The organism is Chryseobacterium sediminis (assembly GCF_008386505.1).
GTDB classification, from domain to species: Bacteria; Bacteroidota; Bacteroidia; order Flavobacteriales; family Weeksellaceae; genus Chryseobacterium; species Chryseobacterium sediminis.
Map to the genome: position 1 here is coordinate 516,679 of NZ_VUNZ01000001.1, position 57,671 is coordinate 574,349.

A 57,671-nucleotide genomic window follows, 5' to 3' on the forward strand; every position below is an offset into this window, starting at 1 on the left:
GGCATCTATTTTAGGAAGTCCGTTTACGTAAGGATGATTATTTCTTTCGCATAAGATTTTCATTAAAGAGATCTGGTTCTTATAAAGATCCTTTGGAAGATATTTTTGCTGGCTTTCAATATAAAAATTAAAAGAATAATTAAAAGCGGCATCACTTAATTCCAGCCTTAATAAAGATGAAGCCTGTTCTTCAGGATTGGTAATAAAAGTTGAAATAGCGTCTGCATGGTATTCCATTTCTCTTTGGAGAGAAGCATGGTTTTTAAAAAGAAAATTTGAAATACTTTTAAGAACAGATTGGAAAGCATTGATAAAACTGACCGATATCAGACCAAAAACTTTAAAAACAGCATTACCTCCGGAAAATTCTAATATGAAATTTTCATATTCTTTGTTATTGTAAACAGTTTCAAAGATTATTTTTTCAGCCTGGTTCACATAGCCACCCACCTTCATACTTTTTTGAGAGAAGTGTCCAAACTCATGGGCTAAAACAGATCTTAATTCTCCCACACTGGTTGAGTTGATAAGACCAACCCCAATTGTAAGGTTTTTCTTTACGGGTAAAAACATACTCCAAAAAACTGAATTATAGCTTACACTGGCATTTACATCGGGTGAAAGAAAAACTTTTTGAGGCGCTTTTACTTTGGTTTCAGCTATAATTTCATCAATAATGGCAAACAGCTCGGGCTGGTGGGATCTGTTGACTTCTATCAGATGACGAGTGCTGTAATGTGTCTTTTTGAAAATAAATTTAACAAGAAATATAAATACAAAAACTCCAACACTTAGCAATCCTGCTGCACCAAAAACGGTAAAGTAATTAAGAGAAATACTTAACAGTTTTATGGCCCCATATCCTAATAAGAAGATCATTAGAAGTGAGGCAAGTATAAGCATCAGATAGATCAGGAAAAAGACCGAAATAGATACAATAGCAGAGACCAGCTTGGATTGATAAGCTGATGAAATTTTAGGTAGGTTATTAGTCATGTGTTTTTTTATTAATATTTCTCTATCAGATAACGATACGCTTTCAGATACTTGTTGAATCTTTTAATATCCTTAGGCGTAAGTTCTCTGTTTAATCTTCTAAGATCCATGTTGTCACGAAGATCATTCAGCTTTACAGCAACAGAGAGAAGGGATCTTTCTGTTCTTTTAATGAAATCATCGTAATCTTCTTCCGGATCAAATTTGGTGAGACAGCTGATGGCGAAAATAATATATTCAGGAAACCCTTCAGACCTTAAATAATCCAGGCTGAATTCTTCAGGATGGTCTTCTACTACATCATGCAGTACTCCAACGATTTTTTCGTCCAGTGTTTTACCATAATTCATCACACGCATTACGTGAGCTATGTACGGGGCATGGTATTTATCGGTTTGTCCTTTATGGGCTTTGTCGGCAATTTTGATTGCTCTATTCAGTAATTCTTCTTTTGTCATTTCTAATGAAAAATAGAGTACAAAAATAAAAAATGCCTTAAAAAAATAAGACATTTTTATCAAGATTATTTCAATGGATTTTAAATACTTGCTTCATCCTCTACATGAGCGTGTGGCGCATTGTTTTTTACAGATTCTATTCCGTTTTCCATGCCGTTGTCAGATTCATACATCTGGCTGGTTCCTATGATCTGTCCGTTTCCTGCTTTGAGATTGAAATAGCATCTGCCGTCTTTGGCTGTATTTCTTTCAAATTTTGAATCTTCCTGTGAATAGGTCTTTACAGATCCGATTCCGTTTTCGCAGGATGGTTTTGTGCTGTAACCCTGACTGGTTAAAATAATCTGTCCGTTTCCTGCTTTGAGGTTAAACTGAAAGTCTCCGTTTGTTCTTTTAGAGATAATAAATTTTCCCATGTTTATCGTTTTTTGGATTTGTGTTGTATTATTTAGCTGGTATGAGCTTCTTTTGGTTTATCTGAAGTTTATCTGGTGTGATAGCGTTTAAAATTTTGTATTGCGAATAGTCTTTTGTGGGTTCTTTCAAAGCCAGATAGAGAATAGTATCATTAGGTTTCTTAATCAGCATTTTATAAAATCCTGTTTGGGGCTTATCTGATTTCAACGCAAGGTATCCTGGGAATTTTCCTTTGCTGACAATTTTTACGGTATCTGTTTTGGGAATAAGAATCAAGTTTTCCTTTTTCTGAGCCGTTAGAGCAGCTGATAAAAGGAGTAGGGGAAATAATGCTTTCATATTATGTTTCGCGTTTTATGGTTTTTAGTTATAATAAAAATAACAAAAATTATTGAGATTTAAAAAACTTTAAATCTCAATTCATCACACAAATGCTTTTTTAGATTTCCCGGGTTGGGTATATTTCTGTTTTGTTCTATATTTTAAATATATAAAAACGCCCCAAAATGAGGCGTTTTAAATCAAATTTATGTTATTAAAGACTAATAAGCTCCTTTCTCGATATAGTGTGCTGCAACTTTTTCAGTTAAAGCTACTACATTCGGGTGGTTGGTATATTTCGTAAATCTTCTTAATCCGGAAAGCATCATTCTCTGCTCATCTCCTTCCGCGAAAGAAACAATTCCTTCTTTAGCTGAAGTGATGATTTTCTCAACAGCTTTATAAAGGTTCAGTTGAGCCATAGCTGCTTCTACAGATTCAGGAGAGAAGTGTTTCTCTGCTCTTAATATTGCAGATTCTGCCATATAGATCTGGTTAAGGATTTCAGAAGCATTTAATAATAAGTGCTGTTGTTTCTCAATATCCATCATATATTTCTGTAACGCAGCTCCGGAAACCATTAAGAATACTTTCTTAAGATTTGCGATAATTGCTTTTTCCTCACTCATGAATTCTGAATAATCAGGAACTTCAAATGAAGGAATACCCATCAATTCTTTGCTGATTGCCATTGCAGGAGATAAAAGGTCTAATTCACCCTTCATTGCTCTCTTAATAAGCATTCCTACCGCCAATAATCTGTTGATTTCGTTGGTCCCCTCATAGATTCTGCCAATTCTTGCATCTCTCCATGCAGATTCCATTGGTGTATCTTCTGAGAATCCCATTCCTCCATAAATCTGGATTCCTTCATCAGCTGTATTTTGAGTAAGGTCAGAAACAAAAACTTTAAGGATAGAAGCTTCTACTGCAAATTCTTCAACTCCTTTTAATTCTGCTTGTTGATGATCCATTCCGCCAGCAACTAATTCAGCAATTTTATCTTCAACATTTTTTGCTAAACGGTAAGAACCTGCTTCACTCACAAAAACTCCGGTTGACATTTCTGCAATTTTCTTTCTGATTGCCCCGAAAGTAGAAATAGAAACACCAAATTGCTTTCTTTCATTTGAATATTGAATAGCATGGTTTAAAATTCTTCTTTGTCCGTCAAGGTTTGCTGCAGCTAATTTAATTCTACCAACATTTAATGCGTTCAAAGCGATTTTGAAACCATTGTTTCTTTCACCTAACATATTTTCAACAGGAACTTTCATATCATTGAAGAAAACCTGACGGGTAGAAGAGGAACGAATACCTAATTTATGTTCTTCTTCACCAAATGTTAAACTTTCTGGATTTTCTAATTCTGAACGGTTGATTACAAAACCTGTAATATTTTTATCATCATCAATTTTCGCAAATAATGTGAAAGTATCTGCAAAACCTGCATTGGAAATCCACATTTTTTGTCCATTGATAATATAATGTTTGCCGTCTTCAGACAATCTTGCTCTTGTTTTCCCTGAATTGGCATCAGATCCTGCATCCGGCTCAGTTAAACAATATGCCCCGAATTTTGTTCCTGTAGCTAAATCCGGAAGGTATTTCTTTTTCAATTCTTCACTTCCGTAAAGTAGAGTAGGAAGAGTTCCGATTCCCGTATGTGCCCCATAAGCTGTTGCTAATGAGCCATTTCCTCCGGAAACATAATCGCAAGCCAACATGGTACTCACAAATCCCATTCCCAAACCTCCATATTCTTCAGGAACTGTGATTCCTAACAGTCCCATTTCTCCTAATTTACGCATTGTTTCTTCAGTCAATGCATAATCTTTTTTCTCAAAACGATCATGTTGTGGAATAACTTCTCTGTCAATAAATTCTTTCGCAGAATCACGAAGCATTTTTTGTTCTTCAGAAAGTTCTTCCAAAGAGAAAATTTCATTAGCTGGAATTTCTTTAATTAAAAACTCACCGCCTTTTAATGTTTTATTAAGTTTATCACTCATTATTTTTGTTTTTTTATATTATAATAATTCAAAGATTGAAGCTGCGCCTTGCCCTGTTCCAACGCACATAGAAACCATTCCGTACTTGTTGCCACGTCTTCTCATTTCGTCAAGAAGCTGAACCGTAAGTTTTGTTCCTGTACATCCAAGAGGGTGACCCAATGCAATGGCTCCTCCGTTTACATTTAAGATATCTGGATTTAAACCTAATTCTTTCTTGATAGCAACCGATTGAGATGCGAATGCTTCGTTAAGTTCGATCAAATCGATATCTTTTAATTCTAATCCTGCTTGTTTTAATGCTTTAGGAATAGCGTAGATAGGCCCCATTCCCATGATTCTCGGCTCTAATCCGGCAGCAGCATAAGCTACTAATCTTGCTTCAGGTTCCAATCCTAATTCTTTAACCATTTCTTCACTCATTACCATTACGAAAGCGGCTCCGTCACTCATTTGAGAAGAGTTTCCGGCTGTTACGCTTCCTCCGTTGGCAAATACAGGTCTTAATTTTGCTAAACCAGCTAAAGAAGTATCAGCTCTAGGACCTTCATCTATTGAAAAATCAAACTTTTTAGTCTGTAGTTTCTGATTTTCGTCCAGGAAATTATATTCTACAGGAATAGGAACAATCTGGTTGGCAAACTTGCCTTCCTGATTTGCTTTTAAAGCTTTCATATGAGATTCAAAAGCAAACTGATCCTGTTCTTCTCTTGTGATATTGTATTGTTTTGCTACTTCTTCAGCAGTGTAACCCATTCCCCAATAGTAATCAGGGTTGGTTTTTGCGATATCCGTTTCAGGAACCGGTTTGTAACCTCCCATTGGAATGTATGACATAGATTCAGTACCTCCTGCGATAATACAATCTGCCATACCAGCCTGGATTTTTGCAGAAGCAATAGCGATTGCCTCACTTCCTGAAGCACAGTATCTGTTTACAGTAACTCCCGGAACTTTATCTGTATTTAACCCCATCAAAGAGATCAGACGCGCAACGTTCAGCCCTTGTTCAGCTTCCGGCATTGCATTTCCTACGATAAGGTCATCAATTCTGTTTTTATCTAATTGTGGTAGCTCAGCCATTAATTTTTCAATAACGGTAGCCGCCATGACATCAGGTCTTGTAAATCTTAAACTTCCTTTTGGAGCTTTTCCAACGGCAGTTCTGAAACCTTTTACTATATATGCTGTTTTCATTTTTTTTGTATTAAAGTATTTATGTAAAATGTATTTATGATTAAAATGCTTAAGTATTAAATTTCTGCTTCAATTTTGCTAACATATTTTGTATATGCTTAATTTCTGAATAAATTATATTAAAATCATCATCTTTAAAGAAACCTAAATCATTTGCAATTAATATCTGGGTTTCAAATTCAAATGAAGAGCCTAATGCTATATTTAAGAAATGTGAAAACTGAGTATCTGTATCTCTGCCTGCCCCTTCGGCGATATTAGAAGGAATTGAATATAAACTTCTTCTTGATTGGGAAGTCAATCCGAACATTTCATCTTTGGGAAAATTATTTGAAGCTATATAAAATATTTTACAAAGCTTCATGGATTTTGTCCAAACTTCTAAATCTCTGAAATTATGCATCGTGAATACATTAATACTTTTTACATTTTACAAAAAAATTAGTTTCTTAGTGGTTTTCCGTTCTGTAACATATACTGGATTCTTTCAAGAGTTTTTCTCTCACCACAAAGCTGAAGGAAAGTTTCTCTTTCAAGGTTCAATAGATACTGTTCTGTTACCACTGTTGGTTCAGACAGATTTCCACCTACCATTACGTTAGCTAGTTTATCAGCAATTTTCTTGTCGTGTGCAGAGATGAAATTACCGGTTAACATCTGATCCGTTCCTACATAGAACATTCCTAATGCATCTTTACCAAGAACTTTTACTTTTTGTTCGATTGGCTGAGTATATCCTTGCTCCGCTAATAGTTTTGCTACTTTTTTAGCTTCAGCAATCTGTCTGTTTTTGCTTACGGAAACAATGTCTTTCCCTTTTTCAAGGATTCCCATATCGTAAGCTTCATATGCAGAAGTTGCTACTTTACCCATTGCAATGTTCATGAAAGCATCACGAAGTCTGTTGTTTTTAACATCATCGTTGTGGAATTCTCTGGAAGTCCTTAAAGTCAATTCTTTAGTACCACCACCGCCAGGGATTACACCCACTCCGGTTTCTACTAATCCGATGTATGTTTCTGCTGCAGCAACCACTCGGTCTGCATGCATTGTCATTTCGCATCCTCCACCTAAAGTCATTCCGTGCGGAGCAACTACTACAGGAATAGAAGAGTAACGTACTCTCATCATAGATTTCTGGAAGTAAGCGATAGCCATATTCAAATCATCCCAATCCTGCTCGATAGCCATCATAAGAATCATAGCAAGGTTGGCTCCTACAGAGAAGTTCGCCCCTTGGTTTCCTACAACTAATCCGTCATATTCCTTTTCTGCTAAGTCAATTGCTCTGTTTAATCCATCAAGAACTTCGCCTCCAAGAGAGTTCATTTTTGAACGGATCTCGAAGTTGATGATTCCATCTCCTAAATCTTCAATCGCTGCACCGGAATTACTCCAAAGTGTTTTATTTTTTCTGATATTGTCTAAGATGATAAATGCATCCTGACCAGGAATTTTGTTGTATTCTCCTGAATTTTTATCAACGTAAATACTTTGTCCTTCGTCATTAACTTTATAGAAAGTCTTTACATTTTTTACCCAGTCTGAAACTTCATAACCTGCATCTTTTGCCAGTTCTATACCTTTTGCAACACCTACAGCATCCCAGATTTCAAACGGCCCGTTTTCCCATCCGAAACCAGCTCTCATGGCATCGTCTATTTTATAAACTTCGTCAGAGATTTCAGGAACTTTATGCGAAACATAAGCGAATAATGCACCTAAAGATTTTCTGTACAATTCACCGGCTTTATCTTTACCACCAATCAGAACTTTGAATCTGTCAATTGGTTTGTCAATAGATTTTGTTAATTCCAGAGTAGGGAATGATGATTTTCCTTGAAGTTCATACTCTAAAGTGTCAAGATTTAATCCATGAATTTCAGATTTTCCGTCAGCATTTTTCACTTTTTTGTAGAAACCTTGTTCCGTTTTTGAACCTAACCATTTATTATCCATCATTTTCTGGATATAGCCTGGAAGCGCAAATACATCATTGAAATCATTGGCTTCAGCACCGCTTTGGCGAACTCCGTTGGCTACCATTACCAAAGTATCAAGACCTACAACATCAGCTGTTCTGAACGTAGCAGATTTTGGACGCCCGATTACAGGACCTGTTAATTTATCAACATCAGAAACGGTAAGTCCTAATTTCTGTACATTATGAAGAAGATCCATCATAGAGAACACGCCAATTCTGTTGGCGATGAAAGCAGGAGTATCTTTTGCTAAAACGGTTGTTTTACCTAAGAATTTAGCTCCATAATTCATATAGAAATCAATGATCTCAGGATCTGTATCGTTTGTAGGGATAATCTCTAAAAGAGGAAGATATCTTACCGGATTAAAGAAGTGTGTACCTGCAAAATATTTTTTGAAATCCTCGCTTCTGCCTTCTGTAAGGAAATGGATAGGAATACCTGATGTATTAGAAGAAATCAATGTTCCCGGTTTTCTGAACTGTTCAATCTTTTCATAAACCGACTTTTTAATATCAAGTCTTTCTACTACTACTTCAATGATCCAGTCTGTATTTTTTATTTTCGGAAGATCATCATCGAAGTTTCCGATTTTAATTCTGTCTGCAAACTTTGGTGAATAAAGAAGTGCAGGACTTGCTTTTTTAAGTTTTTCAAAGTTTTCGGAAGCAATTCTGTTTCTTACTACCTTGTCATCTTTGGTCAAACCTTTTTTCTGTTCAGCTTCAGTAAGTTCAAAAGGAACAATATCCAAGAGTGATACTTCAACACCGATGTTGGCGAAGTGAGCAGCGATACCGCTTCCCATAATTCCTGAACCAAGAACCGTTACATGTTTGATTCTTCTTTTCATATGTAAATTTTTATTTTTATAAGATTATATGATACCCAAAGGTCTCATCATAATTTATTTTCTGTTGTTTAATAATTCGTTTGCTATTTTCATGATTTCGGTCATCACGTCTTTAAAAGCATCCAGCTTTTCCGGAGCAATTTTTTCCATTACCTTCTTATTGAAGTTGACAACGACTTCCTTTGACATGTTTCTGGAGTTTAATCCTTTATCTGTAAGTTTAATGATAACCTCTCTTTTATCAGTAGTTGTCTTTTCCTTATAGATATATCCGTTATCTTCCAGAAGTTTGATGATTCTCGTTAATGAAGTAGGCTCAATGGCCATCTTTGGACCAAGATTGGTACTTCTGGTTCCTTCTTTAGGATCAATTTTAAGAAGAGTAAGGGCCTGTACCGCTGTGGAATCATGTTCCTGAGCTAGTTCTGTGTACATTTTAGAAACAGCCAACCAGGTCTGTTTTAAAATTAAATCTACGTTTTCTATTTTTTCCTTATTATTATCCATCATTTTTGCGCCAATGGTTTTACCCAAATGTAGTAAATATTATGCATGCATAGTATTTATTAACGTTAAATTTTGTTAATAACCTGAGAATAAATAGATTAAATTGTATGACTAGCATAATACTATGCATGCATAGTATGTGAATTAATCAAAGAAAATCTAGTATTGATGAATGTTTGAAACCAAATTGATGATTTCTTCAAAAGATTCACATTGGTAAGTGGAGAAATCTTTAGTAATTACCCAAAAAGCATTTTGAAAGTCAAAATTAAGTGAAGACAGGTCTTTTGTGAAGTTTTTTTGAAGCAGAGAATACAACATTTCCTTGTGAAACTGCGGTGCCGAGATGAAAGGCGGAATAAAAGTCTCATTGATTTGAAATAATGATGCGTTGGTGAGTTCCTCATGCTGGAGAAGAATATCCTCAACAATTCCTGAATATAGCTGATTGTCCTTTACATACCATATTTTATCTGCAAACTCTTTGGCCAGCCTCCAGTCGTGAGAAGAAAACAGGATAAGTTTATTCTGTTCTTTAGCCAGTCTCCTCAAGGTTTTAAGAATAATGATTTTATTTTTTTCGTCCAGATGAGTAGTAGGTTCATCCAGAATAATAATTGGAGAATTCTGGGTTATAGCCCGTCCGATAAAAGCTTTCTGAAGATTTCCGTCTGACAGATTTTTCAGTAGGGTATATCTGTATTGATTTAAATCCAGTTCATCAATAATGTGGGCAACTTCTTCACGGTCTTCTTTTTTTAACTCAAAATAAAAAGGGTAGTAGATGTATTTTCCCAAAGAAATAAGATCCTCAACGGTATAATGCTGTGGAATAACTGATTTTGAAAAAACAATAGCAATATTCTCAGCAATTTCTTTTACAGAAAGACTTTTTACATTTTTCCCATTAATAGAAATTTCGCCCTTCAGTAAAGGCAGCTGGTGCAGAATAGATTTGAGCAGTGTTGTTTTTCCCACACCATTATTACCAATCAGCAGGCATACATCACCAAGCTTCAAGTCCGCATTGGCATTGGAAATTAAAGTTGTATTGTAGCCGATATTTGCCTGATTGATCTGTAGGTGCATTCTGTTTATTTTATTCCCGTAGATTTTACGAATTTACACTGACTTTATTTTTGTATTGAATTGGTCATGCTGAAAGCATCTCTACAAAGAGAGTTTAGATTCCTTCGGAATGACATTAATAAATATACTTCCCTTTTTACCTATAGAGGAAAGTTATGAAATTATTCTCAAATATTTGATCTGCCATTACTATGCAATGAATTTAAAATTATCAATTTATCCAACAAAACAGTTACACCTTATTCTGTTTCAAAAGCATCATAAGAATCACAGGAATCCCAAATACAGAACTTATTACATTCAGAGGAATCTGCGTTTTTTCTGCAATAACCGAGAAAAGCAGCATGATCAGTATCCCCAGAAACATATTAAGAATCCACTGCTGCCATAGTTTTGAAGGATTATAAACGAGTCTGCAGAAGTGAGGAACAATGATTCCAATAAAAAGAATAGGGCCTAGAAATGCGGTAACAGAAGCTGAAAGGAGAGAGGAAGCAACTATAATTAACAGTTTCAGCTGTTTCAGATTTACGCCTAAACTTTGTGCGTAAGAATTTCCAAGAGAGTTCCCAATAAGCGGTTTTATAGTTTTGAAACAGATCAATACTCCGATTAAAACCAAAACAAACAATACATAAATCTGGTTTCTGGACACCATGTTATTGGCTCCGAAAGACCATAATATATAGTTTTTCAAGCTTTGATTCTCCGCATAAAACTGTAGCAATGATACAATTGCTCCGGCAAAAGCAGATACCAGAAATCCAAAAATAATAAGATAAGATTTATCCTGAAATCTATTGGACATAGACAATAGTATCAGCATCAGGAGCAAACTTCCTCCAATAGCTGATAAACTAAGAAAGCTGTTTTGTAAAAACTCAGGCAGTAAAATATTGTGAGAAAAGAAAATATAAAAGGCAACAGACAGGCTGGCTACCGAAGTAATTCCCAATATATCAGGTCCTGCCAGCGGGTTTTGAAAATATTCCTGCATCAGAAAACCTGAAGTAGGAATTGAAATACCGGCCAGCATCATTACGAGAACACGGTTGATGCGGATTTCAGCAATTTGATTATGATCGGAATTTTGGAAGAAATCCTGGAAATTTAAACTTAGAAATCCTGTGTTCAGATTAATGACAGCACTCATAATAATGGCAATCACGAATAGCAAACACAGGATTTTAAATCTTTTTGACATGATTCAGAAAGAGTTCAGTCTATTTTTATTTTAAAAAAGAATCGATTTTTGAATTTAATACATCTTCCGTCATCATTCCCAGATATTCATCGGTTTTATCTCCTTTTCTCATAAAAGTAAAGGGAATAGAACCTCCGTCCCATTGTTTGAAGTTGGAAGCGAAGAAATTTTGATCCAGTTTTTGTCCATCAAGTAAGATAACACTTTTTCCCAGCTTATTTTCTGTGGCAAAATTCTTTACAGCATCAGCCCAGTCAGCTTTATCATCAAGATTTATGAAAGTGAATTTTACGGGTTTACCCTTCAGTTCCTCCATTTTACTTTTAAAACTTGGAATTTCTCTCATACAAGGGCCGCACCAGGTTGCAAAAAAGTTAGTGACATATAAAGTATCATTATTTTTTGCTAAATACTGACTTACATTTTCGGGAGAAAGTTCTTTAGGAACATATGCACTTTCCTCAGCATCTGTAGGTTGAGTTACAGAAAGAGAATCTGCAGATGCAGTATTTTCAGTTTTCTGTCCTTCTTTTTTACAGCTGTACAATGCAGTAAGGAGTAACATGGATAAAATTATCTTCTTCATAAATTATTTTTTATCTATTTTTGAATTGAAGTTATGGAACAACAAATCTATAAAGGGAAACTGATACAGTTTCATCCGTTAAAAATAGCGAAAAAGGAAGAGCTGACCAAAAATACTTTTTCTCTGGAGTTTGATATTCCTGAGAATTTAAAAGAAAATTTCAGGTTTGAAGCCGGGCAGTTCGTCAGTATAAGATTTCAGGCACATGGTAAAGAGGTTATTAATGATTATTCAATGACTTCGGCTCCTTATGAGGGAAAAATATGTCTGGGAATAAAAATCAATTCTCCTGAAGGCGCTGCTTCTCAGTTATTTCAAAACTATAATGTAGGTGATGAACTGTGGGTGAGTGATCCCGGAGGCAGATTTACATTGGTTTCCAAACCCAGTGAGTTCCGAACGATTGTAGCTTTTGCTGCCGGTATTGGAATTACTCCTATTTTGAGCCATTTTAAAAATATTCTTCACAACGAACCTAGAACACGACTGTTTTTATTTTTTGGAAATAAAAGTTCTGATGATCTGGTGTATCGGGAACAGTTGGATCATCTTGCCAGAACATGTGGGGACCGACTTCAGATTTTTTACTTTTTCTCACAGGAGAAAACAGGTGATCAGTTCTTTTATGGCAGACTGGATGCCAAGAAACTCAATCTTATCATCAATCAAATTCTTCATTTGGATGATACAGACGAAGAATCTACCATTTGGGATGCGGTGGACGAAGTACTGATCTGTGGCAAAGGAGAAATGATCAAGACACTGGCCAATGCATGTTATCACCATGGAATTCCGAAAAAGAATATCCATTTTGAACTTTTTGAAGAATTCAATGATGATATTTATCCTGTAGAGAAAGAATTTCCTCTAATTGAAGATATAGAGGTTGAATTTACCATGCTCGGAAAAAAATATACCACTTATCTTCCTGATAACAAGGATAAAATCCTGCAGCAACTTCTTATTCAAAAGTTCCCGGTTCCTTATTCATGCAAGTCCGGAATTTGTGGAAGTTGTGAATGTTCTTTAGAGGAAGGTGAAGTGGAACTGCTGGAAAATGAGTATCTTACCGAAAAAGAGGAAGAACAGGGTCATATATTAGCGTGTATGTCTATTGTGAAAAGTAAAAAAATAAAGCTTAACTTTGATCTTAGTTGAGAGTCATTAGGAACATATTTAACCTGGGTTTAATATCATTGGAGTTGGGAATTCTGATGATATGCTTCTGTAATGTGTGGGTTTTCGGGCTTACTAATGGGAGAACCTATACCAAAATCTCAAAAATTCCACCCAGAGAAGTTGCTCTTGTTCTGGGGACATCTCCGAAAATGAGATCTGGAAAATCTAATCCGTATTTTACAAAAAGAATGGATGCAGCAGCTCTTCTTTATCATCATGGGAAGATCAAGAAAATTATAGTGAGCGGGGAGAAGAGTCAGGGATACAATGAACCGAGGGCCATGAAAAATTACCTGGTTTATCTGGAAGGTGTTCCTGAAGATATTATTATGGAAGACCCTAAGGGTTTCAATACCTATAAAAGTATTCTCCGTTGTAAGGATGTTTATAAAAAGAAAAATGTCATTATTGTATCTCAGGGATACCACAACCTGAGGGCCTTGTTTTTTGCGAGAAATAATGATATGAATGCTTTGGGATTTGATGCCCAGGATGTCACAAAATCTGAAAGCTTCTACAGAAATCAGACGAGGGAAATCCTCGCCCGTGTGATTGCTGTAGTCTATTTTATTTTAGGCGTTTCTCCGGATTAGAAAGGATATCCGAACGCGATATTAAGTGTAGGTTTAAAAGGCTGGAAGTACTTGAATCTCCATCGGTCACCTTCTGGCTTATTTGGATCGTAGATCTTGTAAGCAAGGTCAATTCTGGCTGTAATATAGGCAATGTTTAATCTTAATCCGAACCCGCTTCCGATACCTACCTGCTTCCAGAACTTATTGAATTTAAATTCATCTCCATACCCGTCATTATAATTACGAAGGCTCCATGTATTTCCGATGTCGGTAAATAATGCCCCTTCATAGGTTTTATTGAAAGGAATTCTATATTCAATATTGGTAGTAAGTTTTAAGTTGTCCGTCATATAGGTACGAACCCTCTCATCAACCTGAGAATCTGCAGGACCTAATCCTCCAAATGCCACCCATGCTCTGATATCATTCGATCCTCCATTGAAATAAGACTTGATGATTGGCATATCCTGAGAATTTCCATATGGTATACCGACTCCGATAAACTGACGAAGCACTAATGTCTGGTTTCCATTAAATCTGAAATATTTTCTTGTATCAATATCAAATTTTACAAACTGCGCATAAGGCAGTCCGAAAATGGTTCTTTGTGGACCGGTAACAATACCTCCGCTGTTATCTTTTTTGTTGAATAAACTTAAAATGTTACCAGCAAGTTCTACTTTTCCGTTAAAATAAAATGCATTTGGATATTCTTTTTTCCCGATTTCACTATATACGAAGTTGTAGATCATGGAAGAAATAAGGACATCCTGGGTCTGTCTGTCTTTGTTTACCAATGTTCCCCTGAAGGCTGTTAAAAGATCAGTTCCCTGCTGATTAAGACTTGCACGGTAAGCGTCGTTCTCGATAATCTTTTTGGACACCTCATCTACGCTAAGTTTTCCATCTTTGTAATCTTGTCCGGTTTGTTGAGTTTCCGGATCAAACATAAAATAATTCCCAAAAACTTCGTCTTTTACCCTTCCATCATTCACAAAGTAATCATAGTATGCATCTTTATTTTTTGTCAGACTGACCTGAGTGTTGAATAAAGTAAGCTTATGATATACCTGATCATTTACACTGGCCTGATAGTTTAATCCGGTATTAAAAATAAGTCTTCCCAAACCGATGTTGTTCTGTATAGATGCCCCCAACAAAATAGATGAAGTAGGCGTATATCGTTTAGGAATGAATTTATAATAATTAAATGGAAGCAAAAGCCTCGGGAAATTCAATGAAGCCTGAGCTGATATTTCATATGCGGCAACTCTTTTATCAATATCCTTTGTACTTCTGATAGATCCAAACGTCCCTGAAAGGCTTGTAGAAAGGTTTTCTGCCCCTCTGAAAACGTTTCGGGTGGTAAGGTCTACGGAAGGAGAGATACCGAGATTTAAGACCTGAGAGTAATTGATATCCGTTCCCAGTTTAAACTCGTACTTCGGAAGAGGTTTCAATACATATAAAACATCAACAATACTGTCGTTAGGTGAAGACATTCCTCCTTGTCTCAGGGAGTCTCTTGCTTTAACGATGCTAAAATTGTTCATCGCCAAAAGGTTTCTCTTCGTTACGTCAAGTTTGGTCTGGTCGAAAACCTTTTTATTATCCGGAATAATAGCTCTCCATATGGATGAAAGTTTATATTTATCATTCATCGTATGGAATCTTATTCTTCTTAAGCTGTCTTTTTTTGTATTTTTAGGGTAATCACCCGGTTCATCTACAATCGCTACATCTATATTCCCGAAAGTTGAAATCTTATAAGGAGTATCCAGAGAGTCTTTATGGATTTCCAGTGTCAAAGGAACCTGCTTTCTGCTTTTAAGAGAATCTGCTACGAAATAAACCTCATCATTGGAGGCATTGAATCTATAAAATCCAAATTCCCTCATCAGATCAGTAATTCGGGTTACTTCTCTTTCAAGAACGGTCTGATCAAGTATCTGTCCGGATCTCACAAGACTTCTGTTCAGATTATAATTGTAGTACCCTTTGATCCCCTGATCCGGAATATTGTAAAAATAATCTTTGATTCGGGTAGGCTCGTTATGTTTAATAGAATAATTGACGGCGGCTTTTTTAGAAGCGGAATCCAGGGTATGCTTAAACGTTACATCAGCATCCCAGTATCCTCTGTAGGTAAGTCTTTTCTTAATAGACTCAGCACTTTTTTCACTTCTGGTCTGATCAAGAATTACCGGCGGAGTTCCCCAATTATGCAATAAACGATCGAACAGCAGGTTTTTTCCGACACTGCTTTTCATATCATATTTAAGGAATAAAGAATCTCTCAGTTTCTGATTTCTCATTTCACCGGGATAGGTCATATATTCATTAAGTATCGTATCGTATTTTGGATCAGCCATATTGTACAGAAGAAGACTTAATGGCATGAAAAGGAATTGCTTTTTATTGGGCTTTTGCTGAATATAATCTTTCAGTTCCTCATCGAAAAATTCTTTCTTATCCTCGAACCCTAATGTGTTTTTGGTAAGCAGATATTCGCCTTCAGGAACTTTTTTTGTCGTACTACAAGCATAAAGGAGACCAACAAATGTTGCAAATGAGATAATTTTATAATATTTTTGAGGAGAATTCTTATAATGCTTACAGCTCATACAATAAAAGTTTTACAATCTTTAGATAAAAAGAAGTTCAGACAAAAATACAATTTGTTTTTGGTTGAAGGTAATAAAATCATTTGTGAACTTTTTAATTCTAACTTTAAAGTTAAAGAAATATTATCAACCGATCCACAAAAATTGGACCGTACTGATATTCCTGTTACCCATATCTCTGAAAATGAATTAAAAAAAATTAGTTTTCTTAAAACTCCAAAAGATTCCGTAGCGGTATGTTATCTTGCTGAGGAAGAAAAATGGGCGGATAAGAATATACAGCTGGTTTTGGATGGAATACAGGATCCCGGAAATTTAGGAACGATTATACGGTTGGCAGACTGGTTCGGAATAGAACAGGTTATCTGTAGTGAAGATACCGTAGATGTTTACAATCCGAAAGTGATTCAGGCTACTATGGGCTCTTTTACCAGAGTTAATGTAGTGTATACTGATCTTGTGGAATATCTTTCTGCAACAGAAAATATAAATATCGGAACGGACATGGAAGGGGAGAATATCTACACGTTTGAGAAACCGGAAAAAATCAATCTGATTTTAGGAAATGAAGGGAACGGAATGAGACCGGAAACTGAAAAGCTTTTACAAAAAAGTATCAGCATTCCAAGGTTTGGGAAATCCCAGTCTACAGAAAGCCTGAATGTATCAATGGCTGCCGGGATTATTTTAGGACAATTATTTTCAAAATAAAACTTAGAAATTAGGGCCTAGGAAGAAAAAATATAAAACCATTTTCTAAATCCTAAGCCCTAATTCCTTAAATAAGTTGTTCCATGCTGGAAACACTTTTATTTTTCTGATATACTTCCATTTTTTTTCTGACATACTTCAATGCTATAGGAGCGAGGTAGATCAATGCAGCACCAATCAGTTTTTTCTTCCAGTTGGAGCTTTTCATATTTTTTTTGGCGTAGTTTCCTACAATAGCGGTAACTCCCAGTTTTACAAGACTGTCTGTTATATTTCCACCTTTGAAAGCAGAGCTTGCAATTCCTACAGCCGTATTCTTGTTAATCAGTAAATCTTTTACTTCTGAGGTAAGCTGCTTGGCAATGACGTCCTTTCTCAGAACCACTTTTTCATCACCGTCTTCATCTATCTTTTCCTGAAGGTACTGGTCACTTAGTCCATTGGTAAATGCACTTAAGCTTTCCTTCGTATTTTTGAAGGTAAGAAGATTTTCCAGATCACTTATTTCACCTTGAAGCAGTTTTTTCTTTCTTCTTAATTCTTCTATGCTCTCGTATTTTCTGCCCATAGTTTAATGATTTAAAAATTTAATAACCTGATCTGCAACAGTATTTACGATCTTAGTTTTGAAGGCAACAACAAATGCCATTACCAGTGCATAGAATGCAGCAACAATTAAGAATCCGTAAGAGTAATTATCCAGTGCTTTTCCGATAAGGAAAGCGATTCCAAAATTGAAAAGGATAATAAAAAAAGCAAAAGCAACAAGCAGTACTACAAAGTAAGTAATGAGCCCGGCAGAAAGAGACGACTTTTCAGTAGCTTCAATTTTCAGAAGATCTATTCTCTTGGAGGCGTATTCTTTAATAGTTTCTATCATTGTTTTTTTTTAAAGTTACAAAAAAAGGAACTTTTGCACAAAAGTTCCTTTCTGTAATTTACTTAAAAAGATAAATTACTTATTTTTTTAGATCATTCAATTCTGCTTCTACATCTTTTGCCAAATCTGCAGTTTTAGAAACAATCTGATCTTTATATTTGTCATATCCGTCTTTCACAGTATGTGCTACGCTGTTTGCAGTTTCTTTGAAAGTAGAAGAAATATTGCCATATTGGTCTTTTACTTTTTCAGAAACCTCTCCGTATTTATTTTTAGCCTGATCCTTAAGATCATTTGCTTTATCCTTTATTTTTTTTCTGGTTTCTTTACCTTCTTCCGGTGCATAAAGCATTCCTAAGATTACACCTGCCGCAGCACCTGCAAGAAGTCCTGCCAATATACCTGCTGTATTATTTCCTTTTCTAGACATTTTAAGTTTTTTAATAATTAATAATAGATTAGTTTTTACAGTAATAAAACTTACAATTTGTATACCAAAGGAGGCTTGAAGCCTATTAAAAATTGTTAAATCTTTTCGATGTGAGATAAAATAAGTTCTATAGTTTCTTCTTTGGTCAATTCTGAGTTATCAATAACGATAGCGTCCTCAGCCTGCTTCAATGGGGCTATTTCACGTTCGCTGTCAATCTTATCCCGTTCTATAAGGTTCTGCTTTACCTGCTCTTTATCAGCTTCAATTCCCAGACCCTGCAGTTCCAGAAACCTTCTGTTGGTCCTTTCATCAATACTGGCAGTAAGAAAGAATTTATAGTCAGCATTTGGCAGAACTACTGTCCCAATGTCACGTCCGTCCATGATGACACCTCCTTTTTCTGCCAAAGTGCGCTGTGACTGAAGTAAAAAGTCTCTTACTTCTTTCTGTTTGGCAACAAGGCTTACATTGTCAGATACTATATTGGTACGGATTTCTTTGGAGATATCAGTGTTATTAAGGAAAAGAATAAGTGTTCCGTCGTTGTTTTTAAACTCAAGGCTGATCTGGTCTAAAGAAGAGAATAGTGTATTCAGGTTAATTCCCCCATTTTCGTCCAGACAGTGCTGCAATGCATACCAGGTAACTCCTCGGTAGAGAGCTCCTGTGTCCATATGAATAAGTCCCAGTTTATCTGCAATGATTTTAGAGATAGAACTTTTTCCGGTAGACGAGTACCCATCGATAGCAATTACAGGTTTTTTCATACTGCAAATTTCAAGATTTTTTCTTAAAAATCAAGAGGAAGTAAGAAAAATTCAGAATAATTAAGAAAATTTCAGCCGGAAAGATTACTCTCCTCTGTGGCTGGAAAGATCCATAGAAATTCCTATCTGATTGACATTGGAAGAGTTGTGATATCTTACGTGAGCATAATCTATACGAAATCTGGAAACTTTTACTCCAAATCCTGCAGAAAGTCCTGAGAAATTTCTCTGATCTGCAACCGCCAGTTCATTACCTCTTTTTACATTATAACCCAATCTGATGTTGAAATTTTTCTCCGGAAATAATTCAGCTCCCAATGAAAAGTGGTCTGCAATTTTTCTGCCGGCATTCACTTTCTGTCCGTCTAAATTATATTCTGAAGAAATATCAAACTTCTGAAGATCATGCGCCGTAATGGTAATCGCAAGAGGGAAATTCTTGATTATTCTGGTATATCCAAGATCAATTCTGAAGGGAAGATTTTCTCTTGTTCCATTGAATGATTTCAGCTGGAAACCAAAATTTCTCATTACCAAAGAAAGTACTTCTTTGTTCTTTTTATTATGATAGGTAATTCCCGCTGTTCCTGAAATAGCGGAAGAAGTATAGTTGTCAATTTTTGAGGTAACAAAATTAAGTCCTCCACCAATGGTCCAGTCTTCTTCAAACTGGTAGGCATAGCCTGCGCCAATGGCTACATCCGAAGCTTTGAATTCTCCGTTTTCAAAACCGCTTTCATCCGTCCTCGGCGTACTTCCATAGCTCATATACCTGGCATTGATGGTAGCCATATGGCCGTTATCAAAGTCTTTGGCGTAAGCAATAGTTCCGTATTTTGAATCAGCCAGATAAGCTGTTGCGTTTACAGAAAGCTGTTTATCAGAATCTCTATTTAACAGGGCAGGGTTTGCAATAGCAAAGGAAACATCATAATCTCTTATCGAAATTGCATCGCCACCCAAAGCAGCCTGTCTTGCAGATACAGGTACATTTAAGAACGGATAAACATTTGTTCCTGTTTGCGCATAAGAAACAATTCCTGATAGAAATAATGAAAAAATGATAATTTTCTTCAACTCAATTTATAATTAATGCAAAAATAATCCTTTTTCGTACTTTTCAAAATATTTCTTACATTATTTCTATTTAATATTTTTCTTTTATCAAAATTTTTAATGATTATATTTGCAAAATCAAATTCCGGGGAAACCCTACTAGTAAAAAGTTATTAAAAATAAAAGATGAAATATAAAAGAATCCTTCTGAAACTAAGCGGTGAGGCCTTAATGGGAAACAGACAATATGGTATTGATACCGAAAGACTGCAGGAATATGCTGTTGAGATCAAGAAAGTAGTCGAAAAAGGCTGTGAAGTTGCGATCGTGATTGGAGGAGGAAATATCTTCCGTGGTGTTGCAGGAGCTGCAAAAGGAATGGACAGAGTACAGGGAGACTATATGGGAATGCTGGCAACTGTAATCAATGGGATGGCGTTGCAAGGCGCATTGGAAGATGCAGGAATCAAGACAAGACTTCAGTCTGCTATCGAAATGGATAAAGTAGCTGAACCTTTCATCAAAAGAAGAGCGGTAAGACACCTTGAAAAAGGAAGAGTTGTAATCTTCGGAGCAGGAACAGGAAATCCTTATTTTACTACAGATACAGCGGCTACTTTAAGAGCAATCGAAATTGGAGCTGATGTGATCTTAAAAGGAACAAGAGTAGACGGAATCTATGACAGCGATCCTGAGAAAAATGCTGATGCTGTAAAATACAATTCATTATCTTTCGATGAAGTATTTGAGAAAAACCTTAAGGTAATGGATATGACTGCCTTTACTTTGAGCCATGAAAACAAATTGCCAATCATTGTATTCGATATGAATAAAGACGGTAACCTGTCAAAAATTGTAGACGGAGAAAATGTAGGTACTTTAGTTGATTTATAATCAATTTTAATAAGAAAATATAAAATCGCCTGCCATGATTATCGTGGCAGGCGATTTGTTTTTATTGAAGTTTTAATACCTATTTATCTGCTTCAATATTTTGCGTGGCATTTTCCTTTTCAACCAATGTGTAATGGGAGAAAACCCATTCAATGATCTGATTTATTATTTTCATAATCATCTCAAATTCAGTGACAGCAGTTACTCCCGGTACCAGCTTCACAACGTTCGGTTTAGGCAATGGCTGTGGTAGAATAAGACCAGTTATCTGAGGGTCAGTTCCAGTTGCAGGAATACCATTATACATGCCCACATGTTGTACTGATAACTGAAGCATATAATCTTGCAAAGTCGCAGGAGGTGTTTTGATGCTAATCGAGGAGTTGCTTGAGTGCTGCAGTTGGCCTGGAAGTGATTGGTTTTGTATTCTTGTATAGCTGGCTCCTGATTTTGAAGAATCATCAATAGCCATCTTCTGTAAAGCATTTAATATGGAAGCTGTCATATTTGTAGTAGCCTGACCATATATTGTTGCAATTTTTTCCAGTTCTGATACCGGCCAAGCATGGGGCACTACGTCCAGATCATTCCAGTGCATGGTATTCCAGCTTTGGTAAGTGCCTGATTGTTGCTGCCATCCTGGTGGCAACGGTGGAAATTTACTATTGAACAGGCTGGCAAATGCTGCTTCACCTGGAGTTGGTCCCGCGGTAGGATATACAAGCGTTACACCGAATGCGTTCAGATCTTTATTTTCTTTCAGATAAAGGGCAAGGGTAGGTGATAAAGCTCCTGCAAGGCTATGTCCGCAAAATATAATGGCTGTACCCGGATCTGGATTTAAACCTGCAAGAAACTGTTGCAGTGTAGTATTAGGTGAAGCAGCAGAATTAGGGCTCTCGAGTCCTAAAAGAATACTTACACCAGTCGCAGTACCTTTTGAAATATAAGGGTCACTGCCATTATAAGCTGATGGAGCAAAATTGGAAGGGTTGTAAGTCGTCCAGTTTACCACTTCTGAAACTGCGAAATCTTCTGTTTCCCAATCATAAAGTGATGATGGATTGGTTGCTGCAATAGCCACAACATAAGTAGGCAGTGTGGGACCTCCCGGAAATGCAACGGCGTCACATTTAACTACATATAATGCATTATCTGCAACTCCTGTAGGAACTCCCTTTTCATTTTTTTCTTCAATAAGAGCAGGTCCCCAGACAAGATCCCAGTTTCCTAATACCGGTAGAACTGAAGGATCAGCTGTTGACGGTGTTTTTTGATCCATTATTTTAACAGGAGGAACATTGTTAAAATAAAAAGATAAGTCATATTGAAGCTGTTGCTGTAATTGAATACCAAAGCCGTTGTAGCCTCCGGCACGGTTTGCTAGACCTGCCATACCAAATACTTGTTGATAGGCATCTAAAGATGGATTTGTCATAGTGTGATTGGTTTAAAATTAGTCTGTAAAGTGATTATTAATTTCATATATAAAATTCTCTTTTCCGTGATATTATAATCTCTATTGAGAACTTCATTAAAATGATATAGTAAAATAAGCCATAAAAAATGGCTTGTAAATCAGTAGAAATAACCAAAGTATTCCATAGGTATTTGTACCTGAAATTCTTCACTTAAGATCATTAAAAACCATCTTCTTTTTTTCAAAGAAAAGACAAGTATATAAAATCGAGCTATGAAAATAGCTATTATTAGAAAACAATCATGATTCCGAGCAACAATGGAGAAAGTAGAGGTAAGGAATGTGGATAAAATGAAAGAGGAAATTAAGAAAGAAATGCTTGTTCCCGAAAAAGAAATTGTGAAAATCCGGTATAAATATTTTTATATTAAATTTAATTTCATTATATTAGAGATAAAGGTGCTATTGCCAGAACTAAAAAAATCTCGAATATGGAGCAGATTATTTATGGTCACATAATCAAAGTGATCGAACTGGAGGGAAGAGATAGTTTTCCCTATGAGGAAATGGTTGAATTGTTTGGTTTAAATCTCCAACAATACCAAAATTTAGCGAAAAAAGCAAGATCGTATAACTTGAGGTCGCTTATAACGAAACAAACAATATTCTTTAAAAAGATTTAAGTATGACAGCCTTCTCTTTGAGAGGGCTTTTTGTTATATTTATGAGAAAACTAAAAATAATGTAAATGCCATATGAGGAAATCATTGGTTGGGTAGGGGCTCAGCTGTTATTATTTCAGGAGTAAGTGCGTGGATAGGACAGTTATTACGGTAATACTCTAAGGCGCTATAAAACTTTCTCTCATATTCTAATTGCTAATTTAGTAATATATTTCAATTTTAAATGAATTATTTACTTCTCGTAGCAAAACATTTTAATTGTGCAATCAGTATTAATACGGGTTTCCGTAAAAGTGCATATTTAGAATATTTCTATATTTGTCAGAAAATAACACATGAAATTTGCTTTTATTCTCATGCTTATGCTTTCCGGATTGCTGGCTGCACAAGAACTACAGAGTGATAGTTTGAAAAGAGATTTTAAAAAATACGAAAGAGATGATGAACTCTATCTCGGATATGAAAAAGCTAAACATCAATTTGATAGTTTGAAACTTTACAATAAAAATATTGAATTAAGAGAACTTAAAAGGAAAGCAGTGAAGGAAGCCTACGGTAAATTACTAAATCTGGAAAGTTATAGTAGCTTGAAAGTACAAAATGCATTATTAAATGATTATTTTGTCAAATATAAAGAAGGTCCTTTAACTAAGAAATTTAATACCAGAGAGGAAGTTGAAAAAAGAATAGGTTTATATGACGAGGCATTTGCTGCGACTATAGGTTTAATGTATCTAGAAAGTAGCAAGGAACATATGGAATTGCAAGTAAAAATATTTAATGATTACATTGAAAAAAATCTAAAAAGATTGGGCTTAACTAGAAAGGAGTTTGATGCATTATCTGAAAATGACAGGGAAGCACTTTGGAAGGAATTTAAAAAATAGAAAATACTCTCAATACTTTTTAGTTAAATAAGTAAAAACAAACCATGGAGTATGGCGGTCTCTTTTTGGAGGCTTTTGCTATATTTGAGAAAACTAATAATTATGAGTAATCAAATGATATTTCCAGACCTACAAACGGCTAGGAATTATGTAAAGCTTCATGCATACGGAGCTTTTGAAGATCTTTTGAAAGATTTAAAATTAGATACAAAGACAATATCAGTGTTGGATCAAGACGAATTAGAGGAAAAGCTTGTTATGATAGATGAGCTTTTGTCAAATGAAGACTTCATTAACAAGCACTCTTTCGTATATACAAATAAAGAGAATTTTAGCATTACCAATATTGGCGAAAACTTTACAGGATTTAATGTATCTATAAAATATAAACTGAATGATATTAAAGAATACATACAGATAAGAATAAATCAGTTAAAAAGGTTATCAAGAGTTAAATCGATAAATGAACTTGTGGATGGGCTTCCAGAAAATAGTGTTAAAGAAAATCTTCTAAGGGAAATTAAAGATTTAAAACATCAAAACGAAATAAGTGATCAGTTACTTAAACAACATCAACAAATCAAAAGTGATATAAATTCAGAGAAGGAATTTTTGACGGCAAAAACACAATCATGGAAAGATAAATCTGATATTATTCTCAAGTTTTTGGATCGTGAATCTATCGCATCAATCATTGGATCTGTTCTACTTTTATTTATGGGGATCTGCCTATTAGTTATGATGTTTCTTGGACGGGAGCCAATAAAGATTGTTGAAAGCGCTTTCCTGCTAATTCTGGGGTATTTCTTTGGACATTCAAAAAATAACAAATAAATGAAGAATAATAATTGGGTTCTCTGGCTCTGGCTTATCGGATTAGGTTCTATTGCCTTTATGAGCTTCACATTATGGCAAAACTATTTGTATGCCACGAGCCTTGGTAAGGAATATCAGGGACTTTTTGGGGACATGTTTGGGGCCTCAAATGCATTGTTTACAGGATTGTCATTTGTGGGTGTTATTATAGCTATTCGTTTACAGAGTCAGGAACTCAAACTTCAAAGAAAAGAACTGGAATTGACTAGAAATGAAATGGAGTTGACAAGGGATGAATTTGTCATTCAGAATTCAACTATGAAACTCCAACAGTTTGAAAATACCTTTTTTCAGATGCTATCACTATTCCATGAAAATACGCAACAAATATCCTCTAATAACAAAGCCCATCCATATAGCGGTAAAGGTATATTTAAACTGTTATTCGATATGGTATCACTAAGCCTTGAAAAAACATTAAAAGATAGATTTTATCGGGAAGAGAGTTGTGATATATATGATGATTTTGAATATGTGCGCGAAGCAAAGATTAATGAAGTATCAAAATGGCAGTATTTGAAAATATTTAAACTACATTTTTCGATTTATGAAGATGATTTAAATCCATATTTTACAACACTTTATAATATACTGAAACTGATAGATAAAGCTGAAGTAGTAGACAAACAGTATTATGTATCAATTATTAATTCACAATTTACTAGGTTGGAAAAACTGACTGTATTTTATTTCACTATATCAAATAATATAGATAATGACTTCAGGAAACTTGTTGAAAATTTTAATTTACTAGATGGAATAAGGGAGAGTATGGTAATAAACAAGGAGATTTATGAAGCATATAAACCTAATTTAAATAACAAACTTTTATTGCTGTAAAATTAAACTGTCATTTAACTTATATAATCTTAAATTATAAAAAAAAACAAAAGGTACAAATTATATATCTTTTAATATAGAACAAGAAAGCCCCGGATGTCAGAGCTATGTTTTACATTGATAAGCTGTGGGTCTTGCAAATTAAAACAACCATTTATAATCAATTTATTAAGTATTTGTTTTTAACAAAAAAGGATTTGCAAATGAAAATACAGAAGCCAGTCTTACCAAAATATGGAAATAATCATTATTTTTGCAGCACTGAATAGTAAAAAATAGTAAAAAAACAGTAAAAAACAGCTTAAAAACAGGCTATTTAGAAAACTTAACTATTTGATTATCAGTGGATATAAAAATATGTGTAATTTATCAAACTTTAATATAATAATGGAAGAATTAGATCTTATATTAGAATCTGTAAAACAAGACATGGATGCAGCTGTAAAGCACTTGGACCACGCATTTCAAAGAATTAGAGCAGGACGTGCTTCTACGGCAATGGTTCAGGATGTAATGGTAGAATATTACGGAGCGCCAACTCCTATCAACCAGGTTGCCAATGTTTCTGTTCCGGATGCAATGACAATCTCTATTCAACCTTGGGACAGAACTGCAATCAATGCGATTGAAAAAGCGATCATCAATTCAAACTTAGGTTTTGCACCTTCTAATAATGGAGAAAACATTATTCTGAATGTTCCGCCTTTAACGGAGGAAAGAAGAAAAGAACTTGCAAAACAGGCTAAAGTGGAAGCTGAGCAGACTAAAGTAACTGTAAGAAACGCAAGACAGGACGGTTTGAAAGAACTTAAAAAATTAGACGGGGTTTCTGAAGATGTTGTAAAAGGAGTGGAAGAAGAAATCCAGACTTATACAGACAAATATGTAAAGCTTTGTGACGAGCATCTTAAGACAAAAGAAGCTGAAATTATGAAAGTATAATTTTCAGTTTTTGAAAAATAGAAGAGAGGTTTCCTGAAGGATACCTCTTTTTTTATTGATTTTTTGCTTTTATTTCCATTTTTGCAATGCAATGCATTCTTGTTCCATACTATATTGAGAAGTATTTACGTTCACTTATTATATTATTAAAACTATTCTTGTACTTTTATAAAAGATACAACGGAATTAAACATTAAAGTGATGACAAAGATTATTGGTGTAGGCAATTACATCCCATCGGAAACGATAACTAATTTATTTTTTGATAAACATATTTTTCTTAATGAAAAGGGGGTATTATTAAATGAAAATAATACATCTATTACAGATAAGTTAAAAAAAATTACAGGTATTGAAGAAAGAAGATATGCCCATAGTACAGAGGTTACTTCAGATCTTGGATTTATCGCGGCTAAGGCTGCTATTGAGAATGCAGGAATAGATCCTGAAACATTAGACTATATTATTTTTGCCCATAATTTTGGGGACGTTCGTTTTGGAACGGTTCAGTCCGATGCAGTTCCAAGTCTTGCGGCAAGAGTAAAACATTTATTAGGAATAAGAAATAACTTCTGTGTGGCGTATGATGTTCTCTTTGGATGTCCAGGCTGGATTGAAGGGGTGATACAGGCTAATGCATTTATTAAAGCCGGTATTGCAAAACGATGTCTGGTGATTGGCGGAGAGACTCTTTCCCGTGTAGTGGATATCCATGACAGAGACAGTATGATCTATGCTGATGGAGCAGGAGCCGCTGTACTGGAATGTAATAATGATGATGATTCAGGAATAAAGGCCCATTTGTCAGCTTCTTATACCTTTGAGGAGAAAGATTATCTGTATTTTGGGAAATCTTACAATAATGAAAAATGCCCGGATACAAAATACATCAAAATGGATGGGCGAAAGATTTATGAATTTGCCTTGGTAAATGTTCCTGATGCCATGAAAAAATGTCTGGACAGCAGTGGATATACCATCTGTGAATTAAATAAAATAATCATTCATCAGGCCAATGAAAAAATGGATGAGGCTATTGTTAACAGGTTTTACCAATTGTATAATACACCGGTTCCTGAAAATATAATGCCTATGGTGATTCATAAACTGGGAAACAGCAGTGTGGCTACCATTCCGTCTTTACTGACGATGATTTTAAAGGATGAACTGGAACATCATAAAATCAAGAAAGGGGATGTGGTGTTATTTGCTTCTGTAGGAGCCGGAATGAATATTAATGCCTTTGTTTATAAATTTTAAGCTTATCACGAAGAAAACTGAAGTTATGAAACATAATTTTTAGTTTTAAAATATAAAAAGAGGTTTCCATTGGAAACCTCTTTTGCTTTTACAGACATTGTATTGATCCTTTTTGACTTTTATGTTTTAATAAAGATTGATAGGTTTTGAGTAACTCGTCTATATTACACGGAATTTCTTTACTCGGAATATTATCTGCTGTTTTTCCTTTTTGATCAGATTTTATGCTGTATTTCTTTTCAAGGCACTTTAGTGGTTTATTATTCTGAAGATAAATACGGGTTTCTGTAATATCATCTTTAGTAACAGGCTTTTCCGGAGTACCGCCATCAAAATTCCATACGGTTTCCTGTCTGAATATAAAGAAAGGCTTTCCATCTTTTATAAAATATTTTTCAGATCCTGAGAAATGGCTGTGTTCTGCGTAAAAATGCTCAATCACTTTAATTTCATTTTTGTCTGAATAAAAAGTAACTTCACCCGAAGGTTCATCATTACAATCATAAGTAAATTTTGATTGACTTAGTTTTTTAGTCTCCAATTGTGCCTGAAGAGCTGCGTATTCTTTTTTAATCCGATCAATAGGATCCTCCGTTGTGTTGATTTGTGTTGAATCTTTTTCTACGACAGAACTAGTCATTGGAGTAGATTTTACTGCTTTATCATTTTTACATGAACAAACAAGAAACAGGCTTGCTGTGAGAAATAAGACTTTCATAAGAAAAATAGTTTGGTGGCCGGATAAAAATACAAAAAAAATAAGGTCACAAAAAAGGCTTTCGATTGAAAGCCTGAGTTTTTATTTGCAATTTTCATTATAATCATAGATCACTTCATTGATAATTGAAAGTTTATCTACTGTAGCATTGTTAATTTCATCTCGGATAAATTTCCCGAAACCAGTTCTTTTCTTCTCTTCATTTTTAAGAGAACCATATTCTCCTTTCGTAATTTTTGCTTTTACATAAGGGCAGTCTGAAAGGATGATTTTTGCTTTTGCAGGAGTCAGTTCTTCAACTTTTCCGCCTTTTTTAGAAAAGATATAATTGGGATTTTCTTTTAATCTTTCTGTTTCTGCATAAGTGATGGCCTGTGAACTGTTTGCTGAAAAAGCTGTGGGATATCCGTACAGTTTATAAACCGTAATTTTCCCCTCTGTTACCACTTCTGCAAACTGATCTGTTCTGGAAAGGTTATTGATTGCTTTAAATCCGGCTGCCAAACCTGTCGTACTTTCCGAACTGTTGATAGCTTCTCTCATGTTGGAATATTTTACAGATTTAAAAACTCTTGGAGTATCCCCTTCATACAACATATATTCTTTGATGTCATCTGTATCGTAAGTTTTAAACCTGATCTTGTTTTTTACCTTATCAATATCCGCAATCGCAGCAAATTTTACTTTTAACTGATTTTGCCATGGGCTGGAGTATCCTCCGTGCAGCTGGACAACACCTTCAGTTTTTTTTCCGCTTTTATCAATAATGTATCCGTATTTTTCACCGTTGTAGGTTCCGTTTTCATCCTGTTCCTGAGCATAGACATTCAGGGAGGCAAGACCGAACAGGCCAATAAGTAGTAATTTTTTCATGGTATTGTTTTTAATTCCAGCAAATATAATTTTTTAAATCCAAAATAACTCAACAAAAAAAGCTCCGATTTTTTCGGAGCTTTTTACTTTTATAATTTACATCAGAATTATTGATATCTCTGATGTTCTTTACTTTTTGTAAACCTTTTAGTGATAGGTTTGAATAATGCTTTGTATTTTTCAGCATCAAATAACTGTGAATCTGTAAGGGCTTTATAGGTCATCCATACTCCAAAAGGAAGAAGAATCAGGTTGGGAAGCCAGGCCGCAAGATAAGGATTCATTTTACCGCTCCATGACATGTTTTCTACCCCAACATTCATTACATAAAAGATAATGAAAATTACAATAGCAATGATTACAGGAAGCCCCATTCCCCCTTTTCTGATGATGGAACCTAAACTTGCTCCAATCAGGAAGAAGATAATACAGGTCACGGAATACGCTACAATCCTCTGCTGATAAATGACAACCTTGCTGAAATATTTTATATTAGAACTGTATTCATTTTTTTTAGACTCCAGTGAAGACTTCAGATTATCCAGTCTATTATAAGAGTTGTAAATGATGTCCAGTTTTTTGTCGCCTTTTACCGTATCCAGTTTGATCTGTACTTTTGGAGCTACTTTATGCTTGTTGCCCTTATCCATATAAGTGATAACGGAATTCGTCTGATTAAGAACCTCGGAGCCGATATTATCAAAGAACTGCTTATTATCTTTTTTGCTTTTGTTAATTGTTCCGTCAAGCTGATTGTAAGTCTGGAAACGGTAGTCATCCGTAATCTGCTCTTTTTCGATGGCTTTATTAATGATTTCACTGATGTCAAAGTGGGAAACCAGTGTGTCAAATTTAATGGCCTGATCGGGCTGTTTCTGCCTTACATTGTCTCCTTTTCCGGCAAAGGCATCTTCAAATACATATCCGTTATACAGTACAAGCTTCAGAAAATTCTTATTAGCAGCCGGAACAAATTTTCCTTTTTCTGCTACAACAGATTGTTGATTTTCGTAAGCATTGGCTTTTTTATGTACAAAAACCCCTTCAATATTTTCCCCGTTTTCCCCGTATATTTTGTCAAACTTTACCATATAACCGGGAATCTGATCAATAAACTGGCCTGGAGTAAAGTTGATTGCCGGTTTTGTCTGGGCAATATTGAAAAGCATATTCTTGGCTTTTTTCTGAAAATCCGGGATAATATTATTGGAGAAGAAAAACAGCATAATGGCAAGCGCTGTTGAAATTCCGAGCAAAGGAGTCATTACCCTGGTCAAAGGAATTCCTGCTGCTTTCATTGCTGCAAGCTCATAGCGTTCCCCAAATTCCCCGAATGACATAATGCTCGCAAGGAGAATGGTAAGCGGCAACACCATACTGATGACGTTTACCCCAAGATAAAAAAGAAGTTTGAGGATCTGCCAGTAGCTTAATCCTTTTCCCATAAACTGTCCTAACTGAACCCAGATAATGTTTACAATAAAAATGAAAAACAATACGCTGAATATAAAGAAAAACGGTCCAAAGAAGGTTTTTATGATATATCGGTCTAGTATTTTTAACATGCGCCAAAATTAATCAAAAAGCCACAAAGTTTACTTGTGGCTTTTTATATTTTGTTATTTTTTTAACTTAAAAAGTAAATTTGCTTATTTGCCAATTCACTTTCAGCTTTTTAAAGTTCTGTAATTACGTAATTTTTAAACTTATTTTTGTCAAAAACAAACATATTAGGATCCAATTGCTGATTTTCTTTGTATTCTTTTATCGCAATTACAGCCACATCTTTGTTGTTTCCGTGTTGTTCCAGTTTTACCATTTGCTTTTTAGCAGAATCTACAAAAAGATATACGAATTGTATTCCATTTGCTTTTACCGGTGTTAGTTTAATAAAATCAGCATTCACACCATTTACCATCTTCTTACCGTTATAGGTTACATTGTAATCGTTTCTGTAAGTTGTAAGGTAATTGATAGGGGAGAACATGGTACCGCTTCCATTAGGCTTAGCGATTGTTACTTCCATATCATCTGCATTGATGTTGTAAATTTTGCTTCCGTCGAAGATCTGTTCTGTATCCATGATCTTCAGTTTATATTTTTCTCCTGCAGCGTAATAAATACCTGGTTCGGTTTTCGTCACCTGCCCGTTAAGGCCGCTTCCAAAAGAAAATTTGAAGTAAGAATTCTTTTTAGAATTGTAGTTGGCTGTAATATCATCCAATATCTTTTTGGCCTTAGCATCAATCTTCTGAGCATTGGCCATACCTACTGCACCTACAACAAAACTTCCTAATATAACTTTTGAAATAATATTTTTCATTTTTTTATTTAATAATCTTTAGACATTTTAATTTTTGAAAGGTTAAATCATTCAATTTTCCCCTTAACTACGCAGATCTTCCAAAAACTGTTCCAAAGAATGAAGATCGCTGATGATGACCTCTCTTGCTTTAGCTCCGTTAAAACCTCCTACAATACCGCTGGCTTCAAGCTGATCCATGATTCTTCCGGCTCTGTTGTAGCCCAGTTTCAATTGTCTCTGAAGCATTGATGTAGAACCTTGCTGGGTAGAAACGATAATCCTTGCCGCTTCCTCAAATAAAGCATCTTTTTCGTTCGGATCAAAAGCACCTACTGTACTTGTAGAATCTTCAGAAACATATTCAGGAAGTAAGAATGCAGAAGCATATCCTTTCTGTTCCCCAATAAATTCTGCAAGTCTTTCCACCTCTGGAGTATCTACAAAAGCACACTGAAGTCTTAATATCTCATTTCCGTTGAAATAAAGCATATCTCCTTTACCAATCAGCTGATCTGCTCCCGGAGAATCTAGAATGGTTCTGGAGTCTACGCTGGAGATTACTCTGAAGGCAGCCCTTGCAGGGAAGTTGGCTTTAATCATCCCCGTAATTACATTTACAGACGGTCTCTGTGTTGCTACGATAAGGTGGATACCTACGGCTCTTGCAAGCTGTGCCAGTCTGGCAATTGGTAGTTCAACCTCTTTTCCTGCGGTCATGATCAAATCTGCAAACTCATCTACTACCAATACAATGTAAGGTAAGTAACGGTGACCGTTTTCAGGGTTTAATTTTCTTTCAGCGAATTTCTTATTGTATTCTTTTAAATTTTTACAGAAAGCATTTTTAAGAAGATCATATCGCGTGTCCATTTCAATACAAAGAGAGTTCAGGGTATTGATTACTTTATTGGTATCGGTAATGATTGCTTCTTCTGCATCCGGCAGTTTTGCTAAATAATGTCTTTCAATTTTTGAGTATAATGAAAGTTCTACTTTTTTAGGATCCACCATTACGAACTTCAGTTCACTTGGGTGTTTTTTGTAAAGAAGAGAAGTAAGGATTGCATTAATCCCTACAGATTTACCCTGACCTGTTGCTCCGGCCATCAATAGGTGAGGCATCTTTGAAAGATCGGCCATGAAAATTTCATTAGAGATCGTTTTTCCGAAAACCACGGGAAGATCCATATCTGTATTCTGGAATTTCTGAGAAGCAATTACAGAACGCATAGAAACCATTGTAGGATTTTTTCTTGGTACTTCAATACCGATGGTTCCTTTTCCAGGCATTGGCGCAATAATTCTGATTCCTAAAGCGGAAAGATTCAATGCGATATCATCCTGCAGTTTTTTAATAGCAGCAACTCGGATTCCTGCTTCAGGTACAATTTCATATAATGTAACTGTAGGCCCAATTGTTGCTTTGATCTCTGCGATTCCTACGTTGAAGTTTTTCAGAAGTCCAACGATCTTATTTTTATTTTCTTCTAATTCTTCTTTATTGATGGAGATTTCTTCACTACCATAATCTTTCAGTAATTCTACAGGTGGCATTTGGAATTTAGCCAGATCCAGCTTGTGATCATACAAACCATGCTTTTCTATCAATTCCTGAGATTTTTTATCAGAATCATCCAGAATGTCAATTACAGGAGCTACTTCTACATTGAATTTAATATTCTCCTGTGCCGGTGCAGTGTTTCCTGCAGAAGATGGAGCAGAAGGTCTGATATCAAATGCTTCTTCCGGAGTAGAAACCGGAACAATCGGTTTTGTAGAAAGATTTAAGCTTACCGGCTGGGCAACCTCTCTCGGTTCTGCTTCAAACGAAGTATGGTTAGGAGTGGTAATGGTTTCTATATCGTTGGAAACCGGAACTTCCGGAAATCCTTTCGGAATACTTACAGGTTCTGGTTCTTTTATTGTATTATTAGAAGTGCTATTGGTGACATCACTTACCGTAACGCGGGATGCAGCTGGTTCTTCAATTTCCTCAGTCTCTTCTTTCAATTCTTCATCTGCCTCAAAATCATCATTAGAATCAGGAATCATAGATTTTACTTTTCCAATAGTATTTTCATTGATCTTATCCAGTTTTGCTTTGATAGAACTTGGACGAAGATTAAATTCAAGAATAAAATATAAAAGGATACTCGCCGCCAAGACAGTCCATAGACCTACTGTTCCGATAATAGAATTAAGGTAATCCATGATCTGATATCCATACACACCTCCTAAAACACCCTGTCCTTTAGTAAGTGCCCCCATAAAAATCGGAAGCCAGCAGATAAAAAACAAAGAGTGCCCGAAGGTTTTCCACGGTTTGAAAATTTTCTTCTTTAGAATCAGTGTACCGACTACAAGAAATAAAAATGCAATGATGAATGAAGCAATACCAATACTTTCAAAAATGAAAATATTCCCCAGCCAATCACCAGCCTTGCCAAAGATATTGGAAGATTTTATACTCTTGTCCAGCATTGTTCCTGCCTGGCTTTGATCTGCTTTCCAGTTCATTAAATAAGAAATGAATGAGAATGCAAGAACAGCCGATAAAAGTATAAAAGTAAGCCCGGAAAAAATACGCGGCTTAGATAAGATTTTGCCTGTTTCAGGCGATTCAGTCTGTTTTTTTTGTGTCTTTTTGTCCATAATATCAATGTCGCAAATTTAATGTTTTTTCAACACTAAAAGAATCTTTTTTCTCCAAAAAACATTTTGGAAATCCCGATTTTTACAACGATTATTTAAAATTTGATTAAAAAATATTGTTCGCAATTATAAAATAAAAATAGGGCTATTTTTTTTGTTTATGCAAATCTGATGCTGTTAAATTATATTAACGAAATCATATTTGTTTTTCTTTAAAGAAGATAATAAAATTTCTGATTTAAATATAGAGAAATGAAAAAAATAATAATATTAAAAATTATGATTGATATTATTTAAAATCAAGTGTGTTTTTTTGAACTAGTTCAAAGGTCAGGATGTAGAACCGTTATAATTTTGTCTCATAAAATTTCACTTATGAAAAACAAATTCAAAACTATTCTGACTTTAGGACTGATATTTATTTCACTGATTACAATAAACGCACAAAAACAAAAAATGGAAAACACGGCATTATTAATTATCGATGTACAAAATGATTATTTCCCCGGAGGAAAAATGACACTGGAAAGGGCTGAGCAGGCTGGAGAAAATACCAGGAAGATTTTAGAGTATTTCAGAAAAAATAATCTGACCATCATTCATATCAAGCATGTTTCTACAAATGAAGGAGCTACTTTTTTTCTTGCGGATACAGATGGAGCCAAGATCAATCAGTTGGTTTTACCTAAAGAAGATGAAAAAATAATTACCAAGCATTTTCCAAACAGCTTTAGGGAAACGGATCTCATGGATTATCTTCAGTCAAATAAAATCAAAAATCTGGTAATTACAGGAATGATGACGGACGTTTGTGTAGAGGCAACTACGAGGGCTGCTTTCGACTTCGGATTTAGCAATACCATTATTGGAGATGCTACAGCAACCAGAAACCGTGAACTGAATGGGGAAGTGGTGAAGGCCGCAGAAGTCCAAAGGTCTTTTTTAGCAGGAATTTCTGCTCTTGGAAGTCTTTATGCCCGCGTAATAAATACCAATGAATTTTTAAGTAAATAGGCTTAAAAGTTAGTATGTTTTGTATACGCAAGGGCACAAAATGATATTTAAAATTATGTTATAAGGCGCAAGGATTTTATCTCCGATAAAATTTAATAGGTTCACTTTGCTGAAAATCTCATATTGAGCGAAGCCGAAATATTCTTGTGCCTTAAAACAGCATGATTATAAAATTCTTTGCGCCTTTGCGTTTACCCAACAAAAAATTGAAGTTCCACTGCTTAGAAACAAAAATAACTTAACATAACTTAACTCCATAAAGGTGTCAATAATTTTGATACCTTTATTTTGCTTAAATAAAACAATGTCCGATTTACTTCTTAAAAATATCAGTCAATATATGCATCTTTCCCAAGAGGATTTCAATCAGTTTGTAAAACCATTTGAATACAGGAAGTTTAAAAAGAAAGAAGTAGTTCTCAAGGAAGGAGAGTACTGCTTATTTGAAGGATTTGTTCTGAATGGATGTTTTAAAATCTATTACCTGAATGAAACCGGGTTTGAACAGACCTTATATTTCGCGGTAGAAGAATGGTGGATCACAGATATCGATAGTCTGATCAATAATGTTCCTAGCATTCTGAATATTGAAGCCCTTGAAGACAGCGAAGTATTAGTGATTTCCAAAAAAGACAAAGAGCATTTGTATGAGACTTTGCCTCAGATAGAAAAGCTTTTCAGGATCATGAACCAGAAGTCTTCAGTAGCATTGCAGAGAAGAATACTTTCATTAACGGGTAAAACGGCAGATAAACGCTATCTTGAATTTCTTGAGAAGTATCCCGGATTAGAACAGAGACTGACCCAGCAGCAGGTTGCTTCATATTTGGGAATTACCCATGAATTTTTAAGTAAAATCAGGAGAAAGCTATCATTGAAAAAATAGGTATATTGCTGCCGATTTCTATGTCATATCGAAGGACTGTGGTCAATATGACAAAAAATCTTATTAATAGCCAATTGAACTTTTTAAATGGAATTTTTTGAAATACCTGGAATCTTTATTGTATTCTTTTTTATATTAATCAGACCTTTAACGGTTTTTATTCATGAAATGGGACATGCTATTACAGGATGGCTTGTAACCAGAAAGAAAGTACATGTTTTTATAGGGTCTTATGGAAGTAAAGATGACAGCTTTACCATTCATTTAAAGGATTTCTCCTTTTATATATTTAAGAATCCTCTTAAATGGGGAAGAGGATTGTGTAATACTGAAAGAAAAAGATTTTCTGTCAATAAACATATTTTATATGTATTTGGGGGGCCGGCTGCCTCTTTGTTAATAGCTGTAATGTCTTATTTTATTATTTCAAATACTGAGTTTCTGACTACGTTTTTCGTCTTCTTAATGATTTCTTCAGTAATTGATTTCTTGATGAATATTTTTCCAAGTCAAAAAACTTTTTACCTGAGTGACGGAAGAGCAATCTCAAATGATGGAAGGACGATTTTAAATCTTATTCAACAGAAAAAGCTGCCAAAAGAATACACGGAGGGGATGTATGTATTTTATGAAAAGAAATTTTCAGAAGCAGCATCGATTTTTGAAAATGTATTGCAGAAATCAGAAGAGCCCAATATTTACAGAATGGCAATAGCATCTCATATTAACAATAAAAATTATGAAAGGGCAAAAGAATTAGGTGTCAAATTCAAAGAAAAGCATGTGATGAATTCAGATGACCTGATCAATTTTGCATTGACTTTTACCCAAACAGGAGCGTTGGTTGAATCTTTGGTGTATTATGATGAAGCATTAAAAATGAATTCAAATCATAAATTTGCCCTCAACAATAAAGGTTATACTTTAATTCTGCTTGAAAAATATGAAGAGGCTATATTGTTATTAAGCAAAGCACTCTCAATCGATAAAAAGTTTTCTTATTCTTATAATAATCGTGGGCTTGCAAAAATTAATTTGGGTTTGTATGAAGAAGGGCTTACAGACATAGAATATTCATTAAAACTTGATTCTCAAAATGCTGATGCATACAAAAATTTAGGAATTTATCATATGAAAAAGACGGAGTATCAAAAGGCATTGGGTTTGTTTTTAAAAGCTAAAAAAATGGATGAATCACTTAATATGATTGATGAATTGATATTGGAATTAGACTTAAAAATGGAAAAAGTAATAAGTTGAGAGATTTAATTTGTTTAATATCAGTGTTTTCTCATTGAAAAGAGAAGGTGAAGAATAGAGAATCTCAATCACTCAGATAGGTATTATAAATCTGTATTTTTTCGATTTTAAAAATTGAATTTTCCCTAATGTTTTTCGGCTTATTAAGAATGTTTCAAAATAAGCAAAACAGAGGCCAAAGTGATAAAAAACAGCTTTTTTTAAGCTCTTTGTGGTTTATCATGCTTATTTTTGCATGTCAAGTACAATAAATCATGAAGAAGCTCCAAGATATTCTTATCTCAACCAGGACAATGGCTGTATTGTTGCTGGTGTACGCATTTGCGATGGCTTATGCAACGTTCTTAGAAAACGACTACGGAACTCCTACAGCAAAAGCATTAATTTATGAGGCCAAGTGGTTTGAACTGATCATGGTCCTGCTCATCCTTAATTTCATAGGAAATATCGGAAGATACAGGCTATGGAAAAGAGAAAAATGGCCGGTTCTTGTGTTTCACCTTGCCTTTATCTTTATTTTTATAGGTGGTGCCATCACAAGATACATCAGTTTTGAAGGAACAATGCACATCAGAGAGGGTGAAACTTCAAACGAGATTGTGACAGATAAAAATTTCTTTAAAATTCAGGTTGAAGAAAAAGGTGATGTTCTTAATTATCAGGATGTTCCTTATCTGATGTCTCCACTGCATAAAGATTTCAAAGCAACGTATGACTTCCACGGGAAAGAAGTGAAAGTATTTGCCAAGGAATATATTCAAAGAAAAAAAGATAGCCTTGTTGCTGAGCCCAACGGTGCAGAATATCTTCACTTGGTGTCTACCGGAAACACAGGAAGACAGAATATTTACATCAAACCGGGGGAGACAAAATCGATCAACGGGACATTGGTGACATTCAACAGAGCTATTGAAGGAGCAGTTGAATTCAAAAATGAAGGAGGAAAATTATTTATCAAAACTCCTGTAGATGCAAGCTTTATGACCATGGCCACTCAGGCAACAGGAAGTACTGTGAAAGATGAGTTCCAGCCTTTGGCGTTAAGAAGTTTATACACGATCAACGAACTGAAACTTGTAGTTCCTGAAGGTCTTAAAAAAGGAAGACTGATGGCTATTGAAGGGGACAGGAAGAAAGATGTGAATGTTCCGGATATGCTTCAGATTGAGCTTCAGGGACCAAAAACAAAACAAATTGTAGACCTTTCGGTGGAAAAAGGAAACCCGAATGCTTACAAACAGGTTACTATGGATGGCTTAAACATCATGGTAGGATTCGGACCTAAAGTGTACAACACTCCTTTTGCCTTGAAACTGGATGACTTTGTGATGGAAACTTATCCTGGAAGTTCATCTCCAAGTGCTTACGAAAGTCACGTGAAAATCATTGATGAAGGTAAAGAAACTCCTTATAAAATCTATATGAACCACGTTCTTAATCATAAAGGATACCGTTTCTTCCAGTCAAGTTTTGATCCGGACAGAATGGGAACTGTTCTTTCTGTAAACCATGATTATTGGGGAACTTTGATTTCTTATATCGGATACGGACTTTTATTCTTAGGAATGTTTATCATCTTCTTCTGGAAAGGAACTCACTTCTGGAAATTGAATAAAATGCTGATTGATGCAAACAAAAAGAAAACAAAAGCCGCTGCAATACTTTTAGTGTTTTTAAGCTTAGGTTTAAACGCTCAGAAAATTGAAACTCACGGAACTACGGACGGAAGCAGAGAACACATTCATGTAGAGGGCGACAATCATACCCATGCTCCGGCTCCATCTTCTCAGCCTCTTGATGGCGCTGCTCCAAAGCAGAATTCTGTGGCTACACCGATGGGGAAAATGAGATCGATCTCACCGGATGAAATCATTGCGAGAAATAAGATCAGTGAAGAGCATGCAGAAAAATTCGGATACCTTTTAGTTCAAAGCTTTGAAGGGAGAATTGTTCCTATCAATACAGAAGCATTAGATGTTTTAAGAAAACTATACAAAAAAGATAAATTCAAAGGAACAGACGGAAAGTACCTTACTGCCAACCAATGGTTCCTTTCAATCAATACAGATACTCCAAGCTGGACTATGGTTCCGATGATCAAAGTAGGAACGAAAGGAGGTGATGAGCTGAAAAATAAAACAAAGGCAGATGAAGATGGTTACACTTCACTGATGAACCTTTTCCCGGCAGATGCTAATGGTAACTTAGCCTATATTTTAGAGCATGATTATAATACGGCATTCCGTAAAAAACCAGCTGAACAAACAAACTATGATAAAGAAGTAATTGCTGTAAACGAAAGAGTACAGATCTTCAATGAGTTCTTCAGTGGTCAGTTTATGAGAATTGTTCCTGTGAAAAATGATGCTAATCACACATGGCATTCATGGTTAGATCAAAAATTTGAACCGGACATGGAATCTCAGCAGGTGATGGGTCCTTATTTTGCTGAAGCGCTTACCGCACAGAAAACCGGTGATTGGACTAAGGCGGATGCTGAGTTAGCAAAGCTTTCAGAATATCAGCAGAAATGGGGAAAAGCAGTAGTTCCTGCAAAATCTAAAGTTGATCTTGAGGTTTTCATGAACAAAGCGGATATTAACTTTAAGCTATTAATTTTTTATACTCTTATTGGAGGGCTTCTTTTAATCCTGGGATTTGTTGAGTTGTTTAAATCCAATAAAGTTTTAAATAAAATCATTAAAGTAATTATTGCAGTTGGTTTAGTAGGATACCTTTGCCATTTCTTAGGACTTGTTGCAAGATGGTATATCTCAGGACACGCTCCTTGGAGTAACGGATATGAAGCTATTATCTTCATCTCTTGGGTAGGTATTACAGCAGGTTTGTTATTATACAGAAATTCCAATGCATTAATTCCTGCAGCCGGATTTATGGTGGCTGTTATTATGATGGGATTTGCACACGGAGGTTCGGCTCTTGATCCACAGATCACACCGCTGGTTCCGGTACTGAAGTCTTATTGGTTAATTGTTCACGTAGCAATTATTACATCCAGTTACGGTTTCTTTGCCCTGTCGATGATCATTGCTGTAATCTCATTAGTATTCTATATTATATCCAATAAGGACACTTATAAAATTCACCACGATACTACATTGAAGGAATTAGTAATTGTTTCTGAAATGTCCTTAACGATCGGATTATTTGCACTAACGGTAGGAAACTTCTTAGGAGGAATCTGGGCAAACGAATCATGGGGAAGATACTGGAGTTGGGACCCGAAAGAAACATGGGCGTTCATTTCCATCATGGTATATGCATTTGTACTGCACATGAGATTAGTACCAGGATTGAGAAGCAGATGGGCTTTCCACGTAGCAACGATGTTTGCATTCTGTTCAATGGTAATGACTTATTTTGGGGTAAATTACTACTTAAGCGGACTTCACTCCTATGCAGCTGGAGATCCAGTGCCAGTACCGGCTTGGGTATACATTGGAATAGGAACAATGATTCTTTTATCAGCTGTTTCTTATTTCAAGTTTAAAACCTTAACGAAGAAATAAAATATTCAACATATTATTTAAAAATCCCGGAATTTATTCCGGGATTTTTTTGTTCGGTTTTTTAATCGCAAAGAATTCGCAATGATCTTTTATTGTATTGATTAATCGTTCGCAAAGGCGTTTCACTCAGCAAAATGGAGTAGTGTCCTTAGCTAAACGAAGTGTCTTTGCGAACAGAAATAAAGCACTGATATCAAATTGATCTTCGTGAACTTTGCGCTTAGTTAAATATCTCGAATCACGAAACCTGCATCAAAAAATTCATAATTCATAATTCATAATTGAAAATTTATCACCATCTTTATGATATCAAAATAATATCAAATTAAAATTCAATCATGGAAAAAACATTAAAACCCATGTCGGGTTATCTTACACTGGTTATCTGCCTTGCTCTGTTTGTGGCAGCAGTTTACTTTTTTGTTAGTGGAGTAGATCAAAGTATAGCTTATGTGGTTATTGCCATGCTTTGTTTTCTACTTTCGTGCTTTTTCTTAAAAGGTCTGATGATTATTCAGCCTAACCACTCAAGAGTGCTGAACTTTTTTGGGAAATATGTGGGGAGTGTAAAAGAGAACGGATTATTCTTCATCAATCCTTTGTATTCATCACAGAAAATATCTTTACGTTCAGAGAATTTACAAGGACAGACTTTGAAGGTAAATGATAAAATGGGAAATCCTATTGAAATTGCAGTGGTTATTGTATGGAAAGTAGGAGACACTTATAAAGCCGCTTTTGATGTGGAACGTTATTCTGATTTTGTGAAAATGCAGAGTGAAGCAGCAGTACGTCATTTGGCGATGAGCTTTCCTTATGATAATTTAGAAGATGATCATGCTCCAATTACACTGAGAGAAGGTGGAGATAAAATCAATTCTATTTTGGAACAGGAACTTACCGACCGTCTTTCAAAAGCAGGAATTGTAATTCAGGAGGCAAGAATTTCCCACCTGGCATATGCTTCAGAAATTGCAGGAGCAATGCTTCAGAGACAGCAGGCGACGGCTATTGTGGCAGCAAGAACCAAGATTGTGGAAGGAGCAGTAGGAATGGTAGACCTTGCACTGAAAAAACTTTCAGAAGAAAATATCGTTGAGCTTGATGATGAAAGGAAAGCGGCAATGGTAAGCAATTTAATGGTGGTTCTTTGTGGAGAAAAGGCTGCAACACCAATATTAAATGCGGGAACACTTTATAATTAAGAAGTGAAAAATTAACAAGTAGCTTGTAGTGAAGATATTTTCTACACTAGAATAGTCAGAAATAATGTTAGAGAATTTTAGAAAATGAAATCAGAAAAAGCTCAGAACTCTTCAGAAAGCAAAAGCAAAAAATCTTTTGTGATAAGGATAGATGAGTCTACTTATAAACTCCTTGAAAAGTGGGCCAATGATGACTTTAGAAGTGTGAACGGACAGATAGAATATCTGTTGCATCAGGGTTTGGTCAATGCAGGGAGGAAGAAGAAAGAGTAGTTTAAAAGGTGAATAGAGGAGAATAAATGCTCTTTTCAGGGAATAAAGTTGTCAAAAGATATTATTTCTTCTCTTTTTTAAATTACAGAAAATATAAAAAAGGATTCTTTTTTTAGCTTTTCAATAAATAAATAACAATTCAATTAACCTTATACCAAAAAGAAAGCAGAGAAAATTTCTCTGCTTTTTTATTTTATACAACTCTGAAGACTATCTGCTCCAACGTAGAATATGACGAGCCAAATCAAGCCTTTAATGGTAAAGAAAGCAAGTCCTGCCCATCCCACACGCTTGAACCACTTCTTAAGCTTTGAGTTATTTTCTTGTGAATTTTCCATTGGTGATTATCAAAATGATTACCCTGCAAAGATAAGCATGTTTATAATTAGTCCAAATAAAAAACACATTAAAAATTAAAGTTTTGAGGTTCACATAATATTTTTATCTTTAGAGAGAACGAAAAGTAAGATTTTATGTCAAAAAAAGTAAAGGATTTCGGAATCGAAAAAACGCTGAAAAATTTAGGTATTAAAGAAGAGAACAAAGGTACCTCAACAGGCGGGAAATATTTCGCTTCAGGAAAGGTGATAGAAAGCATTTCTCCTGTGGACGGAAAGTTGATCGCTAAAGTAAAAACTTCCGGAGAAAGTGATTATGACAAAGTAATTGAAACGGCTCAAAAAGCGTTTCAGGAATTCAGGCTGATCCCGGCTCCCAAAAGAGGAGAGATCGTAAGACAGCTAGGCTTAAAATTAAGAGAATATAAAGATGATCTTGGTAAACTTGTTTCTTACGAAATGGGTAAATCATTACAGGAAGGACTTGGAGAAGTTCAGGAGATGATTGATATCTGCGACTTCGCTGTAGGACTTTCAAGACAGCTTCAGGGGTACACCATGCACTCTGAAAGACCTGGTCACAGAATGTACGAGCAATACCATCCGCTGGGAGTAGTAGGAATCATTACTGCATTCAACTTCCCGGTAGCCGTTTGGTCTTGGAATACAGCATTGGCTTGGATCTGTGGAAATGTTACCATCTGGAAACCATCTGAAAAAACACCGCTTTGTGCTATTGCATGCCAGAATATCATGATGGAAGTTATAAAGGAAAACAATCTTCCTGAAGGACTTTCAAGTGTATTGGTATCTGACCACGAAATCGGGCAAAAATTAGTAGATGATAAAAGAGTTGCCCTTGTTTCTTTCACAGGATCTACAAGAGTAGGAAGAATGGTTTCTTCTAAAGTGGCAGAAAGATTCGGGAAATCTATCCTTGAATTAGGTGGAAACAACGCAATTATCATTACAAAAGAAGCTGACATTGATATGTCTATCATTGGAGCTGTTTTTGGAGCTGTAGGAACTGCAGGGCAGAGATGTACTTCAACAAGAAGACTGATTATCCACGAAAGTGTATACAATGAAGTGAAAACAAGATTAACAAAAGCTTACGGGCAGCTGAAAATCGGAAATCCATTGGATGAGAATAACCATGTAGGTCCTCTGATTGATACTGATGCTGTAAACCAATACGAAGAAGCTATCAAAAAATGTAAAAAAGAAGGTGGGAAATTCGTTGTTGAAGGCGGAGTTTTAACCGGAAAAGAATATGAATCAGGATGCTATGTGAAACCTTGTGTTGCAGAAGTGAAAAACTCTTATGAGATTGTTCAGCATGAAACATTTGCACCGATCTTGTATCTGATTAAATACAAAACTCTGGAAGAAGCTATCGCAATTCAGAATGATGTTCCACAAGGGTTATCTTCTGCAATCATGACCCAGAACTTAAGAGAAGCAGAATTATTCCTTTCTCATGCAGGTTCAGATTGTGGTATTGCCAACGTAAATATCGGAACTTCCGGTGCTGAAATTGGTGGAGCTTTCGGTGGTGAAAAAGAAACCGGAGGTGGAAGAGAGTCTGGATCAGACGCTTGGAAATACTATATGAGAAGACAAACCAATACTATAAACTACACCGCGCAACTTCCTTTAGCACAAGGAATTAAATTCGATTTATAAAAGCTTTACTTAAAGTACCCAAAAAACATAAAACTTAATAACCTGAATGATTAAATGCTTCATTCTTTGGATCATTTAATCATTCATTTATTAAATCACACAACAATTTATTATGGAACAGACATTAGATATAAAAGCAAATAAAGTAAAAGAAACTGTAGGAAAACATGTGTTGGCAGACGGTTTCGATTTTGTGATGGATATTGAAAAATCACATGGATCATGGCTTTATGATAAACTTACAGACAGAGAGTACCTGGATATGTTCTCTATGTTTGCATCAGCATCTATCGGATACAATCACCCTTATCTTTTAGAAAGATCAGAATGGTTGGGAAGAATGGCTGTAAATAAACCTACTTTGGCTGACGTTTACTCGGAAGAATATGCTCATTTCCTTGAAGTATTTGAAAGAGTAGTTATTCCTGAAGAATTACAATATGCTTTCTTTATCGAAGGTGGATCTCTGGGCGTTGAAAATGCAATGAAAGCATGCTTCGACTGGAAGACCCGCAAAAACTTTGCAAAGGGATTAGAAACAGAAGCCGGAATCTGTATTCACTTCAAACAGGCTTTCCACGGAAGAAGTGGTTATACGTTGAGCTTAACCAATACTTCTGACCCAAGAAAGTACCAATATTTTCCAATGTTCAACTGGCCGAGAATTTTAAATCCGAAATTAAAGTTCCCAATTACAGAAGAAAACCTTGAAGAAACAATCAAAAATGAAAACCTTGCTTTACTTCAGATTGAAGAGGCTATTCTGATGCACCCTGATAAAGTGGCTTGTATCATCATAGAACCTATTCAGGCAGAAGGAGGTGACAACCATTTCAGAGACGAATTCCTGTTAGGATTAAGAAGAATCTGTGATGACAACGAAATCTTACTTATTTTTGATGAAGTTCAGACAGGTATTGCTATTACAGGAAAAATGTGGGCATTCCAGCATTTTACAGCAAAACCGGACATCATTTCTTTTGGTAAAAAAGCACAGGTTTGTGGTGTTTTAGCTAATAAAGAAAAGTTTGATGAAGTTCCGAACAACGTTTTCAGAGAAAGCTCAAGAATTAATTCTACTTTCGGAGGAAACTTTATAGATATGCTTCGTTTCCAGCTGGTAATGGAAGTTATCGAAAAAGAAAACCTTGTAGAGAATGCCAGAGTAGTTGGAGATTTCTTATTAGAAAGCCTGAAAGCTCTTGCTGAAAAATATCCTGAAAAAATTTCAAATGCTAGAGGAAGAGGCTTGATGTGTGCTGTTGATCTTCCATCCGGAGAACAGAGAAATCACTTGATGAACGAGCTTTTCAAAGATGGATTAATCATTCTTCCATGTGGAGACCAATCTCTTCGTTTCAGACCTCATTTGAATGTGACAAAGGAGGAAATTCAGCTTGCTTTAGATAAAATTGAAAACAATATTAATAAAATTTAAAACACGGGATTTGTAATTGTAAAAAAAACATCGTATATTTAGATACTCAAACAATTAGAATATGGAAAGAAGTACGAGAGTGTCAGTTTATGAAAGTGATAACCCTTCAGAAATTCAGTTGGTTAAGTCTAAATTGGATGACGCGCAAATTACAAACACCGTTGAAAATAACTATCTTACGTTTACCACAACCCCAACAGCAACTTCGCTGAAGGTAATGGTAGATCTGGAAGAAGAAAAAAAAGCATTTGAAATTATTGATGCTTACCTTCAACAAAGTGAAAATCAATAAACAATTTCATAATTTTAAATTTTACTACTTCAAACCGAAAATTAATTAAGATTAATTTTCGGTTTTTTAATTAATTACGAACCATTAAAAGATTATTGATGCAATTATTATTAATTATTTTAATTCTTTAATCAATCTTTTAATTTTTAATTCAAACTTTACAACATGAACCCGGAGATCAAATTAAGACAATCGCAAATTGAAGACAGAAACAGGATTTGGGAAATTATTCAGCAATCTATTGAAAGAAGAAGACAGGACGGAAGTACACAATGGCAGAACGGATATCCTAACCTTGGGACGGTAGAAAGTGATATTGCTAAAGGTTTTGGGCATGTTTTGACAGTAGACGGAGAAATTGCAGTATATGGAGCCCTGATTCTGAATGATGAGCCTGCTTACAGTACCATTGAAGGAGCATGGCTGAGTGATGGTGAATTCGTAGTAGTTCACAGAGTGGCTGTAGATGAAAAATTTGCGGGACAGGGAATGGTAAAGAAATTTTTTGATCACATTGAAGAATTTACAAAATCCCATGACATTCAGAGTATTAAAGTAGATACCAACCATGATAATATAGCCATGCTGAAGATCCTTGAAGGCAGAGGTTATTCTTATTGTGGAGAGGTTCTTTTGAGAGATGGAATGAGGAAGGCTTTTGAGAAGATTATAATTTAAGCAAAAAGTTAAATCATCTTTCATTGAATTTTTAAAACGCCCTGTATTTATAAACTCTATCAGGTTTGTTCGTTTGGTTCTGAACTAATTTCTACTTTTGTTCAAATTTTTATATTATGCACCAAAGTATAGAAATTGATGAAAAAATTTTTCAAGATGCCGTAAAATTCTATGGCACCGTGTTTAGCTTACCCCCTTTAGCATCAAAAATTTATTCCTACCTTCTTTTTGACTATGAGAAAGTAGGAATTACTTTTGACGAATTTGTTGAAGTACTCTCCGCGAGCAAAAGCTCCGTTTCTACCAGTATTTCACTCCTGTTAAATGCTCAGCTCATTGTAGATCATAACAAAATGGATGAGCGGAGGCGGTATTTTTTCATCAATGATGAATACAAAAAAATAAGATTCGAGAAAATTGTCCAGAAAATGCAGGACGAATTGAAACTATTAGATGATTTAAACAATTTTAAAAAAAGTAAAGACGATGGATACAATGAAAGAATAGAAGTTTACAAAGCACTCTTAAACAAAAACATAGAAAATATTCAGGAATCTCTTAATAAACTATAAAATGAATAATAAGCTAGTTATACTTTCCATTGCAGCGCTTTCACTGACTGCCTGCAAAAAAGAAGCTCCGAAACAAGATGGTGCCAAGCCATATCCTGTTATTTCCGTGGAGTCGAAAAATATAGTGGGTTATCAGACGTTTCCGGCTACCATTCAGGGTAGAGTAAACAATGATGTACGTGCAAAAATACAGGGATATATTACCCAGGTATTGGTAGATGAAGGACAATATGTTACAAAAGGACAGCCTTTATTCCGTTTGGAGACCAATATTCTGAACGAAAATGCAGCCGCTTCCAAAGCAGGAATTGGTGCTGCTGAATCCAGTGTTGCTGCAGCTCAGGCTTCTGTAAATGCAGCTCAGGTTGAAGTAAACAAACTAAAACCTCTGGTTCAGAAAAACATCATCAGCAACGTACAGCTACAAACCGCACAGGCTCAGCTGGCACAGGCTCAAGCTCAGTTACAACAGGCCAATGCTTCCAAAAGACAGGCACAGGCCAATTATAAGGGAGTAGAAGCCAATATTGAATATTCTATCATTCGTGCGCCTATTTCAGGGGTGATTGGAAGACTGCCGTTAAAAGTAGGAAGTTTGGTAGGACCATCTGATCAGACTCCTTTGACAACAATTTCTGATACTTCTGAGATCTATGCTTACTTTGCAATGAATGAAAAAGAATATTTTGATTTCCTTGAAAAGTCTCCGGGAGCTTCTATGCCTGAGAAAATCAAAAACTTACCAATGGTTGAGCTTCAGCTGGCCAATGGAAGTCTTTATCCTGAAAAAGGAAAAATTGAAGCTATTACCGGCCAAATTGATCCTACAACCGGAACTATTCAGTTCAGAGTTGCATTCTCAAATGCTCAGAAATTATTAAGTAATGGTAACAGTGGAACCATTAGATTCCCTCAGCATTATGATAATGTTCTTGTAGTTCCTGAAAGTGCTACTTACGAACAGCAGGGTATTGTTTATGTATACAAAGTAGAAAAAGGAGATACTGCCAGAAACGTTGTTGTAAATGTTATTGACAGAATCGACAATATGGCTCTTCTTAAATCCGGAGTTAATAAAGGTGAAACAGTTATTGCAGCCGGTATCGGAGGTCTGAAACCGGGAACAGCAGTAAAACCGAAGCCAATCAAAATGGATAGTCTTGTTCAATCAATAAAACCGAAATTCTAATGATAAAAAACTTTATTAACAGACCGGTTTTATCTACCGTAATCTCAATCTTGATTGTGATTCTCGGGGTGTTAGGACTGATCTCGTTACCGGTTACACAGTATCCGGATATTGCACCGCCTACAGTAAGTGTTTCCACAAACTACACGGGAGCCAATGCTGAGACGGTGATGAAAAGTGTGGTAGTACCTTTAGAAGAACAGATCAACGGGGTGGAAGGTATGGATTATATCACTTCCAGCGCCGGGAACGATGGTTCTGCTCAGATCCAGGTTTTCTTCAAACAAGGAATAGATCCGGATATTGCAGCGGTAAACGTACAGAACCGTGTGGCCAGAGCGACGCCTCTTTTACCGTCTGAAGTAACGCGTTCAGGGGTTGTAACCCAGAAGCAGCAGACCAGTGCTTTGATGTATATGTCTTTCTATTCTGAAAATAAAGACCTTGATGACGTATACCTTCAAAACTTTTTGAATATTAATATTATTCCCAACCTGAAAAGGGTAAATGGTGTAGGGGATGCCAACGTTTTCGGAGGTAAAAACTACTCGATGAGAATTTGGCTGGATCCTGCAAAAATGGCTGCCTACAGTGTAACTCCTACCGATGTTACCAATGCGATTAACGAGCAGAGTAGAGAAGCTGCAGCGGGTTCTATTGGACAAAACAGCGGAAGTTCTTTTGAATATATCATCAAATATGTAGGTAAATTCAACGATAAAGAACAGTATGATAATATTATCATCAAATCTCTTGCAAACGGACAAAACCTGATGCTGAAAGATGTTGCTAAAGTAGAACTTGCGGGACAGTCTTATACAGGAATCGGGGAGAACGGAAACAATCCTTCCATCAGTATGGGGATCTTCCAGACTCCGGGATCCAACGCACAGGAGATTATTAAAAATATCAAAGCCTATCTGAAATCAGCAGAGGGAACTTTTCCAAAAGGTGTAAAATATACTTTCAACTTTGATACCAACGAATTCCTGGAAGCTTCTATTGAAAAGGTAGTACATACCCTGATTGAAGCCTTCATTCTGGTTTTTATTGTAGTATATATTTTCCTTCAGGACTTCAGATCTACGCTGATCCCGGCCATTGCGGTTCCGGTATCTATTGTGGGAGCTTTCTTCTTCCTGAATCTCTTCGGATATTCATTAAACCTCTTAACCTTATTTGCATTGGTACTTGCGATTGGTATTGTAGTGGATGATGCCATTGTCGTCGTCGAGGCCGTTCATGCAAAAATGGAGCATGGTATTTCAGATGCTAAAAAAGCAACGGTGGAAGCCATGGATGAGATTACGGGCGCTATTATTTCTATTACTTTGGTAATGGCTGCGGTATTTATTCCGGTGACCTTCATTACAGGACCTACAGGGGTATTCTACCAGCAGTTTGGTATTACGCTGATCATTGCAATCATTATCTCAGCAATTAATGCATTAACGCTGAGTCCGGTTTTATGTTCATTATTCTTAAAACCTCACGCAGAGCATCATAAAGAGTATAAGAATTTAAATATTTTACAGAAGTTTTTTTATAAGTTTAATATTGCTTTTAAAACAACTACTGAACGTTACGGAAGAGGATTTGTATTCCTGTTAAGACATAAATGGGTAACTCTGATTATTTTTGCTGTTACAGGAGGAATTTTATTCTGGGCAAGCAGCAGTATGAAGAAAGGGTTTGTACCTACAGAAGACAGAGGGATTATCTTTACCGATGTTCAGCTTCCTCCGGGAGCTTCTATGGAAAGAACTTACAACGCTTTGAAAACACTTCAGGCTAAGGCACTGAAAGTTCCGGGAGTACAGAATGTAACGATTTCTACGGGAAGAGGATTCTTATCCGGAAACGGAAGTAACAACGGTCTTGCCTTTGTTAAGCTGAAACCATTTGAAGAAAGAAAAAAAGACGGACAGACTTCTGAAGACATCACCAAAAAATTATTTGGAATTGTAGGAGCTGTTCCTGATGCTAAAGTTGTATTCTTCCAACCGCCAAGTGTACCGGGATTTGGTAACAGTGCCGGTTTTGAAATGGTATTGCTGGACAAATCAGGTGGAGAATATGCAGATTTAGATGCTAAAACGAATGAATTCATCGGTAAATTAATGCAGAGACCGGAAATTCAGTTTGCACAGACTTCATTCAATACTAAATATCCTCAGTATCAGATGGAAATTAATGTTCCGCTGAGTAAACAGCTTGGGGTTTCTGTAAATGACATTCTGTCTACTATGCAGGGGTATATTGGAGGTATTTACACTGCCGACTTTACCAAGTATGGGAAACAGTTCAGAGTGATGGTTCAGGCACTTCCTGAAAACAGAAAGAACATCGAAAATCTGAACCAGCTTTATGTCAGAACAGGATCAGGTATTATGTCTCCGATTTCACAGTTTGTAACATTGACAAAAGCGTACGGACCACAATCTGTAAGCCGTTATAACCTGTTTACCTCAGTAAAAGTGACAGGAGCAAACTCTGACGGATACAGTTCCGGGGATGCAATTGCAGCCGTACAGCAGGTAGCTGATGAAACCCTGAATCAAAACTATGCAGTAGAATTTACAGGTTTAACCAGAGAAGAATTAAATTCAGGATCTCAGACGCTTCTGATTTTCGGGCTAAGTTTAATCTTCGTTTACTTTATCCTTTCTGCACAGTACGAAAGCTATATTCTTCCGCTGATCGTTATTATCTCTCTTCCTCTTGGGGTAATGGGAGCTTATTTCGGGCAGAAGATTATGGGGCTGGAAAATAATATTTACTTCCAGATTGCCCTGATCATGCTCGTGGGATTACTGGCGAAAAATGCGATCCTTATTGTTGAATTTGCCGTGCAGAGAAGACATCATGGAGAAACCATTGTAATGTCAGCCATCAATGCAGCGAAAGCCAGAGTGAGACCTATCTTAATGACATCATTCGCCTTTATCTTCGGTTTATTACCTTTAGTTCTGGCAAGTGGAATTGGAGCAGTGGGTAACAGATCTATCGCTACGGGTGCGGCAATCGGACTATTGATAGGAACTGTTTTGGGATTATTTGTAATTCCGGTTCTGTATGTGATCTTTGAAACACTGCAGGAAAAAATTAAGCCTATCAAAAAAGAAGAAATCAATTTAGCAGAATAAAATTAAGATTTAAGAAATTAGAAGTTAGGAATTAGATATGAGTCTAAAAACTAACTTCTAACTTCTAAACTCTAACTTCTAATTAAAAATAATGAAGAGTTTATTAAACATCATAAAAGGAATCACTTTTTCAGTTTTCATACTCGGAGCCATTTCATCTTGTATGGCAAGAAAAGAATATGAAAGACCGAAGAACGTTGTAGACGAAAAGCTGTTCCGTACAGATATGCTTCCTTCAGACAGTACCAGTATTGCGGATATTTCATGGAAAGAGATATTCACAGATCCTATACTGCAGGGACATATTTCTAAAGCGTTGGAAAACAACCTGGATATCAGAATCGCACTGCAAAGCATCAATTCTGCAGAAGCCTATCTGAAGCAAAGTAAAGCTGCTTATCAGCCGACACTTTCTATCGGACCTAACTATACCTTCCAGACTCAGTCTATCAATACTCAGTTTGGGCAGATTATTGGAGAAAGACGTTATGTAAACCAGTTTGACATTACGGCAAGTATTGGATGGGAAGCAGATATCTGGGGGAAATTAAGAGCGCAGGAAAAAGCACAGCTTGCCACCTATTTAGGAACTGTTGCTGCCCATAAAGCGGTTAAAAGCAGTCTGGTGTCTTCCATTGCTTCTGCGTACTATCAATTGCTGACTTTTGATGCGCAGAAGAGAATTATTACAGAAACCATTGCGGTAAGAGAGAAAAACTTAGAGGCTACAAAGGCTTTAAAAATTTCAGGGACTGTTACTGAAGTGGCGGTACAGCAGAGCGAGGCACTTGTTTTCAATGCCAAGTCATTGCTGATTGATATTGATACACAGATCCAGCTTCTTGAAAACACCATGAGTCTTCTAATGGGAGAACCTTCTCATTCTATTGAAAGATCTACATTGGAAGGACAGAACCTTCCGATTGATTTAAAATTAGGGTATCCAACCCAGCTGTTGGCTAACCGTCCGGATGTAATGAGAGCAGAATACAGCTTAATGAATGCTTTTGAATTAACAAATTCTGCCAAAGCTCAGTTTTATCCTACTTTAAAATTGACAGGTAGCGGCGGGCTTCAGTCTGTGGATATTGATCACTTATTCAGTGTAAATTCATTATTTGCGAATGTAGTAGCAGGACTGGCTCAGCCGATTTTGAATAAAAGACAGATCAAAACGAATTATGATGTAAGTCTTGCCAATCAGGAAACGGCTTATCTGAACTTCAGAAAGACCGTTCTTACTGCAGGAAAAGAAGTTTCGGATGCTATCAGAGTTTTCTCTGTACAGGATTCATTTATTGAATTAAAACAAAAAGAACTGGATGCCTACAAAAAATCAGTTGACTATTCTCAGGAATTGGTAAACTATGGTATGGCAAACTACCTTGAAGTTTTGAATGCAAGTGTGAATTCATTGAATGCAGAATTGAACATCTCCAATGCAAGATACAGTAAAATGAAAGCTGCCGTAGAGCTTTATCAGGCTTTAGGAGGAGGTTGGAAATAACCGTATTTTGTAATTTATAGATAAAAACGTATGTCAGTAATGGCATACGTTTTTTTTGATTATTGATCATGCTAAAATTATTTAATAGGTAAAATCAATTTGTATATATGTATTTAACTACGTAGTTTTATACTTTAAAATATAAACATTATGAAATTACAGATACAGCCCATAGGAAATTCTTATTCGGAGCAGGCCATTGATTTGATTTTGACCATTCAGCAGAAAGAGTTTAATATTCCGATTACAATAAAAGATCAGCCCGATCTTTTGCAGATTGAAAGTTTTTATAAGGAAGCTGGCGGTAACTTTTGGGGAGCTTTTGTGGATGGTGAACTGGTAGGCTCCATTGCATTGGTTAAGTTTGATGAAAGGGCAGGAGCCATCAGAAAAATGTTTGTTAAAAAAGAATTCAGAGGCAAAGAACTGAATATCGCTCAGGAATTATTGGAAGTTTTAATTTCTTTCTGCCGAAAAAATGGAATTGATGATCTATATTTGGGAACTATAACGGTATTGAAAGCTGCACAGCGTTTCTACGAAAGGAATCACTTTGTGAAGATTGAAAAAGAAAATCTTCCTGTAAAATTCCCTTTGATGAGTGCTGATGATATTTTTTACCATTTAAAAATTGACTGAATATGAATGTGATCAACGAAGCAGGAATTCTTGCCATATCAACCAGATTACACCGTTTGAGCGAACAATTAAGGAAAGACGGAGCGCTTATTTATAAAGCATTCGGAATAGATTTTGAGCTTAAATGGTTTCCGGTGATCTTTACCATTTATAAAAAAGAGATCGCAAGTGTTGTTGAAATTGCCAATGAGATAGGATACACCCATCCATCCACCATAACCCTTCTCAAAGAACTCGAAAAGCTGGAATTGATACAATGGAAGAAAGATAAACAGGATGAACGTAAAAGATTATTTATCCTGACTTCAAAAGGAAAAGAACTTATTGAGAAGATGAAACCTGTTTGGGAACTGATGTCACAGATTCTGGGAGATATTACTGATAACAAGAATAATCTGCTTGCAGCTATTAATGAAGCTGAGGAGAAAATTGAGAGCCAGTCCTTTTATCAAAGGGCATTGCAGGTGAAGAATTTGAAATAAACAATTTTAGTGAATAATCTAAAAACCCCACCAAATTCTGGCGGGGTTTTCTGATTCATTATTTAAACGAATTATATTAGAATCTTAAAGTAGCTGCTACAGACCACGTTCTTCCAAAACCAAGGAATCCTGTGTTTCCATCTGCAATACCCTGATAAACTCTTCCGGTTTCCTGATAAGTTTTCCCGGCATTTGGACCGCTGGCAATTTTGTCACCTGCGAAAATATTGGAGCTTAATTCAGAAATATAATATTTGTTGAATAAGTTATACACATTTGCTCTCAATGTTAAAGACTTTTTCGCATCAAGCGTGAATTTGTAAGAAGCACCTACATCAAATAAATTATAACTTGGCAATTTTACAATTCCTTTTTCTCTTGCTGCCTCAGTAAGGAAGTTGATCGGGTTGAATTGCGCATATAGCTTGTCATAATATTCCCAGTTAGCATCAATACTGAAAGCTTTGGTAATGTTATAATCAACGCCAAGGCTTGCTGTAGTTTGTGCAGCATCTCCAACCTTCAGATCTTTGATGTTGATAACTCCTGTAGCTCCTGCCACTTCCTGATTGTTTTGAACATCAAGAATGTTGAAATTTGCATTTCCTTTGTACTTCCAGTTCCCTAATGATAACATCCCTCTCAGTCTAAGGTTGGCAAATGGTCTTGCCTTTGCTTCCAGTTCAACACCCTGGTGTATTTGTCCAACATTCAGTGCGTTGTAGAAATAAGCATTTCCAAGTTGTAATTGTGAGAAGTTGGCAACATCTGCAGCTCCTGCATTAAAGGTTCTTGAAATAAATCTGTCATCCCACTGCGTTCTGTAAGCATTGATATTCACATCTACATAACGGGATTTGAAACCATATCCTAATTCTACAGAGAAGATTCTTTCATTCTTTGCATCGTTGTAAATATTTTGATTGGAAGGGAACAGAGCATTGAATAATGGTTGTCTGGAAATAACACCTGTATTGAAAAATACATTATGATGCTCATCTATATTATAATTGGCACCTCCTTTTACAATATAACCCGTTTTGTGATACCATTTCGTTTCCTGGTTTCCAGGAGTATACAGCATATAGTCTCTTCTTTTGTAGTATTGTTCAGAAACTGATCCCTGAACGGATGCACTTAGCTTTTCAGAGCTGTATTCAACCATTCCATATACACCTGCCCATTTTACCAGTCCTTCATTGTGTATAGATACTTTCTGAGCATCTTTAAGTTTAGTAAGAGGCTCCGGTTTTACCGTATTGTTGATATAGTATCCTTTTGGAGCATTGGCCGTACTGGAAACAAAAAGAGCATCTGATCCTAGCATATCAGTAACAATATCATAAAGTGCCCCTTTGTAAGTTTTAAGATCGATCCCTCCGTTAAAGGTCCAGTTATTTTTTTTGTAATTAAGGTCTGCAATTACTCCATACCAGTCATGAGCATTGATACTTTGCTTTCTTACGATACCGTTGGTTCCGTTCAGCGTAGCTACATATTGTCCGTTATAATCAGTAGGAGAGCCTGCAGGTGCAGTAAAGGTAGATTTCTGGAAAGTATTTCCGTTATAATCTGTAACCATACCACCTCTGTTATAACGATAAATCATATCCCAATTGATCGTACCGTCTCCGCCTGCACCATAATTCATAAAATTCATGGTTTGTCCGCTGCCGTTTTTGATAGAGCCGTTCAGTCCGGTACCACCACCGCCACGTCCCCATGAACCATAAAGAACTGTAGATAATTTCAGGTTATCATTCATTGTCCAGTCCCAGTTCAATGATGCAATAGGCTTATGATAGAAGTTAGGTGCCAAATTGAATTGAGAACCGTTCAACATTCCTGTCTGTGGGTTGTATCTTCTTCCATAGTTGTCTAATTGCTGTAGAGTAGCAACATTCGCTCCGGTTGCAGAAGATCTTCTCGTATCGTGTACCTGTGGCGCTCCTGTTGCAATTAAATTGAACGCATGTTTTTCATTAGGCTTAAATCCTGTTGAGAAAAACCATGAATAACCTTCTCCTTTCGTTCCGTTGATATAACCGTCACCTTGCCAGCGGGAAAGCAATACGGTAGTTCCCCATTTGTTTTTTAACCCGGAAGAGTACATTGCAGATATTCTGGAATAATTATCATTACCCACTTCTCCTTTAATCATTGCTTTCTGCTCAGAATCAGTAGCTTTGGTTACAATATTGATTGTTCCTCCTACAGAAGGGACTACAAATTTGGAAGCTCCTAAACCTCTCTGAATCTGAATGTTGCTCGCGATGTCTGCCAACCCGGTCCAGTTAGACCAATATACAGTACCTCCCTGCATGTCATTCACCGGCTGCCCGTTGATGATCACTGCAATGTTAGCCCCATCAAAACCTCTCATGTTGATTCTGCTGTCTCCAAAACCTCCGCCTACTTTGGTAACGTACACGGATGGAGTAGACTTCATAATCTCAGGAAACTCTCTGTTTCCTAATTTCTCCTGAATTTCTGCGGCCTTGATCGTAGATACTGCAACAGGAGTCTTTCTTTCTTTGGCTGTTTGGGAAAGGTTTCTACCTACCAACATCACCTCATCAATAGATTTTGATTTCTCTAAAGAATCCTTCGTACTCTGCCCGTAATAAAGGGCCGCCGTAGGTAATACAAGCGCTATAAATAGTCGCTTTTTAAAAATAATGCTCATGAAATAAACTAGCGTTTTTGAATTTAAGGCTGCAAAGATGAATATTTATTTTTTAATAACGTATTAAATCTTCATTACGTGATTTCATACAGTGCGTGGATGATCTGTTATTACTCGTTTTTTTGTCTGTATTAATTAATTCAGATCTTTAATTTACAATTTGTTATAACAGTGAATTATTATAAAAACGAAATATATTGAGATGCATAAAATAATTATGCAATTCCTATAAAATTCATTACTGCCTGCTTTTCCTGGATGATTTTTATTATCTTGATTTATTTTGTATCGTTTTTAATATATTTGTGGATATGTTTTGTATCATAAGATTTAAGGGATTTTATGTTTTAGCAGAAAATAATAACAATAATGGGACAGCTTAGTTTATTTAATTTGGAAGATCTGTATGAATTTCCAAAAGATCTTCTGGAGTACAGAGAACATTTCCTGAGTCAAGAAGAGGCTGACCGCCTTAAAACTCATCTGCTTGAAACTGCTCCCTGGAAGCAAAGAACCCAAAAAATGTATGATAAGATGGTGCTGACACCACGCTTAACGGCATGGTATGGAGATCCGAAAACAGATTATCCATTAGGAAATGGTGAAGTGGATAATAACCTTTGGACACCTGAACTGTTTTCTTTAAAACAAAG

General features: G+C 35.8%; 52 protein-coding genes (2 of these 52 only partly in view). 26 read left to right on the forward strand and 26 right to left on the reverse strand.

Going from position 1 to position 57,671, the window contains the following annotated elements; genetic code table 11:
* The 12 genes from FW780_RS02390 to FW780_RS02445 form a co-directional block, all read right to left on the reverse strand.
* On the reverse strand, nucleotides 1-996 hold the 5' portion of the coding sequence (locus FW780_RS02390; RefSeq protein WP_149832038.1) for a M48 family metallopeptidase. 1,053 nt of this gene lie to the left of the window's left edge; the window shows 996 of its 2,049 coding nt (coding positions 1-996); its start codon is at nucleotides 994-996; the stop codon falls past the left edge of the window.
* Between the two features lie 11 nt (nucleotides 997-1,007).
* Nucleotides 1,008-1,454, reverse strand: coding sequence for a phosphohydrolase (locus tag FW780_RS02395; protein ID WP_149833788.1), 447 nt, complete (start codon nucleotides 1,452-1,454; stop codon nucleotides 1,008-1,010).
* An 80-nt stretch (nucleotides 1,455-1,534) separates the two neighbouring features.
* Entirely contained in the window at nucleotides 1,535-1,870 is a 336-nt protein-coding gene (locus FW780_RS02400) for a YegP family protein (protein WP_149832039.1), read from the reverse strand.
* 28 nt (nucleotides 1,871-1,898) lie between these two features.
* Nucleotides 1,899-2,210 (reverse strand): hypothetical protein, encoded by a 312-nt coding sequence (locus FW780_RS02405; protein ID WP_149832040.1) that lies wholly within the window; start codon nucleotides 2,208-2,210, stop codon nucleotides 1,899-1,901.
* 203 nt (nucleotides 2,211-2,413) lie between these two features.
* Nucleotides 2,414-4,204: an acyl-CoA dehydrogenase family protein gene (locus FW780_RS02410; RefSeq protein ID WP_149832041.1), complete on the reverse strand. Its 1,791-nt coding sequence runs from the start codon at nucleotides 4,202-4,204 to the stop codon at nucleotides 2,414-2,416.
* A gap of 18 nt (nucleotides 4,205-4,222) precedes the next feature.
* Entirely contained in the window at nucleotides 4,223-5,401 is a 1,179-nt protein-coding gene (locus tag FW780_RS02415; protein ID WP_047375154.1) for a thiolase family protein, read from the reverse strand.
* Between the two features lie 49 nt (nucleotides 5,402-5,450).
* Complete coding sequence (locus tag FW780_RS02420) at nucleotides 5,451-5,804, reverse strand: four helix bundle protein (RefSeq protein WP_149832042.1); 354 nt, start codon at nucleotides 5,802-5,804, stop codon at nucleotides 5,451-5,453.
* 38 nt (nucleotides 5,805-5,842) lie between these two features.
* Complete coding sequence (locus FW780_RS02425; RefSeq protein WP_149832043.1) at nucleotides 5,843-8,236, reverse strand: 3-hydroxyacyl-CoA dehydrogenase/enoyl-CoA hydratase family protein; 2,394 nt, start codon at nucleotides 8,234-8,236, stop codon at nucleotides 5,843-5,845.
* 54 nt (nucleotides 8,237-8,290) lie between these two features.
* On the reverse strand, nucleotides 8,291-8,743 hold the full coding sequence (locus tag FW780_RS02430) for a MarR family winged helix-turn-helix transcriptional regulator (protein ID WP_034694513.1): 453 nt from the start codon (nucleotides 8,741-8,743) through the stop codon (nucleotides 8,291-8,293).
* Between the two features lie 159 nt (nucleotides 8,744-8,902).
* Nucleotides 8,903-9,832: an ABC transporter ATP-binding protein gene (locus FW780_RS02435; RefSeq protein WP_149832044.1), complete on the reverse strand. Its 930-nt coding sequence runs from the start codon at nucleotides 9,830-9,832 to the stop codon at nucleotides 8,903-8,905.
* A gap of 232 nt (nucleotides 9,833-10,064) precedes the next feature.
* Nucleotides 10,065-11,036, reverse strand: a complete 972-nt coding sequence (locus FW780_RS02440; protein ID WP_174774439.1) for a FecCD family ABC transporter permease — start codon at nucleotides 11,034-11,036, stop codon at nucleotides 10,065-10,067.
* A gap of 25 nt (nucleotides 11,037-11,061) precedes the next feature.
* Nucleotides 11,062-11,622, reverse strand: a complete 561-nt coding sequence (locus FW780_RS02445; RefSeq protein ID WP_149832046.1) for a TlpA family protein disulfide reductase — start codon at nucleotides 11,620-11,622, stop codon at nucleotides 11,062-11,064.
* A 33-nt stretch (nucleotides 11,623-11,655) separates the two neighbouring features.
* Here FW780_RS02445 and FW780_RS02450 point away from each other — a divergent pair, with 33 nt between their 5' ends.
* Together FW780_RS02450 and FW780_RS02455 are read left to right on the forward strand one after the other, a co-directional pair.
* The gene (locus FW780_RS02450; RefSeq protein WP_149832047.1) at nucleotides 11,656-12,780 is read left to right on the forward strand and encodes a ferredoxin--NADP reductase; all 1,125 of its coding nucleotides are present in this window, start codon (nucleotides 11,656-11,658) and stop codon (nucleotides 12,778-12,780) included.
* 56 nt (nucleotides 12,781-12,836) lie between these two features.
* A complete protein-coding gene (locus tag FW780_RS02455) occupies nucleotides 12,837-13,394 on the forward strand; it encodes a SanA/YdcF family protein (protein WP_394353411.1) in 558 nt (185 codons plus the stop codon).
* Here the strand turns inward: FW780_RS02455 and tamL are convergent.
* Nucleotides 13,391-16,000, reverse strand: coding sequence for a translocation and assembly module lipoprotein TamL (tamL, locus tag FW780_RS02460; protein WP_149832049.1), 2,610 nt, complete (start codon nucleotides 15,998-16,000; stop codon nucleotides 13,391-13,393). The genes FW780_RS02455 and tamL overlap by 4 nt on opposite strands.
* Here tamL and FW780_RS02465 point away from each other — a divergent pair.
* Nucleotides 15,986-16,711: a TrmH family RNA methyltransferase gene (locus FW780_RS02465; RefSeq protein WP_149832050.1), complete on the forward strand. Its 726-nt coding sequence runs from the start codon at nucleotides 15,986-15,988 to the stop codon at nucleotides 16,709-16,711. The genes tamL and FW780_RS02465 overlap by 15 nt on opposite strands.
* 67 nt (nucleotides 16,712-16,778) lie before the next feature.
* On the opposite strand, the gene FW780_RS02470 is transcribed toward FW780_RS02465, so the two are convergent.
* From FW780_RS02470 to porQ, 5 genes are all read right to left on the reverse strand, one after another.
* The gene (locus FW780_RS02470) at nucleotides 16,779-17,279 is read right to left on the reverse strand and encodes a hypothetical protein (RefSeq protein WP_047375134.1); all 501 of its coding nucleotides are present in this window, start codon (nucleotides 17,277-17,279) and stop codon (nucleotides 16,779-16,781) included.
* Nucleotides 17,280-17,282: 3 nt separating this feature from the next.
* Nucleotides 17,283-17,591 carry a phage holin family protein gene (locus FW780_RS02475; protein WP_034694332.1) on the reverse strand — a complete coding sequence of 103 codons (309 nt, stop codon included), beginning with the start codon at nucleotides 17,589-17,591 and terminating at the stop codon, nucleotides 17,283-17,285.
* A gap of 79 nt (nucleotides 17,592-17,670) precedes the next feature.
* A complete protein-coding gene (locus FW780_RS02480) occupies nucleotides 17,671-18,021 on the reverse strand; it encodes a YtxH domain-containing protein (protein WP_047384732.1) in 351 nt (116 codons plus the stop codon).
* Nucleotides 18,022-18,116: 95 nt separating this feature from the next.
* A complete protein-coding gene (gene cmk, locus FW780_RS02485; RefSeq protein ID WP_149832051.1) occupies nucleotides 18,117-18,791 on the reverse strand; it encodes a (d)CMP kinase in 675 nt (224 codons plus the stop codon).
* Between the two features lie 84 nt (nucleotides 18,792-18,875).
* Nucleotides 18,876-19,868 carry a type IX secretion system protein PorQ gene (porQ, locus tag FW780_RS02490; RefSeq protein WP_149832052.1) on the reverse strand — a complete coding sequence of 331 codons (993 nt, stop codon included), beginning with the start codon at nucleotides 19,866-19,868 and terminating at the stop codon, nucleotides 18,876-18,878.
* 165 nt (nucleotides 19,869-20,033) lie between these two features.
* Here porQ and pyrH point away from each other — a divergent pair, with 165 nt between their 5' ends.
* Nucleotides 20,034-20,741 (forward strand): UMP kinase, encoded by a 708-nt coding sequence (pyrH, locus tag FW780_RS02495; protein ID WP_047375127.1) that lies wholly within the window; start codon nucleotides 20,034-20,036, stop codon nucleotides 20,739-20,741.
* A 79-nt stretch (nucleotides 20,742-20,820) separates the two neighbouring features.
* Here pyrH and FW780_RS02500 read toward each other — a convergent pair whose 3' ends face one another.
* A complete protein-coding gene (locus FW780_RS02500) occupies nucleotides 20,821-22,179 on the reverse strand; it encodes a lipase family protein (protein ID WP_149832053.1) in 1,359 nt (452 codons plus the stop codon).
* 1,000 nt (nucleotides 22,180-23,179) lie between these two features.
* On the opposite strand from FW780_RS02500, the gene FW780_RS02505 reads away from it, so the two are divergent.
* The 5 genes from FW780_RS02505 (at nucleotide 23,180) to FW780_RS02525 (ending at nucleotide 27,649) form a co-directional block, all read left to right on the forward strand.
* A complete protein-coding gene (locus FW780_RS02505; protein ID WP_149832054.1) occupies nucleotides 23,180-23,731 on the forward strand; it encodes a hypothetical protein in 552 nt (183 codons plus the stop codon).
* A gap of 102 nt (nucleotides 23,732-23,833) precedes the next feature.
* Nucleotides 23,834-24,565, forward strand: coding sequence for a hypothetical protein (locus tag FW780_RS02510; RefSeq protein WP_149832055.1), 732 nt, complete (start codon nucleotides 23,834-23,836; stop codon nucleotides 24,563-24,565).
* Nucleotides 24,566-25,447 (forward strand): putative phage abortive infection protein, encoded by an 882-nt coding sequence (locus FW780_RS02515; RefSeq protein WP_149832056.1) that lies wholly within the window; start codon nucleotides 24,566-24,568, stop codon nucleotides 25,445-25,447.
* Between the two features lie 387 nt (nucleotides 25,448-25,834).
* Nucleotides 25,835-26,389: a ribosome recycling factor gene (frr, locus tag FW780_RS02520; RefSeq protein WP_149832057.1), complete on the forward strand. Its 555-nt coding sequence runs from the start codon at nucleotides 25,835-25,837 to the stop codon at nucleotides 26,387-26,389.
* A gap of 198 nt (nucleotides 26,390-26,587) precedes the next feature.
* Nucleotides 26,588-27,649, forward strand: coding sequence for a 3-oxoacyl-ACP synthase III family protein (locus FW780_RS02525; protein WP_149832058.1), 1,062 nt, complete (start codon nucleotides 26,588-26,590; stop codon nucleotides 27,647-27,649).
* Nucleotides 27,650-27,737: 88 nt separating this feature from the next.
* Here FW780_RS02525 and FW780_RS02530 read toward each other — a convergent pair whose 3' ends face one another.
* The 5 genes from FW780_RS02530 to FW780_RS02550 all read right to left on the reverse strand — a co-directional run bounded on the left by FW780_RS02530 (nucleotide 27,738) and on the right by FW780_RS02550 (nucleotide 34,197).
* The gene (locus FW780_RS02530; protein WP_149832059.1) at nucleotides 27,738-28,367 is read right to left on the reverse strand and encodes a hypothetical protein; all 630 of its coding nucleotides are present in this window, start codon (nucleotides 28,365-28,367) and stop codon (nucleotides 27,738-27,740) included.
* A gap of 81 nt (nucleotides 28,368-28,448) precedes the next feature.
* Nucleotides 28,449-29,240, reverse strand: a complete 792-nt coding sequence (locus tag FW780_RS02535; RefSeq protein WP_149832060.1) for a hypothetical protein — start codon at nucleotides 29,238-29,240, stop codon at nucleotides 28,449-28,451.
* Between the two features lie 107 nt (nucleotides 29,241-29,347).
* Nucleotides 29,348-30,805 carry an LptF/LptG family permease gene (locus FW780_RS02540; protein ID WP_149832061.1) on the reverse strand — a complete coding sequence of 486 codons (1,458 nt, stop codon included), beginning with the start codon at nucleotides 30,803-30,805 and terminating at the stop codon, nucleotides 29,348-29,350.
* Nucleotides 30,806-30,915: 110 nt separating this feature from the next.
* A complete protein-coding gene (locus tag FW780_RS02545; protein ID WP_047375113.1) occupies nucleotides 30,916-31,563 on the reverse strand; it encodes a LolA family protein in 648 nt (215 codons plus the stop codon).
* A gap of 63 nt (nucleotides 31,564-31,626) precedes the next feature.
* On the reverse strand, nucleotides 31,627-34,197 hold the full coding sequence (locus FW780_RS02550) for an FtsK/SpoIIIE family DNA translocase (protein ID WP_149832062.1): 2,571 nt from the start codon (nucleotides 34,195-34,197) through the stop codon (nucleotides 31,627-31,629).
* A 375-nt stretch (nucleotides 34,198-34,572) separates the two neighbouring features.
* On the opposite strand from FW780_RS02550, the gene FW780_RS02555 reads away from it, so the two are divergent.
* The 6 genes from FW780_RS02555 (at nucleotide 34,573) to FW780_RS02580 (ending at nucleotide 42,365) form a co-directional block, all read left to right on the forward strand.
* Nucleotides 34,573-35,211, forward strand: coding sequence for a cysteine hydrolase family protein (locus tag FW780_RS02555; protein WP_149832063.1), 639 nt, complete (start codon nucleotides 34,573-34,575; stop codon nucleotides 35,209-35,211).
* Between the two features lie 304 nt (nucleotides 35,212-35,515).
* A complete protein-coding gene (locus FW780_RS02560) occupies nucleotides 35,516-36,097 on the forward strand; it encodes a Crp/Fnr family transcriptional regulator (protein ID WP_149832064.1) in 582 nt (193 codons plus the stop codon).
* Nucleotides 36,098-36,184: 87 nt separating this feature from the next.
* Nucleotides 36,185-37,357 (forward strand): M50 family metallopeptidase, encoded by a 1,173-nt coding sequence (locus tag FW780_RS02565; RefSeq protein ID WP_149832065.1) that lies wholly within the window; start codon nucleotides 36,185-36,187, stop codon nucleotides 37,355-37,357.
* 254 nt (nucleotides 37,358-37,611) lie between these two features.
* The gene (gene ccsA, locus FW780_RS02570; protein ID WP_149832066.1) at nucleotides 37,612-40,887 is read left to right on the forward strand and encodes a cytochrome c biogenesis protein CcsA; all 3,276 of its coding nucleotides are present in this window, start codon (nucleotides 37,612-37,614) and stop codon (nucleotides 40,885-40,887) included.
* 338 nt (nucleotides 40,888-41,225) lie between these two features.
* Complete coding sequence (locus FW780_RS02575; RefSeq protein ID WP_047384769.1) at nucleotides 41,226-42,092, forward strand: SPFH domain-containing protein; 867 nt, start codon at nucleotides 41,226-41,228, stop codon at nucleotides 42,090-42,092.
* Between the two features lie 84 nt (nucleotides 42,093-42,176).
* Nucleotides 42,177-42,365 carry an Arc family DNA binding domain-containing protein gene (locus tag FW780_RS02580; protein WP_149385622.1) on the forward strand — a complete coding sequence of 63 codons (189 nt, stop codon included), beginning with the start codon at nucleotides 42,177-42,179 and terminating at the stop codon, nucleotides 42,363-42,365.
* A gap of 188 nt (nucleotides 42,366-42,553) precedes the next feature.
* On the opposite strand, the gene FW780_RS22300 is transcribed toward FW780_RS02580, so the two are convergent.
* Entirely contained in the window at nucleotides 42,554-42,703 is a 150-nt protein-coding gene (locus FW780_RS22300; protein ID WP_047375093.1) for an FAM210 family protein, read from the reverse strand.
* A gap of 135 nt (nucleotides 42,704-42,838) precedes the next feature.
* On the opposite strand from FW780_RS22300, the gene amaB reads away from it, so the two are divergent.
* From amaB to FW780_RS02630, 10 genes are all read left to right on the forward strand, one after another.
* The gene (gene amaB / locus FW780_RS02585) at nucleotides 42,839-44,389 is read left to right on the forward strand and encodes an L-piperidine-6-carboxylate dehydrogenase (RefSeq protein ID WP_047384777.1); all 1,551 of its coding nucleotides are present in this window, start codon (nucleotides 42,839-42,841) and stop codon (nucleotides 44,387-44,389) included.
* Nucleotides 44,390-44,501: 112 nt separating this feature from the next.
* Nucleotides 44,502-45,827, forward strand: a complete 1,326-nt coding sequence (gene lat, locus FW780_RS02590; RefSeq protein ID WP_149832067.1) for an L-lysine 6-transaminase — start codon at nucleotides 44,502-44,504, stop codon at nucleotides 45,825-45,827.
* Between the two features lie 61 nt (nucleotides 45,828-45,888).
* A complete protein-coding gene (locus FW780_RS02595) occupies nucleotides 45,889-46,119 on the forward strand; it encodes a DUF2007 domain-containing protein (protein ID WP_047422808.1) in 231 nt (76 codons plus the stop codon).
* A 165-nt stretch (nucleotides 46,120-46,284) separates the two neighbouring features.
* Entirely contained in the window at nucleotides 46,285-46,797 is a 513-nt protein-coding gene (locus tag FW780_RS02600) for a GNAT family N-acetyltransferase (RefSeq protein WP_047375086.1), read from the forward strand.
* A gap of 116 nt (nucleotides 46,798-46,913) precedes the next feature.
* Nucleotides 46,914-47,369 (forward strand): transcriptional regulator, encoded by a 456-nt coding sequence (locus FW780_RS02605; RefSeq protein WP_115930110.1) that lies wholly within the window; start codon nucleotides 46,914-46,916, stop codon nucleotides 47,367-47,369.
* Nucleotide 47,370: 1 nt separating this feature from the next.
* Nucleotides 47,371-48,558: an efflux RND transporter periplasmic adaptor subunit gene (locus tag FW780_RS02610; RefSeq protein WP_149832068.1), complete on the forward strand. Its 1,188-nt coding sequence runs from the start codon at nucleotides 47,371-47,373 to the stop codon at nucleotides 48,556-48,558.
* Nucleotides 48,558-51,704: an efflux RND transporter permease subunit gene (locus FW780_RS02615; RefSeq protein WP_149832069.1), complete on the forward strand. Its 3,147-nt coding sequence runs from the start codon at nucleotides 48,558-48,560 to the stop codon at nucleotides 51,702-51,704. The genes FW780_RS02610 and FW780_RS02615 overlap by 1 nt, the downstream gene beginning before the upstream one ends.
* A 91-nt stretch (nucleotides 51,705-51,795) precedes the next feature.
* Nucleotides 51,796-53,211 carry an efflux transporter outer membrane subunit gene (locus tag FW780_RS02620; RefSeq protein WP_149832070.1) on the forward strand — a complete coding sequence of 472 codons (1,416 nt, stop codon included), beginning with the start codon at nucleotides 51,796-51,798 and terminating at the stop codon, nucleotides 53,209-53,211.
* 150 nt (nucleotides 53,212-53,361) lie between these two features.
* Entirely contained in the window at nucleotides 53,362-53,850 is a 489-nt protein-coding gene (locus FW780_RS02625) for a GNAT family N-acetyltransferase (RefSeq protein ID WP_149832071.1), read from the forward strand.
* Between the two features lie 2 nt (nucleotides 53,851-53,852).
* Nucleotides 53,853-54,332 carry a MarR family winged helix-turn-helix transcriptional regulator gene (locus tag FW780_RS02630; RefSeq protein ID WP_149832072.1) on the forward strand — a complete coding sequence of 160 codons (480 nt, stop codon included), beginning with the start codon at nucleotides 53,853-53,855 and terminating at the stop codon, nucleotides 54,330-54,332.
* A gap of 76 nt (nucleotides 54,333-54,408) precedes the next feature.
* Here the strand turns inward: FW780_RS02630 and FW780_RS02635 are convergent, their stop codons facing one another.
* Nucleotides 54,409-57,018 carry a TonB-dependent receptor gene (locus FW780_RS02635; RefSeq protein WP_149832073.1) on the reverse strand — a complete coding sequence of 870 codons (2,610 nt, stop codon included), beginning with the start codon at nucleotides 57,016-57,018 and terminating at the stop codon, nucleotides 54,409-54,411.
* 369 nt (nucleotides 57,019-57,387) lie between these two features.
* Here FW780_RS02635 and FW780_RS02640 point away from each other — a divergent pair, with 369 nt between their 5' ends.
* Nucleotides 57,388-57,671, forward strand: the 5' portion of a protein-coding gene (locus FW780_RS02640) for an alpha-ketoglutarate-dependent dioxygenase AlkB family protein (protein ID WP_149832074.1). Its footprint extends 328 nt past the window's final position; only the first 284 of its 612 coding nucleotides appear in the window; its start codon is at nucleotides 57,388-57,390; its stop codon lies off the right edge, out of view.

Excerpts from the sequence above, each read along its gene's own strand:
- FW780_RS02530 (WP_149832059.1), bottom strand. The coding sequence starts at position 28,367 with ATGAAAGTCTTATTTCTCACAGCAAGCCTGTTTCTTGTTTGTTCATGT.
- FW780_RS02625 (WP_149832071.1), top strand. The coding sequence starts at position 53,362 with ATGAAATTACAGATACAGCCCATAGGAAATTCTTATTCGGAGCAGGCC.
- FW780_RS02600 (WP_047375086.1), top strand. The coding sequence starts at position 46,285 with ATGAACCCGGAGATCAAATTAAGACAATCGCAAATTGAAGACAGAAAC.
- FW780_RS02580 (WP_149385622.1), top strand. The coding sequence starts at position 42,177 with ATGAAATCAGAAAAAGCTCAGAACTCTTCAGAAAGCAAAAGCAAAAAA.
- FW780_RS02620 (WP_149832070.1), top strand. The coding sequence starts at position 51,796 with ATGAAGAGTTTATTAAACATCATAAAAGGAATCACTTTTTCAGTTTTC.
- FW780_RS02565 (WP_149832065.1), top strand. The coding sequence starts at position 36,185 with ATGGAATTTTTTGAAATACCTGGAATCTTTATTGTATTCTTTTTTATA.
- FW780_RS02595 (WP_047422808.1), top strand. The coding sequence starts at position 45,889 with ATGGAAAGAAGTACGAGAGTGTCAGTTTATGAAAGTGATAACCCTTCA.
- FW780_RS02405 (WP_149832040.1), bottom strand. The coding sequence starts at position 2,210 with ATGAAAGCATTATTTCCCCTACTCCTTTTATCAGCTGCTCTAACGGCT.
- FW780_RS02425 (WP_149832043.1), bottom strand. The coding sequence starts at position 8,236 with ATGAAAAGAAGAATCAAACATGTAACGGTTCTTGGTTCAGGAATTATG.
- ccsA (WP_149832066.1), top strand. The coding sequence starts at position 37,612 with ATGAAGAAGCTCCAAGATATTCTTATCTCAACCAGGACAATGGCTGTA.
- FW780_RS02560 (WP_149832064.1), top strand. The coding sequence starts at position 35,516 with ATGTCCGATTTACTTCTTAAAAATATCAGTCAATATATGCATCTTTCC.
- FW780_RS02450 (WP_149832047.1), top strand. The coding sequence starts at position 11,656 with ATGGAACAACAAATCTATAAAGGGAAACTGATACAGTTTCATCCGTTA.
- FW780_RS02470 (WP_047375134.1), bottom strand. The coding sequence starts at position 17,279 with ATGGGCAGAAAATACGAGAGCATAGAAGAATTAAGAAGAAAGAAAAAA.
- FW780_RS22300 (WP_047375093.1), bottom strand. The coding sequence starts at position 42,703 with ATGGAAAATTCACAAGAAAATAACTCAAAGCTTAAGAAGTGGTTCAAG.
- FW780_RS02635 (WP_149832073.1), bottom strand. The coding sequence starts at position 57,018 with ATGAGCATTATTTTTAAAAAGCGACTATTTATAGCGCTTGTATTACCT.
- FW780_RS02510 (WP_149832055.1), top strand. The coding sequence starts at position 23,834 with ATGAGTAATCAAATGATATTTCCAGACCTACAAACGGCTAGGAATTAT.
- FW780_RS02415 (WP_047375154.1), bottom strand. The coding sequence starts at position 5,401 with ATGAAAACAGCATATATAGTAAAAGGTTTCAGAACTGCCGTTGGAAAA.
- FW780_RS02575 (WP_047384769.1), top strand. The coding sequence starts at position 41,226 with ATGGAAAAAACATTAAAACCCATGTCGGGTTATCTTACACTGGTTATC.
- FW780_RS02500 (WP_149832053.1), bottom strand. The coding sequence starts at position 22,179 with ATGACAAATCCATCTTTAGATGCCTATCAACAAGTATTTGGTATGGCA.
- FW780_RS02400 (WP_149832039.1), bottom strand. The coding sequence starts at position 1,870 with ATGGGAAAATTTATTATCTCTAAAAGAACAAACGGAGACTTTCAGTTT.
- FW780_RS02605 (WP_115930110.1), top strand. The coding sequence starts at position 46,914 with ATGCACCAAAGTATAGAAATTGATGAAAAAATTTTTCAAGATGCCGTA.
- FW780_RS02630 (WP_149832072.1), top strand. The coding sequence starts at position 53,853 with ATGAATGTGATCAACGAAGCAGGAATTCTTGCCATATCAACCAGATTA.
- frr (WP_149832057.1), top strand. The coding sequence starts at position 25,835 with ATGGAAGAATTAGATCTTATATTAGAATCTGTAAAACAAGACATGGAT.
- lat (WP_149832067.1), top strand. The coding sequence starts at position 44,502 with ATGGAACAGACATTAGATATAAAAGCAAATAAAGTAAAAGAAACTGTA.
- pyrH (WP_047375127.1), top strand. The coding sequence starts at position 20,034 with ATGAAATATAAAAGAATCCTTCTGAAACTAAGCGGTGAGGCCTTAATG.
- FW780_RS02430 (WP_034694513.1), bottom strand. The coding sequence starts at position 8,743 with ATGGATAATAATAAGGAAAAAATAGAAAACGTAGATTTAATTTTAAAA.
- FW780_RS02545 (WP_047375113.1), bottom strand. The coding sequence starts at position 31,563 with ATGAAAAATATTATTTCAAAAGTTATATTAGGAAGTTTTGTTGTAGGT.
- FW780_RS02465 (WP_149832050.1), top strand. The coding sequence starts at position 15,986 with ATGCTTACAGCTCATACAATAAAAGTTTTACAATCTTTAGATAAAAAG.
- FW780_RS02615 (WP_149832069.1), top strand. The coding sequence starts at position 48,558 with ATGATAAAAAACTTTATTAACAGACCGGTTTTATCTACCGTAATCTCA.
- FW780_RS02550 (WP_149832062.1), bottom strand. The coding sequence starts at position 34,197 with ATGGACAAAAAGACACAAAAAAAACAGACTGAATCGCCTGAAACAGGC.
- tamL (WP_149832049.1), bottom strand. The coding sequence starts at position 16,000 with ATGAGCTGTAAGCATTATAAGAATTCTCCTCAAAAATATTATAAAATT.
- FW780_RS02445 (WP_149832046.1), bottom strand. The coding sequence starts at position 11,622 with ATGAAGAAGATAATTTTATCCATGTTACTCCTTACTGCATTGTACAGC.
- FW780_RS02475 (WP_034694332.1), bottom strand. The coding sequence starts at position 17,591 with ATGATAGAAACTATTAAAGAATACGCCTCCAAGAGAATAGATCTTCTG.
- FW780_RS02440 (WP_174774439.1), bottom strand. The coding sequence starts at position 11,036 with ATGTCAAAAAGATTTAAAATCCTGTGTTTGCTATTCGTGATTGCCATT.
- FW780_RS02455 (WP_394353411.1), top strand. The coding sequence starts at position 12,837 with ATGATATGCTTCTGTAATGTGTGGGTTTTCGGGCTTACTAATGGGAGA.
- cmk (WP_149832051.1), bottom strand. The coding sequence starts at position 18,791 with ATGAAAAAACCTGTAATTGCTATCGATGGGTACTCGTCTACCGGAAAA.
- FW780_RS02505 (WP_149832054.1), top strand. The coding sequence starts at position 23,180 with ATGAAATTTGCTTTTATTCTCATGCTTATGCTTTCCGGATTGCTGGCT.
- FW780_RS02480 (WP_047384732.1), bottom strand. The coding sequence starts at position 18,021 with ATGTCTAGAAAAGGAAATAATACAGCAGGTATATTGGCAGGACTTCTT.
- FW780_RS02555 (WP_149832063.1), top strand. The coding sequence starts at position 34,573 with ATGAAAAACAAATTCAAAACTATTCTGACTTTAGGACTGATATTTATT.
- FW780_RS02395 (WP_149833788.1), bottom strand. The coding sequence starts at position 1,454 with ATGACAAAAGAAGAATTACTGAATAGAGCAATCAAAATTGCCGACAAA.
- FW780_RS02610 (WP_149832068.1), top strand. The coding sequence starts at position 47,371 with ATGAATAATAAGCTAGTTATACTTTCCATTGCAGCGCTTTCACTGACT.
- FW780_RS02540 (WP_149832061.1), bottom strand. The coding sequence starts at position 30,805 with ATGTTAAAAATACTAGACCGATATATCATAAAAACCTTCTTTGGACCG.
- FW780_RS02420 (WP_149832042.1), bottom strand. The coding sequence starts at position 5,804 with ATGCATAATTTCAGAGATTTAGAAGTTTGGACAAAATCCATGAAGCTT.
- FW780_RS02410 (WP_149832041.1), bottom strand. The coding sequence starts at position 4,204 with ATGAGTGATAAACTTAATAAAACATTAAAAGGCGGTGAGTTTTTAATT.
- FW780_RS02535 (WP_149832060.1), bottom strand. The coding sequence starts at position 29,240 with ATGAAAAAATTACTACTTATTGGCCTGTTCGGTCTTGCCTCCCTGAAT.
- amaB (WP_047384777.1), top strand. The coding sequence starts at position 42,839 with ATGTCAAAAAAAGTAAAGGATTTCGGAATCGAAAAAACGCTGAAAAAT.
- FW780_RS02515 (WP_149832056.1), top strand. The coding sequence starts at position 24,566 with ATGAAGAATAATAATTGGGTTCTCTGGCTCTGGCTTATCGGATTAGGT.
- FW780_RS02435 (WP_149832044.1), bottom strand. The coding sequence starts at position 9,832 with ATGCACCTACAGATCAATCAGGCAAATATCGGCTACAATACAACTTTA.